Annotated in this window: 48 protein-coding genes, 1 pseudogene and 2 riboswitches (1 of these 51 cut by a window edge); of the genes and pseudogenes, 21 read left to right on the forward strand and 28 right to left on the reverse strand. The window is 70.9% G+C overall.

Translation table 11 applies throughout. The features are described 5' to 3' along the window. Window positions 1–337 precede the first annotated feature (337 nt). Genes Ate02nite_RS13435 through pcaH form a run of 3 tightly spaced genes read right to left on the reverse strand, consistent with a single transcriptional unit; the run spans window position 338 to window position 2,792 of the window. The gene (locus Ate02nite_RS13435; protein ID WP_203805160.1) at window positions 338–1,501 is read right to left on the reverse strand and encodes a lyase family protein; all 1,164 of its coding nucleotides are present in this window, start codon (window positions 1,499–1,501) and stop codon (window positions 338–340) included. After that, window positions 1,498–2,052, reverse strand: coding sequence for a protocatechuate 3,4-dioxygenase subunit alpha (gene pcaG / locus Ate02nite_RS13440; protein WP_203805161.1), 555 nt, complete (start codon window positions 2,050–2,052; stop codon window positions 1,498–1,500). The genes Ate02nite_RS13435 and pcaG overlap by 4 nt, the downstream gene beginning before the upstream one ends. Further along, window positions 2,049–2,792, reverse strand: a complete 744-nt coding sequence (gene pcaH, locus Ate02nite_RS13445) for a protocatechuate 3,4-dioxygenase subunit beta (RefSeq protein WP_239147369.1) — start codon at window positions 2,790–2,792, stop codon at window positions 2,049–2,051. The genes pcaG and pcaH overlap by 4 nt, the downstream gene beginning before the upstream one ends. Before the next feature lie 67 nt (window positions 2,793–2,859). On the opposite strand from pcaH, the gene Ate02nite_RS13450 reads away from it, so the two are divergent. Both Ate02nite_RS13450 and Ate02nite_RS13455 read left to right on the forward strand, forming a co-directional pair. Continuing rightward, window positions 2,860–3,603: an IclR family transcriptional regulator gene (locus Ate02nite_RS13450; protein ID WP_203805163.1), complete on the forward strand. Its 744-nt coding sequence runs from the start codon at window positions 2,860–2,862 to the stop codon at window positions 3,601–3,603. Window positions 3,604–3,643: 40 nt separating this feature from the next. Continuing rightward, entirely contained in the window at window positions 3,644–4,801 is a 1,158-nt protein-coding gene (locus tag Ate02nite_RS13455) for a 4-hydroxybenzoate 3-monooxygenase (protein WP_203805164.1), read from the forward strand. Here the strand turns inward: Ate02nite_RS13455 and Ate02nite_RS13460 are convergent. Further along, window positions 4,734–5,885: a YibE/F family protein gene (locus tag Ate02nite_RS13460; RefSeq protein WP_203805165.1), complete on the reverse strand. Its 1,152-nt coding sequence runs from the start codon at window positions 5,883–5,885 to the stop codon at window positions 4,734–4,736. The genes Ate02nite_RS13455 and Ate02nite_RS13460 overlap by 68 nt on opposite strands. Before the next feature lie 127 nt (window positions 5,886–6,012). Between Ate02nite_RS13460 and Ate02nite_RS13465 the strand changes: the two genes are divergently transcribed. Genes Ate02nite_RS13465 through Ate02nite_RS13475 form a run of 3 tightly spaced genes read left to right on the forward strand, consistent with a single transcriptional unit; the run spans window position 6,013 to window position 8,890 of the window. Beyond that, on the forward strand, window positions 6,013–7,053 hold the full coding sequence (locus Ate02nite_RS13465) for a permease (RefSeq protein ID WP_203805166.1): 1,041 nt from the start codon (window positions 6,013–6,015) through the stop codon (window positions 7,051–7,053). Beyond that, window positions 7,050–7,781, forward strand: coding sequence for a TIGR03943 family putative permease subunit (locus Ate02nite_RS13470; protein ID WP_203805168.1), 732 nt, complete (start codon window positions 7,050–7,052; stop codon window positions 7,779–7,781). Before Ate02nite_RS13465 ends, Ate02nite_RS13470 begins: the two co-directional genes overlap by 4 nt. Beyond that, complete coding sequence (locus Ate02nite_RS13475; protein WP_239147370.1) at window positions 7,778–8,890, forward strand: hypothetical protein; 1,113 nt, start codon at window positions 7,778–7,780, stop codon at window positions 8,888–8,890. Before Ate02nite_RS13470 ends, Ate02nite_RS13475 begins: the two co-directional genes overlap by 4 nt. A gap of 68 nt (window positions 8,891–8,958) precedes the next feature. Here Ate02nite_RS13475 and Ate02nite_RS13480 read toward each other — a convergent pair whose 3' ends face one another. The 4 genes from Ate02nite_RS13480 to Ate02nite_RS13495 form a co-directional block, all read right to left on the reverse strand. After that, window positions 8,959–10,311, reverse strand: a complete 1,353-nt coding sequence (locus Ate02nite_RS13480; protein ID WP_203805170.1) for an extracellular catalytic domain type 1 short-chain-length polyhydroxyalkanoate depolymerase — start codon at window positions 10,309–10,311, stop codon at window positions 8,959–8,961. A gap of 71 nt (window positions 10,312–10,382) precedes the next feature. After that, window positions 10,383–11,786: a glycoside hydrolase family 10 protein gene (locus Ate02nite_RS13485; RefSeq protein ID WP_203805172.1), complete on the reverse strand. Its 1,404-nt coding sequence runs from the start codon at window positions 11,784–11,786 to the stop codon at window positions 10,383–10,385. A gap of 278 nt (window positions 11,787–12,064) precedes the next feature. After that, entirely contained in the window at window positions 12,065–12,613 is a 549-nt protein-coding gene (locus tag Ate02nite_RS13490; RefSeq protein ID WP_239147371.1) for a hypothetical protein, read from the reverse strand. Between the two features lie 62 nt (window positions 12,614–12,675). Beyond that, window positions 12,676–13,353, reverse strand: coding sequence for a sigma factor-like helix-turn-helix DNA-binding protein (locus Ate02nite_RS13495; RefSeq protein ID WP_239147372.1), 678 nt, complete (start codon window positions 13,351–13,353; stop codon window positions 12,676–12,678). A gap of 64 nt (window positions 13,354–13,417) precedes the next feature. Here Ate02nite_RS13495 and Ate02nite_RS13500 point away from each other — a divergent pair, with 64 nt between their 5' ends. After that, entirely contained in the window at window positions 13,418–13,888 is a 471-nt protein-coding gene (locus Ate02nite_RS13500; protein WP_203805176.1) for an ester cyclase, read from the forward strand. A 16-nt stretch (window positions 13,889–13,904) separates the two neighbouring features. Here Ate02nite_RS13500 and Ate02nite_RS13505 read toward each other — a convergent pair whose 3' ends face one another. Beyond that, window positions 13,905–14,894, reverse strand: coding sequence for a hypothetical protein (locus tag Ate02nite_RS13505; protein ID WP_203805178.1), 990 nt, complete (start codon window positions 14,892–14,894; stop codon window positions 13,905–13,907). 157 nt (window positions 14,895–15,051) lie between these two features. Between Ate02nite_RS13505 and Ate02nite_RS13510 the strand changes: the two genes are divergently transcribed. Both Ate02nite_RS13510 and Ate02nite_RS13515 read left to right on the forward strand, forming a co-directional pair. Next, window positions 15,052–16,179, forward strand: a complete 1,128-nt coding sequence (locus Ate02nite_RS13510; RefSeq protein ID WP_203805180.1) for an outer membrane protein assembly factor BamB family protein — start codon at window positions 15,052–15,054, stop codon at window positions 16,177–16,179. 181 nt (window positions 16,180–16,360) lie between these two features. Next, window positions 16,361–16,999 carry a DUF4360 domain-containing protein gene (locus tag Ate02nite_RS13515; protein ID WP_203805182.1) on the forward strand — a complete coding sequence of 213 codons (639 nt, stop codon included), beginning with the start codon at window positions 16,361–16,363 and terminating at the stop codon, window positions 16,997–16,999. A gap of 9 nt (window positions 17,000–17,008) precedes the next feature. On the opposite strand, the gene Ate02nite_RS13520 is transcribed toward Ate02nite_RS13515, so the two are convergent. Beyond that, window positions 17,009–18,193, reverse strand: a complete 1,185-nt coding sequence (locus tag Ate02nite_RS13520; RefSeq protein ID WP_203805184.1) for an MFS transporter — start codon at window positions 18,191–18,193, stop codon at window positions 17,009–17,011. A gap of 81 nt (window positions 18,194–18,274) precedes the next feature. On the opposite strand from Ate02nite_RS13520, the gene Ate02nite_RS13525 reads away from it, so the two are divergent. Further along, window positions 18,275–18,700, forward strand: coding sequence for a MarR family winged helix-turn-helix transcriptional regulator (locus Ate02nite_RS13525; RefSeq protein ID WP_203805186.1), 426 nt, complete (start codon window positions 18,275–18,277; stop codon window positions 18,698–18,700). Here Ate02nite_RS13525 and Ate02nite_RS48715 read toward each other — a convergent pair. Beyond that, entirely contained in the window at window positions 18,694–22,935 is a 4,242-nt protein-coding gene (locus Ate02nite_RS48715) for a bifunctional nitrate reductase/sulfite reductase flavoprotein subunit alpha (RefSeq protein WP_239147373.1), read from the reverse strand. The two genes, Ate02nite_RS13525 and Ate02nite_RS48715, sit on opposite strands and share 7 nt — an antisense overlap. Window positions 22,936–23,063: 128 nt before the next feature. On the opposite strand from Ate02nite_RS48715, the gene Ate02nite_RS13540 reads away from it, so the two are divergent. The 3 genes from Ate02nite_RS13540 to Ate02nite_RS13550 all read left to right on the forward strand — a co-directional run bounded on the left by Ate02nite_RS13540 (window position 23,064) and on the right by Ate02nite_RS13550 (window position 24,841). Next, window positions 23,064–23,441, forward strand: coding sequence for a YccF domain-containing protein (locus tag Ate02nite_RS13540; protein WP_239147374.1), 378 nt, complete (start codon window positions 23,064–23,066; stop codon window positions 23,439–23,441). A 10-nt stretch (window positions 23,442–23,451) separates the two neighbouring features. Continuing rightward, window positions 23,452–23,811 carry an MmcQ/YjbR family DNA-binding protein gene (locus Ate02nite_RS13545; protein ID WP_203805190.1) on the forward strand — a complete coding sequence of 120 codons (360 nt, stop codon included), beginning with the start codon at window positions 23,452–23,454 and terminating at the stop codon, window positions 23,809–23,811. A gap of 169 nt (window positions 23,812–23,980) precedes the next feature. Continuing rightward, entirely contained in the window at window positions 23,981–24,841 is an 861-nt protein-coding gene (locus Ate02nite_RS13550) for a helix-hairpin-helix domain-containing protein (RefSeq protein ID WP_203805192.1), read from the forward strand. A 413-nt stretch (window positions 24,842–25,254) separates the two neighbouring features. On the opposite strand, the gene pstS is transcribed toward Ate02nite_RS13550, so the two are convergent. The 3 genes from pstS to Ate02nite_RS13565 all read right to left on the reverse strand — a co-directional run bounded on the left by pstS (window position 25,255) and on the right by Ate02nite_RS13565 (window position 28,123). Beyond that, window positions 25,255–26,301, reverse strand: a complete 1,047-nt coding sequence (pstS, locus tag Ate02nite_RS13555; protein WP_203805194.1) for a phosphate ABC transporter substrate-binding protein PstS — start codon at window positions 26,299–26,301, stop codon at window positions 25,255–25,257. Window positions 26,302–26,380: 79 nt separating this feature from the next. Further along, window positions 26,381–27,706 carry a GlnX family signal transduction membrane protein gene (locus tag Ate02nite_RS13560; RefSeq protein WP_239147375.1) on the reverse strand — a complete coding sequence of 442 codons (1,326 nt, stop codon included), beginning with the start codon at window positions 27,704–27,706 and terminating at the stop codon, window positions 26,381–26,383. A gap of 84 nt (window positions 27,707–27,790) precedes the next feature. Continuing rightward, window positions 27,791–28,123: a hypothetical protein gene (locus tag Ate02nite_RS13565; RefSeq protein ID WP_203805196.1), complete on the reverse strand. Its 333-nt coding sequence runs from the start codon at window positions 28,121–28,123 to the stop codon at window positions 27,791–27,793. A 173-nt stretch (window positions 28,124–28,296) separates the two neighbouring features. Between Ate02nite_RS13565 and Ate02nite_RS13570 the strand changes: the two genes are divergently transcribed. Next, the gene (locus Ate02nite_RS13570; RefSeq protein WP_203805198.1) at window positions 28,297–28,500 is read left to right on the forward strand and encodes a hypothetical protein; all 204 of its coding nucleotides are present in this window, start codon (window positions 28,297–28,299) and stop codon (window positions 28,498–28,500) included. Here the strand turns inward: Ate02nite_RS13570 and Ate02nite_RS13575 are convergent. Genes Ate02nite_RS13575 through Ate02nite_RS13590 form a run of 4 tightly spaced genes read right to left on the reverse strand, consistent with a single transcriptional unit; the run spans window position 28,497 to window position 33,127 of the window. Further along, the gene (locus Ate02nite_RS13575) at window positions 28,497–29,009 is read right to left on the reverse strand and encodes a GNAT family N-acetyltransferase (protein WP_203805200.1); all 513 of its coding nucleotides are present in this window, start codon (window positions 29,007–29,009) and stop codon (window positions 28,497–28,499) included. The two genes, Ate02nite_RS13570 and Ate02nite_RS13575, sit on opposite strands and share 4 nt — an antisense overlap. Before the next feature lie 16 nt (window positions 29,010–29,025). Next, window positions 29,026–30,264, reverse strand: a complete 1,239-nt coding sequence (locus tag Ate02nite_RS13580) for a threonine/serine exporter family protein (protein ID WP_203805202.1) — start codon at window positions 30,262–30,264, stop codon at window positions 29,026–29,028. Further along, window positions 30,245–31,594, reverse strand: a complete 1,350-nt coding sequence (locus tag Ate02nite_RS13585; protein WP_239147377.1) for a dipeptidase — start codon at window positions 31,592–31,594, stop codon at window positions 30,245–30,247. Before Ate02nite_RS13585 ends, Ate02nite_RS13580 begins: the two co-directional genes overlap by 20 nt. A gap of 12 nt (window positions 31,595–31,606) precedes the next feature. After that, window positions 31,607–33,127: an MFS transporter gene (locus Ate02nite_RS13590; RefSeq protein WP_203805204.1), complete on the reverse strand. Its 1,521-nt coding sequence runs from the start codon at window positions 33,125–33,127 to the stop codon at window positions 31,607–31,609. Between the two features lie 86 nt (window positions 33,128–33,213). On the opposite strand from Ate02nite_RS13590, the gene Ate02nite_RS13595 reads away from it, so the two are divergent. The 3 genes and pseudogenes from Ate02nite_RS13595 (at window position 33,214) to Ate02nite_RS13600 (ending at window position 38,175) form a co-directional block, all read left to right on the forward strand. Next, the gene (locus Ate02nite_RS13595; RefSeq protein ID WP_203805206.1) at window positions 33,214–34,683 is read left to right on the forward strand and encodes an MFS transporter; all 1,470 of its coding nucleotides are present in this window, start codon (window positions 33,214–33,216) and stop codon (window positions 34,681–34,683) included. Window positions 34,684–35,046: 363 nt separating this feature from the next. Continuing rightward, window positions 35,047–35,556: pseudogene (locus Ate02nite_RS49820) on the forward strand (WD40 repeat domain-containing protein); the annotation flags it as partial. A gap of 42 nt (window positions 35,557–35,598) precedes the next feature. Next, the gene (locus Ate02nite_RS13600) at window positions 35,599–38,175 is read left to right on the forward strand and encodes a hypothetical protein (protein WP_239147378.1); all 2,577 of its coding nucleotides are present in this window, start codon (window positions 35,599–35,601) and stop codon (window positions 38,173–38,175) included. On the opposite strand, the gene Ate02nite_RS13605 is transcribed toward Ate02nite_RS13600, so the two are convergent. Both Ate02nite_RS13605 and Ate02nite_RS13610 read right to left on the reverse strand, forming a co-directional pair. After that, window positions 38,170–40,059, reverse strand: coding sequence for a primary-amine oxidase (locus tag Ate02nite_RS13605; RefSeq protein WP_203805210.1), 1,890 nt, complete (start codon window positions 40,057–40,059; stop codon window positions 38,170–38,172). The genes Ate02nite_RS13600 and Ate02nite_RS13605 overlap by 6 nt on opposite strands. Then, complete coding sequence (locus tag Ate02nite_RS13610; RefSeq protein WP_203805212.1) at window positions 40,056–41,522, reverse strand: APC family permease; 1,467 nt, start codon at window positions 41,520–41,522, stop codon at window positions 40,056–40,058. Before Ate02nite_RS13610 ends, Ate02nite_RS13605 begins: the two co-directional genes overlap by 4 nt. A gap of 115 nt (window positions 41,523–41,637) precedes the next feature. Between Ate02nite_RS13610 and Ate02nite_RS13615 the strand changes: the two genes are divergently transcribed. Beyond that, window positions 41,638–42,237 (forward strand): TetR/AcrR family transcriptional regulator, encoded by a 600-nt coding sequence (locus Ate02nite_RS13615; RefSeq protein ID WP_203805214.1) that lies wholly within the window; start codon window positions 41,638–41,640, stop codon window positions 42,235–42,237. Here the strand turns inward: Ate02nite_RS13615 and Ate02nite_RS13620 are convergent. Next, entirely contained in the window at window positions 42,234–42,785 is a 552-nt protein-coding gene (locus tag Ate02nite_RS13620) for an EF-hand domain-containing protein (protein WP_203805216.1), read from the reverse strand. The genes Ate02nite_RS13615 and Ate02nite_RS13620 overlap by 4 nt on opposite strands. Before the next feature lie 121 nt (window positions 42,786–42,906). Here Ate02nite_RS13620 and Ate02nite_RS13625 point away from each other — a divergent pair, with 121 nt between their 5' ends. Together Ate02nite_RS13625 and Ate02nite_RS49980 are read left to right on the forward strand one after the other, a co-directional pair. Continuing rightward, a complete protein-coding gene (locus Ate02nite_RS13625) occupies window positions 42,907–43,179 on the forward strand; it encodes an SCO0607 family lipoprotein (RefSeq protein ID WP_203805218.1) in 273 nt (90 codons plus the stop codon). A gap of 77 nt (window positions 43,180–43,256) precedes the next feature. After that, entirely contained in the window at window positions 43,257–43,646 is a 390-nt protein-coding gene (locus Ate02nite_RS49980; RefSeq protein WP_203805220.1) for a ClpX C4-type zinc finger protein, read from the forward strand. Between the two features lie 13 nt (window positions 43,647–43,659). On the opposite strand, the gene Ate02nite_RS13635 is transcribed toward Ate02nite_RS49980, so the two are convergent. After that, on the reverse strand, window positions 43,660–44,766 hold the full coding sequence (locus Ate02nite_RS13635; protein WP_203805222.1) for an epoxide hydrolase family protein: 1,107 nt from the start codon (window positions 44,764–44,766) through the stop codon (window positions 43,660–43,662). Window positions 44,767–44,857: 91 nt separating this feature from the next. Here Ate02nite_RS13635 and Ate02nite_RS13640 point away from each other — a divergent pair, with 91 nt between their 5' ends. Beyond that, the gene (locus Ate02nite_RS13640; protein ID WP_203805224.1) at window positions 44,858–45,469 is read left to right on the forward strand and encodes a TetR/AcrR family transcriptional regulator; all 612 of its coding nucleotides are present in this window, start codon (window positions 44,858–44,860) and stop codon (window positions 45,467–45,469) included. 91 nt (window positions 45,470–45,560) lie between these two features. Here the strand turns inward: Ate02nite_RS13640 and Ate02nite_RS13645 are convergent, their stop codons facing one another. From Ate02nite_RS13645 to Ate02nite_RS13660, 4 genes are all read right to left on the reverse strand, one after another. Next, on the reverse strand, window positions 45,561–46,460 hold the full coding sequence (locus Ate02nite_RS13645; RefSeq protein ID WP_203805226.1) for a helix-turn-helix domain-containing protein: 900 nt from the start codon (window positions 46,458–46,460) through the stop codon (window positions 45,561–45,563). Window positions 46,461–46,634: 174 nt separating this feature from the next. Beyond that, window positions 46,635–47,054 (reverse strand): VOC family protein, encoded by a 420-nt coding sequence (locus Ate02nite_RS13650; protein ID WP_203805228.1) that lies wholly within the window; start codon window positions 47,052–47,054, stop codon window positions 46,635–46,637. 4 nt (window positions 47,055–47,058) lie between these two features. Further along, window positions 47,059–52,200 (reverse strand): diguanylate cyclase, encoded by a 5,142-nt coding sequence (locus Ate02nite_RS13655; RefSeq protein WP_239147379.1) that lies wholly within the window; start codon window positions 52,198–52,200, stop codon window positions 47,059–47,061. 77 nt (window positions 52,201–52,277) lie between these two features. Next, window positions 52,278–53,711 (reverse strand): L-serine ammonia-lyase, encoded by a 1,434-nt coding sequence (locus Ate02nite_RS13660; protein ID WP_203805230.1) that lies wholly within the window; start codon window positions 53,709–53,711, stop codon window positions 52,278–52,280. A gap of 109 nt (window positions 53,712–53,820) precedes the next feature. Next, window positions 53,821–53,916: riboswitch (glycine riboswitch) on the reverse strand. A gap of 199 nt (window positions 53,917–54,115) precedes the next feature. Here Ate02nite_RS13660 and Ate02nite_RS13665 point away from each other — a divergent pair. Next, window positions 54,116–55,090, forward strand: coding sequence for a glutamate-cysteine ligase family protein (locus tag Ate02nite_RS13665; protein ID WP_239147380.1), 975 nt, complete (start codon window positions 54,116–54,118; stop codon window positions 55,088–55,090). Between the two features lie 8 nt (window positions 55,091–55,098). On the opposite strand, the gene Ate02nite_RS13670 is transcribed toward Ate02nite_RS13665, so the two are convergent. After that, complete coding sequence (locus tag Ate02nite_RS13670; RefSeq protein WP_203805233.1) at window positions 55,099–56,298, reverse strand: aminotransferase class V-fold PLP-dependent enzyme; 1,200 nt, start codon at window positions 56,296–56,298, stop codon at window positions 55,099–55,101. Window positions 56,299–56,332: 34 nt separating this feature from the next. Beyond that, window positions 56,333–56,447: riboswitch (SAM riboswitch) on the reverse strand. A gap of 96 nt (window positions 56,448–56,543) precedes the next feature. Then, window positions 56,544–56,584: the end of a CBS domain-containing protein gene (locus Ate02nite_RS13675; RefSeq protein ID WP_203805235.1), read on the reverse strand. The gene runs 397 nt beyond the window's last position; 41 of the gene's 438 nt are visible here — the last part of the coding sequence; the start codon falls outside the window, past its right edge; the stop codon is at window positions 56,544–56,546.

Here is a 56,584-nt window from a genome sequence, read left to right on the forward strand (position 1 = left end):
AACTCCGCAAGATCGCGCCGGGCTAGCTGGGAGGGTGCCTTGCGGGGCTTTGGCCCGCCGGTGCCGGTCGGTGTCGGGCGCGGCGCTGCGGGCGGCGGCGCGCTTCGCAGATCTTGTGGACTTGCTGCGCGCTCCTCGCGGGAACTCCGCAAGATCGCGGCGGTCGCCGCGCGGACGGTCGCCGCGCGAACGGTCGCCGCGCGAACGGTCGCCGCGCGAACGGTCGCCGCGCGGACGGTCGCCGTGCGGACGGTCGCTGTGGGTGGCCAGCTGAGGTAAGCAGAGCAGCGCGTATTGGTTAGCAGAGCAAAGCGCGTGCTGGGCACCATGTCGCGGGTCAGCATGGTTTGCCCTGGGCTCGCTCCAGAGCGGCGTCTATCAGCTGGTCGGTGGCGCCCAAGTAAGGGCCGTCGTCGCCCATCTTGGTGCGTTCCGCGTCTATGCCGGGGCGGGCCGCGGCCAGCGTCGCGGCCATCCGCTCGGCGTCGACCTGCAGGCCGCCCAGCAGCTCGGCGGTCTGGGAGGACGCCACCGCAGTGCGGCGGGCCAGGGTGCGCAGGGTGGACCACTCGACGTGCCAGGATCCGTCGGGGCGTTCGTCGATCGCCTCGGCCGCCGCCAGGTGCAGGGTGGCGGCCAGCTGGGGAGCGGCCAGGGCGGCCCGGCGGATCAGCACGGACAGGACCGGGTTCTGCTTCTGCGGCATCGCCGAGGAACTACCGCGCCCGGCTACCGCCGGTTCGGCCAGCTCGCCTATCTCGGGGCGGCCGGCCAGCAGCACGTCGTTGGCCAGCTTGCCCCAGGCGTCGGTGCAGGTGACGAACGCGTCGGCGACCCGGGTGAACGGGGTTCGCGCGGTGTGCCAGGGCGGGCGGACGGCCAGGCCCAGGTTCGCGGCCGCGATGGTGACCAGGTCGAGGGCGTGTTCCGGGGAGCCGGCCAGCACCGTGGGCGCGGCCAGGCTGCCGGCCGCGCCGCCGATCTGGACCGGCAGGTCGGCGGCCGCGATCAGCACGTCGCGGGCGTCCAGGATGCCGTGCAGCCAGCCGGCCGCCTTCAGCCCGAAGGTGATCGGGATGGCGTGCTGGGTGAGGGTCCGGGCGGCCATCCGGGTGGCCCGGTGCCGCTCGGCCAGGTAGGCCAGCTCGCCGATCTGCACGGACAGGTCGGCCTTGACCCGCTCGATGGTCGCACCGAGGTTGAGCACCAGTGCGGTGTCCAGCACGTCCTGGCTGGTCAAGCCGGTGTGCAGGGTTTCCCGGAGGTCCGGGTCAATCCGCTGCCGCAAGAGTTTGAGCAGCGGGATGACCGGGTTGCCGCCGTCCTCGGACTCCCGGGCCAGCACCGGCAGGTCGGCCGGTCCGACCAGGTCGCCCAGGTCGTGCGGCGAGCCGGTGACGGCGGCCAGCCAGGCCTCCTCGACCCGGACCATGGCGGCGACGATCGACTCGTCGGTGAACAGATCGCCGGCGCGGTGCTCGCCGGGCCAGAGGAGACTCATGCCCAGATGCCACGGTGCCTCGGGAAGCTCAGGAACACCGTCTCGTGCGGGCCCTGCAGGTGGATGTCGAAGACCACGCCGCTGTCGTCGGCCGCGGTGATCAGGGTGCCGCGGCGGTCCTCGGCCACCGACTCGAGCAGCGCGTCCAGGTCGGTCGGCGCCGGCAGGTAGGCCCGGGTGAACAGCCGGTCGAGCAGGCCGCGGGCGAACACCGCGATCGCGAAGAAGGCCGGCTTGCCGGGCTCGGTCGGGCCGGGCGTGAGGGTGGAAAACCAGTAGTGCCCGTCGGCGTCGGTGGCGGCCCGGCCGAAACCGGTAAACGTCCAGCCGTCCCGGCGCAGCGAGCCGGGCTGCTGCAGGATCTTCCCGTCCGGGTCGGCCTGCCAGATCTCGATCATCGCGTCCGGCACCGGTACGCCGCTGCCGTCGAGCACCCGCCCGTGGAACCGGATCGCGCCGGCCCGCCCGGGCGGCACCAGCTCGTTGCCCTTCTCGTAGGGCAGCCCGAGGTGGAAGAAGGGGCCGACCGTCTGGCCCGGGGCGGCACTCACGAGGGCTCCTCGGTGTCGAGCGGGGTGCGGTGGCTGCCGGTGAGCACGATGTCCCAACGGTAGCCGAGGCTGTATTCCGGCGAGGTCAGGTCGTGGTCGTACCTGGCGATCAGCATCTCCCGGGCCTTCGGGTCGGTCACCGACTGGAAGATCGGGTCGAGCGCGAAGAGCGGGTCGCCCGGGAAGTACATCTGGGTGATCAGCCGCTGGGTGAAGTCGGTGCCGAACAGCGAGAAGTGAATGTGCGCCGGGCGCCACGCGTTGAGGTGGTTGCGCCACGGGTACGGACCGGGCTGGATGGTCTGGAACCGGTAGTAGCCGTCCGCGTCGGTGAGCACCCGGCCCTGCCCGGTGAAGTTCGGGTCGAGCGGCGCCGGGTGCTGGTCGCGCAGGTGGGCGTAGCGTCCCGCCGCGTTCGCCTGCCAGATCTCCACCAGCTGGTGCGGCACCGGGCGGCCGTCGCCGTCGAGCACCCGGCCGGCCACCACGATCCGCGAGCCCTGCGGCTCGCCGGCGTGCTGGATGGTCAGGTCGGCCTCCGCCTCGGCGACGTCGGAGTGGCCGAAACACGGCGACCACAGCTCGACGCCCTCGGGGTCGATCGGATGCAGCGCCTTGGTCGGGTGCCGGAGGATGCTGCTGCGATAGGGCGGGTAGTCGAGGCGCGGCTGGATCTCGTGCGGGCCGTCCGCCTGACCGTCCGAGATCTCGCGGTCGATGTCCGCCTGGGTGGTCGTCACGCAATCGAAACTAGGCCCCGGCGGTTGCGGGCGCGATACTTGCCTTCCATTGGACGGAAGGAACACCATGTCGGCGAGCGTCACCTCCCGGGCCCTGGACCTGCTGGGTGCGTTCGACGCCGACCATCGGGCGCTCACCCTCAGCACCCTGGCCCGGCGGGCCGGACTGCCCCTGGCGACCGCCCATCGCCTGGTCGGCGAGCTGCAGCGGTGGGGCGCGCTGGCCCGGCTGGAGTCGGGTGAGTACGTGATCGGCCGTCGCCTGTGGGACCTCGGGCTGCTCGCCCCGGTGCAGGCCGGGCTGCGCCAGGCCGCCTCCCCGTTCCTGCACGACCTGTACGGCGCGACCCTGGCCACCGTGCACCTGGCGGTCCGGGACGGCTGCGAGGTGCTGTACATCGACCGGCTCGCCGGGCACGTTTCGGTGCCGGTGGTGAGCAAGGTCGGCTCGCGGCTGCCGATGCACGCCACCGGGGTGGGCAAGGTACTGCTCGCGCACGCTCCCGAGCCGGTCCGGGCCGAGGTGCTGGGCAAGCTCACCCGGGTCACGCCGTACACGATCACCCAGCCGGCGCGACTGCTGGACCAGCTGCGGCGGGTGCGGGCCGAGGGGTTCGCCACCACCGGCGAGGAGATGAGCCTCGGCGCCTGCTCGGTCGCCGTTCCGGTGCGCGGCCCGGCCGGCGAGGTGGTGGCGGCGCTCGGTCTGGTGGTGCCCGACCTGCGCCGGGAACGCGCCCGCCTGGTGGCCGCGCTGCAGGTGGCGACGCAGGGCATCAGCCGGGTGCTGGCTTCCGGTCAGTGGAATTAGCGGCTTGCCCCACCAGGCCCGGGGCGGGTTGTCTGGAGGTATGCGTACCCAGGTCGCCATCATCGGCGCCGGCCCGTCGGGCCTGCTTCTGTCCCATCTGCTCGCCCAGGGCGGCGTCGACTCGGTGGTCCTCGAGACCCGCTCCCAGGAGTACGTCGCGTCCCGCGTCCGGGCCGGCATCCTCGAGCAGTCGAGCGTCGATCTGCTCACCTCGGTGGGTCTCGGCGACCGGCTGCGCGCGGAGGGCGATGAGCACCGCGGCATCTATCTGAATTTCGCCGGCGAGCGGCATCATCTCGACTTCGTCGATCTGACCGGCCGCTCGGTCTGGGTCTACGGCCAGACCGAGGTGCAGAAGGACCTGGTCGCGGCGGGTACGGCCGATGCACGGTACGAGGTGACCGACGTCCAGCTGCACGACGTCGACTCCGACCGCCCCTACGTGACCTACGTTGACGCGGCGAACACCCCGAAGCGGCTCGACGCCGACGTGATCGCCGGCTGTGACGGGTCGTTCGGGCCGAGCCGGCAGGCGGTGCCGGCCGAGCATTTCGAGCGCACCTACCCGTACTCCTGGCTGGGGATTTTGGCCGATGTGGCACCTTCCACCGATGAACTGATCTACGCCTGGCATCGGAATGGTTTTGCCCTGCATTCGATGCGTTCACCCACGGTGAGCCGCCTCTACCTGCAGGTGCCGAACGGCACCGACCCGGCGAGTTGGTCGGACGAGCGGATCTGGGACGAGCTGGCGGTGCGGCTCGGGCACGGGCAGGACGGCTGGAAGCTGACGCCCGGCCCGATCACCGAGAAGAGCGTGCTGCCGATGCGCAGTTACGTGCAGACGCCGATGCGGCACGGCCGGGTGTTCCTGGCCGGCGACGCCGCGCACATCGTGCCGCCCACCGGCGCGAAGGGCCTCAACCTGGCGATCGCCGACGTCTCCCTCCTCAGCAAAGCCCTCATTGCCATGCTGACCGAAAACAATCACGAACTGGCGGACAGCTACTCGGATGACGCGCTGCGGCGGGTCTGGCGCTGCACGCATTTCTCCTGGTGGATGACGACGATGCTGCACACCAGCGACGACCCGTTCGACGCCCAGCTCCAGCTGTCGCAGCTCAAGTGGGTCACGACCTCGAATGCCGGGGCGACCGGGCTGGCGGAGAACTACGCGGGCCTGCCGATCGGGTTCTGACCACCAGGACGGCGAGGGCGGTGGTGATCGGCACCGAGGCGACCAGGCCGATGGTGCCGACCGCGCTGCGGAGGATCTCGCTCGCGACGAGTTCCCCGGTGAGCACGTCCCGCACCGGCGAACTTCCGGTGGCAAGCAACAACAACAAGGGCAGAGAGGCGCCGGCGTACGCGAGGACAAGCGTATTCACCGCGGAGGCGACGTGCGCCCGGCCGACCCGGCTGGCCGCTCGGTAGATCTCCCGGCGGCTGCGGTCACCATGCGCGGCCAGCTCGGCGACCGTGGCGGCCTGGGTGACGGTGACGTCGTCGAGGACGCCGAGCGCGCCGATCACGATCCCGGCCAGCAGCAGCCCGCGCATGTCCAGGCCGGCCTGGGTGGCGGCGAGGAACGCGGCGTCGTCGCCGGCCACCCCGGTCAGGTGCAGGGCGGCGGTGAACCCGGCCCCGAGCAGCCCGGTGACGACCAGGCTGGCCAGCGTGCCGGCGATCGCCACCGAGGTGTGCACGTTGACCCCGTGCGTCAGGTACAGCGCCGCGAACATGATCGCGGCGCTGCCGACCACCGCGACCAGCAGCGGGTTCTCGCCCTTGAGGATGGCCGGGATGACGAACAGCAGCAGCACCGCGAAGCTCACCGCGAGCCCGACCAGCGCGGTCAGCCCGAGCCGCCGCCCGAACGCGAGCACGGCCAGGACGACCGCCACCAGCAGCCAGATCATCGGCCCGGCCCGCTGGTGGTCGACGACCGTGTAGTCCCGGCCGCCCGGCACCGCGCCCGGCAGGTGCAGCAGCACCACGTCGTCGCCGGTCGCGATGGCCGGCGCGCCCGGCCCGCTCGGCACGTCGACGGTGACCGTGCTGCCGTCGCCGAGCCGCACGGTCGCGGTGGTGCCGGCGATCGCGGTGACCCTGGCGTTCACCCGTTCGCCTGGATCTCCGGCCGATCCGAGATGAATTCGGCCGGGCCAGAGCACGGCCATCGCCACCAGGGTGGCGATGGCGGCGGGGATCAGCACGGCGGCAAGGACCCGCCGGGTGCGGGGATCGGCAGGCCCGGAGGGTACGCCGTGCGAGTGACTCACAGTGCGGCGACGCTAGTTCGGTCGCGCTCTTATTCACAAGTAGACATATGCGCAGCTCCAGCCGATCTCGGCGCCGATCGGGGCGGCCGCTATCGTGGGCCGCGGCCCCCAGCTATCGGAGTGACCCGTGAGCCAGAACCGCCTCGGCGAGGAGATCGACTGGACCCCGCCGGCCCCGCCGCCGCCGGCGTCGCCTCCTCCTGCCGCGCCGCCCCGCACTCGGCGGATCGGCTCGCTGGAGGTCCTAGCCGCGCTGCTCGTCCTGCTGGTGATCTTCCGGGGCTGGCTCGGCGGCCTGGTCGACGGTGAACGCCTGCAGACGTGGACCACGGTGTTCGTGTCGGTGCTGGTCCAGGCCGTACCCTTCCTGGTTTTCGGGGTCGCGCTGTCCGCGGTGATCGCGGTGTTCGTACCTCGCTCGTTCTGGGCCAAGGCCCTCCCCCGCCATCCCGCCCTCGCCGTGCCCGCCGCCGGCCTGGCCGGCGTGATTTTGCCCGGCTGCGAATGCGGCAGCGTGCCGATCGCAGGGTCGCTGATCCGCCGGGGTGTCACGCCGGCCGCGGCCCTGGCGTTCCTGCTGGCCGCACCGGCGATCAACCCGATCGTGCTGGCCGCCACCGCCGTCGCCTTCCCCGGCAAACCGGAGATGGTGGTCGCGCGCGGCGTGGCCAGCCTGATCGTGGCGGTCGCGATGGGCTGGCTGTGGCTGCGCATCGGCAAGCCTGAATGGATCCGGCTGCCGCACCGCCCGGACGTGGACGGCGAGTCGAAGGCGCACGCGTTCTGGGCAGCGGTCCGGCACGACGTCATGCACGCCGGTGGCTACCTGGTGCTGGGGGCCGCGGCCGCCGCCACCATCAACGTGGTGGTGCCGGCCTCGTGGCTGCAGCGCCTCGCCGAGAACCCGATTCTGTCGGTGCTGGCCCTGGCCGTACTGGCCGTCCTGCTGTCGATCTGCAGCGAGGCCGACGCGTTCGTGGCGGCGTCGCTGTCGCAGTTCTCGCTGACCTCGCGGCTGGTGTTCCTGGTGGTCGGCCCGATGGTCGACCTGAAGCTGATCGCCATGCAGACCGGCGTGTTCGGGCGGCGCTTCGTGGTGCGTTTCGCCCCCACGACGTTCGTCGCCGCCATCCTGGTCGGCACGGCCGCGGGGTTGGTGCTGCTGTGAGCCGGTTGACGCAGGCCGTTGTCCTGCTTCTCTTCGGCGGGGCCATTCTGCGCGCCTCGGTCACCGACCTCTACCTGCGCTATGTCAAGGAAGGGCTGCGGCCCTTCCTCATCGTCGCCGGCCTCCTGCTGGTCGCGGCGGCGGTGATGACGCTGTGGCAGTCGTTGCGAGCCGGCGAGGCCGAGGAGGAGCACGACGCCGGGCACGATCACGGGCACTCGCATGCGCATGAGCCGCGCATCGGGTGGCTGCTCATCCTGCCGGTGCTCGGGCTGCTGCTGGTGGCGCCGCCCGCGCTCGGTTCCTTCGCGGCCGGGAAGTCCGGCAGTGTTTCGGCCACCCCGGTGTCCGATTCGGATTACCCGGCGTTGCCGGCCGGGGACCCGGCGCCGGTGAGCCTGCTCGACTACGCGTCGCGGGCGCTCTTCGACGAGGGCAAGAGCCTGACCGGCCGCAACGTCCGGCTGACCGGCTTCGTCACGCCGGCCCCGGACGGTTCGCCGATGCTGGCCCGGATCGTGCTCAGCTGCTGCGCCGCCGACGGCCGCCCGATCAAGCTCGGCCTGACCGGCCAGGTCCCGCAGGAGGTCGCGGCCGACACGTGGATCGAGGTCGTGGGCGTCTACAGCACCCAGCGCGGCAAGGACCCGGTCAACGAGGTCGACGTCGCCTACCTCGAGGTGAAGACCTGGCAGGAGATCGACCAGCCGAAGCAGCCCTACGCGTGACCCTGATCGACGAGAGCCCGGCCGGCGCCCGGACCGAAGCCCGCCGCCGGCGCCGCCCCGGCATCGCGGTGCTGGTCAGCCTGGTGGTGGCGCTGGTGGCCGGTGGTGCGCTGCTGGTGGTCGGGCCGGCCGGGCGCGACGAACCGGCGACGAACGAGCGGCTCACCGCGGAAGCGGCCTGGCCGAAGGCGGTGCGGGCCGACTTCGACCCGGCCATGCCGGACGGGCCGCTCTTCGCGCCGCTGCTGTTCCTCGACACGGCGAGCGCGATCGGGACCGCGCCCACGCCGGATGCCGGGTCGGTGCGGCTCGGCATTCGCGACGCGAGCGGGTTCCGGCAACTGCGGTCGCTGCCGCTGGACGGGAATCCGCAGTTCGAGGCGGTCGCGGCGGCCGGGGACGACATCGTCTGGACCGAGTCCACCGACGGGCAGCCGCAGGTGCGGATCTGGCACGCGTCGCGGCGGGACGGCCCGGCGAAGCTGCTCACCGCCGACACCGGGAACGCGATCTTCTTCGGCAACCAGTTCGACCTGAGCATCGGCGACGGGCTGGTGCGGTGGGCGGCCGCGAACGGCAAGAGCACCGAGGTGCGGTCGGTGCCGCTGGGCGGCGGGACGGTCGCGGTGCACAGCGAGCCGGGCAACTGGTCGCTGTCGGCGTGGCCGTGGCTGGTCGACGAGAACGAGCGGCGGCTGCGCAACCTGGCGACCAACCGGGACACCGAGGTGGTCACCTCCGGGCCGGAGGCGGCCACCTGCTCACCGGCCTGGTGCCGGGTGACGGTGATGACCAGCGACGGGGTCGCCCGCATCGACCTCATGCACCCGGACGGCAGCGCGCGGCGCCGGATCGCGGGCGGCGACGCGCAGGCCGCGGTGGACGACGTGGCGGTGCTGGACCGGTTCGAGCTGCTGGCCCAGCCGGGACCGGACTCCGACCTGACCGGGACCACGGCGCTGCTGGTCTACGACGCGGCCACCAGCCGGACCGTGGACGTCACGGCCGCGGCGGACGGCGCTTTCACCGGCGGCGGGCTGCTGTGGTGGTCGACCGGCGGACTCGAGGACGACGTCGCCTGGCACGTGCTTGACCTCCGTACCGTCTAAATAGCGCGACGTCGCCGCGGAGCCTGAGCCCCGCGGCGACGCCGTCGCCGATCAGGCGGTGGATCTGATCAGCTGGAGGTGCACGCGCCCCCGTTGAGGGTGAAACCCGTCGGCGCACCGCTGTTGCCGGTGTGGGTGGCCTGGTAGCCGACGGTGACCGAGCCGCCGACCGCGATGCTCCCGTTGTAGGACACGTTGGTCGCGGTCACCTGGCCCGACGCCGGGCTGTAGGTGGCGTTCCAGCCGTTGGTGATGGTCTGGCCGGACGGCAGCGTGAAGGCGAGCCGCCAGCCGCTGATCGCCGCGCTGCCGGTGTTGGTCACCGTGACGTTGTTGGTCAGGCCGGTGTTCCACGCACTGATCGAATTGACCACCTTGCACGCCCCAGAAGGAGCAACCGTGGTTGGTGCGGTCGTCGGCACCGTGGTCGGTGTCGTCGTGGGCGTGGTCGTCGGCGTGGTCGTCGGCGGGGTGGTCGGCGACGTGCTGTCCAGGCCGAAGAACGAGATGGCCAGCTTGGCCTGGCCGGACAGCGGCAGCGAGTGCCCGGTGTTGGCCACGCTGATGCCCTCGACCGGCGCCTGCACGGTGTTGGTGCCGTAGCGGGTGCGGGTCCAGCCGGACTGCGGCGTGTCGGTGAGGACCGGGGTCTGGCTCACGCCGAGCACGTTGGTCCACTGCTTGATCTCTTCGCCGAAGTTCGGGTAGGCCAGCGTGGTGTCGGTGGTGCCGTGGAAGAGCTGCATCCGCGGGCGCTTGCCGGTGTAACCGGGGTAGGCGGCCCGGACCGCGTCACCCCACGCCGCCGGGGTCTTGCTGACCGTGCCCTGGGCGCAGGCGCTGTTCCAGCCGGCCTGGTTGGCCGGGTTGGTGGGATCGCCGGCCGAGGCCGAGAAACAGCTGAACGGTACGCCCATGAAGGCCGACCCGGCCGCGAACACATCGGGGTAGTCGCCGAGCAGGACGTTGGTCATCATCCCGCCGGACGAGGCGCCGGTGACGAACGTGCGGTTGACGTCGGTGCCGTAGTGCGACTGCACGTAGCGGACCATCGAGACGATGCCGACCGGGTCGCTGTTGCCGCTGTGGGTCAGCGCGCCGGCCGACGAGTTGTCGTAGCAGTTGCCGGAGCGGGTGGTGGACGGGTAGATCACCACGAAGCCGTACTGGTTGGCCAGGGTGGCGAACTCGGTGCCGGAGTAGAACGCCGGGCCGGAGCCGGTGCAGTAGTGCACGGCGACCAGCAGGCCCGGGTTGGTGGCTAGCTTGTCCGGAACGTACAGGTGCATGCGCAGGCCGGTCGGGTTGGTGCCGAAACCGGTGATCTCCTGCAGTGACGCGGCGGCGGCCGGCGAGGACGGGAGCGTGACGCCGAGGACGATCGCCGCGGCCGCGGCGAACGCGGCAAGCAGTTTCTTCATGTCGTCGGTCCTTCAGGACAGGGGCGCGGCCGCGGAACACCGGACGGGGGAGGTTCCGCGGCCGCCGCCACTCATCGAGCGGTGCAGGTGGGCGTCGCGGACGGGCCGACGCCGGTGCCCTGGAAGCCGAACTCGGTGGACGCAGCCGCGTTGACCGAGCCGTTGTAGCTGACGTTGGCGAAGCTCACCGCGCCGCTCGAGCCGCTCGCGGTGGTGTTCCACGAGTTGGTGACCGCGGCGCCGCTGGGCAGGGTCACCCCGACGGTCCAGCCGTTGATCTTCGCCGAGCCCGCGGTCACCTTGATGGTGGCGACGAACCCGCCGCTCCACTGGTTGAGGGAGACCGTGGCGCTGCAGCCGGCGGTGGCCGGCGGGGAGGTGGTCGGGTTCGAGGTGGACGGCAGCACGGTGGTCGGGCTCGTGGTCGGCACGCTGGTCGTCGGGTTGGTCGTCCCGCCGCTGTTCAGCGCATCCAGCGCCGCGGTGTACGACGCCTTCTTGTTGCCGCTGTTGTCGAACAGCAGCGGGGTGTCGCTGGCCCGCCACGAGTCCGAGTCGCGGATGCCCCACACCGTGATGCCGTTGCAGCGGGCGACCGCCAGGCAGGCCTTGACCACGCTGGAGTAGCTGGTGGCCTGGGCCGTGCCGGAGCCGGCGATGTCCAGCTCGGTGATCTGCACGTCCACCCCGAGGGCGGCGAACCGGGCCAGGTTCTGCTGGATGTCGCTGGTCACCGGGGAGGCCGAGTTGAAGTGCCCCTGGAAGCCGACGCAGTCGATCGGAACACCGCGGGTCTTGAAGTCGGACACCATGTTGTACACGGCGGTCGACTTCGCGTTGATCCCGTCGGTGTTGTAGTCGTTGTAACAGAGCTTGGCGGCCGGGTCGGCGGCCCGCGCGGTGCGGAACGCCACCTCGATCCAGTCGTTGCCGGTGTTCTGCAGGTTGGAGGAGCGCCGGGCGCCGCTGGTGCCGTCGGCAAACGCCTCGTTCACCACGTCCCAGGAGTAGATCTTGCCCTTGTAGTGGGTGGCGACGTTGGTGATGTGGTTGGTCATGGCGCTGCGCAGGGCGGTGCCGCTCAGCGACTGCGCCCAGCCCGGCTGCTGCGAGTGCCAGGCCAGGGCGTGCCCGCGGACGCGCTGGTTGTGCGACTGGGCCTGGCTGACGATCTGGTCGCCGCTGGTGTAGCTGAACGAGTTCTGGGACGGCTCGGTGGCGTCCCACTTCATCTCGTTCTCGGGCGTGACCATGTCGAACTCGCGGTTGAGGATCGTCGAGTAGACGCTGTCGCTCAGCTTGTACGCCGCGACCGCGGTGCCGAAGTAACGGCCGGTGGCAGCCGCCGAGGCACCGAGGGTGGTGGCCGCGTTGGCGTTGCCCGCGGAGAGCAGCACGGCGCCGCTCGCGACGAGCACCGCGGACGCGGCGGAGAGGGTGGCGGCGAGGACGCGCCGTCTGGGGGAACGGTTCATTGCCGAGGGCCTTCCAGCTGCGGAGGGGGACGGGTGGTCGCGGCGGTGGAGCCTTAACCGTTACAGCGGAAAGTGATCCGGATCGATCGAAACATTAACGCCAAGTTCCGGAAATCTCAATGCTGGAGTTTTCGCCGTCCCCTGCAAAACGCTGGCAAAACACCAATTTTATCCGGCTTTTATCGGGCAAAAGTTCGTGATCAGAGTTCCGAAACTTACGGACTCAGCCGGATGACAACGTTGACAGTCATGAATGAACCGTTTCATTGGAGCGAGCCTCAGTGCAACCGCGACACGGCCGGCGTCACTCGTCGCGACCCGGTCCCGGGCCGGCCGAGCGGCACCGTCGCGGCCAGAATCACCAGGGCCGCGAGCGGCAGCAGGTCGAGGTTGACGCTGATCGCCAGGTAGCCGAGGAAGAACAGGATCGGGCTCCACACCGGCACCCGCCCGGCCGCCACCTGCAGGCTCAGCAGCACCGACATGCCGAGCACGAACAGCAGCGGCCCGGTGATCTCCAGCGGGCCCGGCAGCGGCCACCGGTCCCGGAACGACGCCGACAGGTCCCCGACGATCACCCAGAGGAAACAGGCCACCCCGAAAACCGAGACGGCGGCGGCCACCGCGGCAATGCGCCGGCCCATCCGAGTACGCCGAAAGAGTGCCACGGCAATCATCGCGAACAGCACCATCGACCCGAAGAACGCGAGGTGCCCGACGATCCAGGCCGCCCCCTGCTTGTCGCGATGCCCGTCCAGTCCGTCCATCCACCGCAGAACGCCGTAGGCCAGCAGGAGCAGCGGCGCGGCGAAAGCCATCGATCTCATGGCCCCGAGCCTAGGAAGCCCGGCACCCCATTCGATATGGGTGAAGTCCCCCGCACTACCCCCTAAATTCTGGTCAGCTTCTCCGGGTTGCGCACCAGCCGGATCCCGGCGATCCGTTGGCTGTCCGCATCGAGGTCGAGGTCGACCACGGCCAGCACCTCCGACCCGGCACTCAGCACGGCGGCCGCCGCACCGTTCAGCCGAACCAGCCGATAGGTGGTGCCCGGCGGATAGAGGGCGACGCTCCGCGCGAAGAAGGCCACCACGTCGGCCACCCCGTGCAGCGGCACCCGCGGCATCTCCCCGGATCCGTTGCTGTCGGCCCACATCACCACGTCCGGCGCCAGCAGCTCCAGCAGTCCGGCCAGGTCGCCACCGACACAGGCGGCCAGAAACCGCCCGGTGACCTGACCGCGGACCAGGTCGTCCACCTCGTACCGGCGCCGCCGCTCCCGCACATGCGCGCGGGCCCGGTGCGCCACCTGCCGCACCGCCTCCGGCGACCGGTCCACCGCCACCGCCACCTCGGCATAGCCGACGTCGAACACGTCCCGGAGCACGAAGACGGCCCGCTCCAGCGGGGACAGGCTCTCCAGCACGACAAGCATGGCCATCGACACCGACTCGGCCAGCTCCAGCCGCGTGCCCGCGTGCGGCTCCGGCAGCCAGGGCCCGACGTACGCCGCCCGCCGGACCTTGGCCCGGCGCAGGTGGTCGATGGCGACCCGGGTGACGGTCACAGGCCCGCCCCCGCGCCCGTCTGAGTGCGCGCAACCGACCACGCTACCTCCGAAGGGCAAGCCCATGACCGTAGGCGAGCGCTACCTCCGCGCCATCGCAACACCCGACCTGACCGAGGTGGACGCCCTGTTCGCCGAGGACGTCGTGTTCTATACCCCGTTCGCCCGGGCTGCCCGGGGCCGGGATTTCATCCGGGCCTTCATTGCGGCCTTCCACCAGGCGATGCCGGGCCTGCGGGCCACCCTGCACGACGAGTTCGGCAGCGCCGACGGCAGCCGGGTAGCGGTGCGGATCTCCATCCACTGGCACAACATCGGGTCCTTCATGGGTAACCCGCCCACCGGCGACACCGGCGTGGAGAGCGAAATCCACACCCTGCGGCTGACCGACGGGCGGATCACCGAATGCTGGGTCGGCCACAACACGCTGGACCTGACCTACCACCAACTCGTGTCCTGGAGCATGAAGCTCCCGGCGGACACCACCGATCCGGCGCCCGAACTGAGCTCGGTAACCGCTCGGCCCCGCGACTGAGCGCCGCCGCCCGGCATCACCCTCGTACGTGGTGCCGGGCGGCCTGGGCGTTGAATGCCTCGAGTGGCGCGGGATCGGCGTACGCGGTCGGGGTGCCGTTGGAGTTTTGGAATTTGTCCAGGTAGAAGTAGCGCGCCTTGCCGATCGGGTCGAGGTCGCTGCTGCCGTCGGTGCCGCGGGTGTTCCACCAGGCGAGGCCCCAGAACGGCCAGCCCTGCTTGGCCGGCTTCCAGGTGTCCAGCTCCTTGCAGATCCCGTTGAGCCAGGCCGCCCGGCCCCGGCCGGCCGGGTCGGACGGGATGCCGATCGCGCCCAGTTCCGCGATGATGCGGGGCCGGTGGTCGTCGGAGCTGTCGCGGTAGCTTTTGAGCCCCGACAGGAACGTCACCGGATCCGGGTACTCGTCGGCCACCCGCTTGCCGGACCGGTCCCAGGAATTCATGTACATGTCGATCGCGTACAGGTCGCTGAATTCCGGACCGGGATCGTATTGACCGTAGTCGTGCTTACCCTTGTTGGCATCCTCGATCCACTGCAACGTGAGGACCGGGCCGGCCTTCACCCTCTTCCGCTTGTCGGCGGGCAGCTCGGTGATGCAGGCACGCCACCAGGCCTTGTAATTGTCGATGTATTCCTTCGAGTGCTCCCAGAAATGGCGTTCCGGTTCGTGCTGGTCGGTCAGCAGCAGCAACCGCACCCAGTCGGGCATTGCGGTGATGCGCTCCCGCATCTCCCGGAATTTACTGCTGTCGCCGTTGATGTTGCTCGACAGGAAGGGCACGACGCCGTTGTCCCGGCAGTAGATCAGGCGCGGGTCGTCCCAGCTCGGAGGTAGTCCGTCGGAGTCCGGGAAGATGCGCATGAATCCGTTGCGGGGAATGACCTTCGGACCGTAATGATTGTTGTCGAGCTCTCCTTTCTTCATCGTCGCGCCGATCCAGTAGGACCACGCCGAGTTGTCGCCGCCTGGAATAACCTCAGCCGCATTGGCCGCGCTGATCTGCACGGGAACCACCTCCGTACTGATTAGACACGGGTGCGCCGACACCGCCCGGCATCGGCGCGGCACCGCCCCACTTTCGTGTTGACATTCATCCGGCCCGGCCCGCCGCAAGGGCCCACGAGCCGATCATCGACATATGCCTAGAATGCATTTAGCGGCGTTGTTACTGACAATCGGACTCGGCGCGACCGTGCCGGCGCAGGCGACCCCGCCACCGGCATCGTGGGGGCAGGACGGCTTCGGGCCGGGCAACACGAGTTACAACCCGTCCGAGTCGGTGGTCAACGCCGGCTCGATCGGGCGTCTGAAGCTCCGCTGGACCGTCACCTCGTCGTCCGGCACCCCGGGCTGCCGGCCCGACCCGCTCGCTCCCCTGGTCGTCGGCAACCGGGTCTTCCTGCGGGACGGCGGTGGTGTCGGCGCCTACGACGCGGCGACCGGCAAACGCCTGTGGCGCGACACCGGCTCCGGCACCGCCGCCGCCCTGATCGTCGCCGGCAACCTGGTCCTGGTCTTCGACGGCGGCTGCGACTCGTCCAGCGCGTACGGCAGTTCGGTCACCGCACTCGACGCCGGCTCCGGAGCCCGGCGCTGGCGCCGTACCGGCGGCTGGACCGTCGACACCGCGGTGGCCGACGCCGGCACGGTGGTGACCTCCGGCGCCTGCGGCACCTGCGGGGACGCCGCCCACGGCGTCAACGCCTATCGCCTCAGCGACGGCGCGCTGCTGTGGTCGCGGCCCAACGAGGTTCTCGCCGGCCCGGTCGCCGCGGGCAGCCTGGTCCTGCTGCGCGAGACCACCGGCACCGCCGAGACCTGGGCCAGTCGGATCAGCACCGGCAAGCCGGTGTGGGGCACGAGCCGGTCGTCCACCGCGGCCGCCGCCAGCCCGGCCGGCACCCAGCTCTACCTCACCGACGACGAGTGCCTGAGCGCCCGGCTGGCCGGCGACGGCAAGCCACTCTGGACGGTCCCGAAGGAGAGCGGTGACCTCGCCGCCGACGACCGTCAGGTCTACGTGGCCTCGGCCGGCCGGATCAACACCTACAACGCGAAGACCGGCCGGCTGGTCTGGACCCGCGCGTTACCGAACCCGGGTTCACCCGTACGCGCCGGCGGCCTCCTCTACGTCCGGTCCGGCAAGGGAAGCCTCGCGATCCTCAACGCGGCCGACGGCCGCCCGGTCCCGATCAAGACGACGTACGGCGGGCTCAGCGTGCACGTGGTCGCGGCCGGCGGCCGGCTCCTGCTGACCGGCGAATCGTCCGTCCGGGCGTACGCGCCCTGAATTCGTCCCCTACGAGTGCGGTAGGGCGAACGGACAAACAGCGGTCCTCCACACAGGTCGCTCCCGATCTTCCTGGTTACGCGACGGCGTTCGGTTTCGTTGTGCTCATGACGCGGACATTTACCCCAAATGTCCGCGTCATCGGCAACTGCATCGACGTACGCGTTCGGAAGGAATTCCCATGCTCAAGACCCTTGCTATCGGCGCCACCCTGGCCGGTGCCCTCGCTGCCACCGGCACGCCGGCCACCGCCGCCCCCCGCCCGACGCCGAACGACGAAATGGTCATCGGCGTGGTCGCCGCCAACGGCTCCGGCTGCCCGTGGGGAAGCGCTCAGGTGACCCCGTCACCCGACAACAAGGCCTTCACCGTCACCTACAGCGAGTTCACCGCGCAGGTCGGGGTCGGCGCCCGGCCGTCCGACTTCCGCAAGAACTGCCAGCTCGCGCTGGACGTGCACGTCCCGCAGGGATACACGTACGCGATCTCCGGCACCGATTACCGCGGGTTCGCCCACATCGAGCGGGGAGCGAGCGGCTCCGAGACCGCGAACTACTACTTCCAGGGCGAACGGCAGAGCACCCGGATCCAGCACAACTTCGACGGCCCGTACGACGGCAACTGGCAGCGCACCGACACCGTCGGCATCACCTCGCTGGCCTACCTGCCCTGTGGCGAGCAGCGCTACCTGAACGTCAACACCGAGCTCCGGGTCAACGGCGGCTGGTCGAACGTCAAGAAGACCACCAGCATGCTGACCATGGACTCGACCGACGGCCGCCTCGACACGCTCTATCACGTCGCCTGGAAGAAGTGCTGATCACGTTCCCTATCGTCGGCCCGGGCTGTTCGCCCGGGCCGACGGGGCACGTTCCGGCGCGCTTTCCGTCCGGGTCGGCATCACCGCGGCCGCGACCAGCGGGAAGGCGATAGCTGCGGCGAAGCCCGGGCCGTATCCGGTGGTGGCGATGAGCGCGGCCATCGCCGGTGGGGTCGCGGTGGCGACGATGTTCTGGGCGGTGTTCTGAATACCCAGGGCCCGGCCCGCCCAGGACCGTCCCGCGTACTCGGCGACCGCGGTGAAGGCCAGGCCGTTCGGGCTCACCGCCAGGACCCCGGCCAGCAGCAGGGCCGGGATCGCGAGACCGGTGCCCGCACCGGCGGCCAGGACCGCCAGCACGACGGCGGTGCCGAGGGCGACCTGGCGCATCGGGCGCATCCGGGACCCGGTGCGGTCCGACCACCAGCCCACCGCGAGCCGGCCGAGGGCGCCGATGATCTGACCGGCGGCCAGCAGACGGCCGGCCGCGGCCGGGTCCCAGCCGTGCGCGTCGACCAGGAACACCAGGGCGAACGTCGCGACGGTGAACTGCGGGACGATCAGCAGCGCGCTGGCCGCGTGGATGCGCCACAGGACCGGCGTGCGGTACGGCGTGCCGGGCGGCAACGCGTCCGGCGCGACCGGGGCGGCCGGGTCCCGCACGAACGCGATCACCAGTACCGCCGCGACCAGACAGAACGCGCCCAGGAAGGCGAACGCCTCACGCCGGCCCAGGGACGGCAGGACCAGGGCGGCCAGCGCCACGCCGAGTGGCTGGGCGGTCTGCCGCAGGCCCATGGCCAGGCCGCGTTCCCGGGCCGCGAACCAGCCCAGGATCAACCGGCCGCTGGAGGCGTGGGTGGCGGCACCGGCCGCGCCGGCCAGGAAGAAGCAGGCGGCCAGGGCGCGCAGGCCACCCGCGGTGATGCCGGCCAGCAGGATCGCGCCGGCCGCGCCGAGGCCGATGGCCAGGACCCGGCGCTCGCCCCAGCGGTCGGCGGCGGCACCCCACGCGATCAGGGTGAACAGCAGGCCCGCGGTGGGGGCGGCGGCGAGCAGTCCTGCCTGGGCCAGGGTGAGGCCCTCGGCCCGGAAGGCCGGAATCAGGTACGGCAGGCCGTACTGGAACGTGCAGGCCGCGGCCATGGCCAGCATCCCCACCGCGAGGACGGCCCAGCGTCGACGATCAGCCACCTTCATCACCTCAGCACTCTGATGGCTATCAGATGGCTGATAGTTAACAGCAGACTTATTACGTGCGTTAGGCTTTGTGGCGTGCATTACTCCGAGCGGCTTCTGGGCTACGTGAAGCGGGCCGAGCAGGCGACCCAGGCGGCCAAGGAACGCGCGTTGCGCGAGTTCGGGCTGACCCCGGCGCAGCAGTCCGCCCTGGCCATCCTGTCCGACCACGAGGGCATCACCGGCGCCCAGCTCGCCCGCGAGTGCGCGGTCACCCCGCAGACGATGAACAGCACGCTGGTCCGGCTCGAGCGGCGCGGCATCATCGAGCGCACCCCGCACCCGATGCACGGCACCCTGGTCGAGATCCGGATGACCCGGGCCGGGCGCAAGGTGTTCGCCGAGGCCGACGCGCGGGTGGCCGAGCTCGACGCGGTGCTGTCCAAGCCGCTCGACGAGGTCGAGCTGGGCACCCTCAAGGAGCTGCTCACCCGGGTCAGCGTGACCGCGCGGGATCAGTAGACGTCGCGGCGGTAACGCTTCTCGGCGGACAGCTGTTTCACGTACTCATCAGGGTCGACGCGGCCGTGGGCCGCGGCAATGTCCCGCAGGGCCCGGTCGACGTCGCGGGCCATCCGCGAAGCGTCCCCGCAGACGTAGAGATGGGCGCCGTCCTGCAGCCAGGCCCACAGCTGGGCTCCGTGCTCCCGCATCCGGTCCTGCACGTAGACCTTGCTGCGCTGGTCGCGGGAGAAGGCCAGGTCGAGCCGGTCCAGAACGCCGTCGTTGCGCAGCCGGGCCAGCTCGTCGGCGTAGTAGAAGTCGGTGTCCTGGCGCTGCTCGCCGAAGAACAGCCAGTTCGCGCCGGTCGCGCCGAGCGCCTGCCGCTCCCGCAGGAAACCGACGAACGGCGCCACCCCGGTCCCCGGCCCCACCATGATCATCGGGGTGGCCGGGTCGGCGGGCGGCCGGAAGTGCGGCGAACGCTGCACGAACACCGGCACCTCGTCGGCCGTGTCAGCTTCATCCGCCAGGAATGTCGAGCACACCCCCTTGCGGATCGTCCCCCGCGGGTTGCCGAACCGCACCACCGACACGGTCAGGCTGACCTTGCCCGGGTCGGTCAGCGGCGTCGACGAGATCGAGTAGAGCCGCGGCTGGAGGCGTTTGAGCACGTCGGCCCACTCCTGGGCGGCCGCCCGCACCGGATGCTCGGCGATCAGGTCGGCGGCCTGCCGCCCCCAGGTGAACTTGGCCAGCTCCCCCTTGTTGTCCGGCCGCAGCAGCGTACGCAGGAAGGCGTCACCGGTCCGCTCGGCGACGAACCGCAGCAGGTCCGGCGTGATCCGGGTGATGTCGAGGTCCCGGCGCAGCGCGTCGGCGAAGGCCCGCTCCCCGTCTGCGACGACGACCGCCTGATCGGCTCGCAACCCGGTCACGGTCAGCCATTCCGCGACCAGGTCCGGGCAGTTGGTCGGCCAGATCCCGAGCGCGTCACCGGCCGAGTATTCGAGCCGCCCACCCGTGTCGAAGGTGAACTGCCGGACCTCCTTGGCCGAGCCCGGCCCGCTGAGCAGCTCGTTTCCACACAGTACGGCGGACAGCGGCGCCGCCCGGGTCGGCTGCGGCACGGGCACCGCGACCGGCGCGGTGAGCGCCACCACGACCTGGTCGAGCCAGCCACCTGCCGCGTCCTCGAAGTCCGGCTCGCAGTCGACCCGCGGCGCGATCCGCACCGCACCGAGCTCGGCGAGCCGATCGTCGAGGCGCCGCCCGTGCCCGCAGAAGTCGTCGTAACTGGAATCCCCGAACGCGAGCACCGCGTAGCGACGCCCGTCGAGGCGCGGCGCGTCCGGCCCGGCCAGCGAATCCCAGAACCCGGTGCCGTTGTCCGGCGCTTCCCCGTCGCCGAACGTGCTGGTCACGATGAGCAGGTCGGCGTCGCTGTCGAGCAGTTCCCCAGCGTCGCCGTCCATGCCGCGCAGGGTGGCGGGCCGGCCGGCCTCGGCCAGCCGCCGGCCGACGGCCTGCGCGAATTCCTCGGCCGTGCCGGTCTGCGAGGCCCAGAGAACCTGCAGGCGCCGGCTGGGTGGGTTCGGCGCCGGGTCTGCGGCCGGCTTTGGCGGTACGCGGTGGAAGGCACCCGCCAGAAGCCCGTCCAGCCAGGCCCGGGTGGGCGGGTCGAAGGGTGCGTTGGCGGGCAGGGTCGGCGGTTCGAGGGTGTCGGCTGACAGCGCCGCCACGGCGGTGAGAAATCCGGACAGGTAGTGCCGGCCGGTCTCGTCCAGCGCGGGCTCGGCGGGCAGGTCAAGCATCCCGCGCAGCGCGTCAGCGGCCCCAGCGAACCGCCCGCTCGCTAGTCCCCCGAACGTTGGCCCGCCTAACGTTGGTCCGCCGAACGTTGGTCCGCCGAACGTTAGTGACCCTAACGTTGGTCCACCTAACGTTGGTCCGCCTAACGTTAGGGCGTCCAACGTTCGTGGCTCCAACGTTGGTTCGCCCAACGTTCGTGCTCCCAACGTTGGCGCGCCTAACGTTCGTGGCCCTAACGTTGGTGCGCCTAACGTTTGGCCGGGTAGCGATGCCGGCGGCGGGACCGCCACCGGGGTCAGGGACACCGCGCAAACCTTCAGCTCGGGCTGGAACGACAGCGGATCCACCGCGTCGCTTGTCACCGCGTTCACGCTCACGTACTCGCCGAACAGGTCGTTCCAATGGAACGGCGCGAACAGATTCCCCACCTGCACCCGGTCGGTCAGCACGGCCGGCAGAACCGCCCGCCCCCGCCGCGACGCGATCTCCACCGGCTGCCCGGCGACGATCTCGAGCCGCGCCGCATCCACCGGGTTGACCTCGACGAACGGCCCCGGGTTGAGCCGATTCAGCTTCGCGACCTTGGCCGTCTTGGTCAGCGTGTGCCACTGATGCTGCAGCCGACCGGTGTTGAGCACGAACGGAAAGTCGTCATCCGGCAACTCGGCCGCCGGCATGTGCGGCCGGGCGTGAAACACCGCCCGCCCGTCGGGCGTAGCGAAAGTCAGCAAAGGCCGGCTGCCGTCCGGTCGGGAACGCAACGGCTGGCTGCTGCCGTCGTTGCGGTAGCGGATCGGGTTGCGGTCACCGGCACCCGGCGGCACCGGCCACTGCACGGGACCCTCGGCGAGCCGCGCATAAGTGACCCCGCGCAGGTCGTACCCGGTCTGTGGGTTCCAGAATTGTTTGATCTCGTCGAGGATCTCCTCGGCCGAGCCGTACCGGAACTCCGACCCGAACCCCATCTCCCGCGCCACCATCGCGATCAGCTTCCAGTCCGGCAGCGCCTCCCCCGGAGCATCGACCGCCGCCGGCACCCGCGTGAGAGTCCGCTCCGAGTTGATCATGATGCCGTCGGTCTCCGACCACATCGCGGCCGGCAGCACGATGTCCGCGTACGCGTTGGTCTCGGTCTCGGCGAAAGCGTCCTGGGTGATGACCAGTTCGGCGGCCTCCAGGCCGGCGATGACCGTGCGGCGATTGCCGACCGAGGCGACCGGGTTGGTGCAGATGATCCAGCAGGCCTTGATCTCGCCCGCCGCCATCCGCTCGAACATCTCCACCGTGCCCTTACCGACCTCGGTGCGCAGCGTTCCCGGCTCCAGCCCCCACGCGTTCTCGACGAACTCGCGGTCGGCCGGCACCAGCACCGACCGCTGTCCGGGCAGCCCCGGGCCCATGTAGCCCATCTCCCGGCCGCCCATCGCGTTCGGCTGGCCGGTCAGCGACAGCGGTCCGCTGCCGGTGCGGCAGATCGCGCCGGTGGCCAGGTGCAGGTTGCAGATGGCGTTGGTGTTCCAGGTGCCGTGGGTGCTCTGATTCAGGCCCATCGTCCACAGCGTCACCCAGTTGCCGGCCGCGCCGATCCACTCGGCCGCCTGCCGGATGCCGGCCTCTTCGAGACCGGTCACCTCGGCTACCGCCTCGGGCGGATATTCGGCCAGGTGGTCCGGCATCGCTTCCCACCCCGAGGTGTACGAGGTGACGAAGTCATCGTCGATATCCCCGTTCGCGGCCAGCAGATGGAGCAGGCCGTTGAGCAGGGAAAGGTCGGTTCCGGGGCGGATCGGCAGGTAGAGGTCGGCCTTGTCGGCGGTGGCGGTGCGCCGGGGGTCGACGACGATCAGTTTCGCGCCGGCCTTGACCCGCTCCATCATCCGCAGGAACAGGATGGGGTGGCAGTCGGCCATGTTCGCGCCGATCACGAAGAACACGTCGGCGTGGTCCAGGTCGTCGTACGAGCCGGGTGGGCCGTCCGCGCCCAGCGACAGCTTGTAGCCGGTGCCGGCGCTGGCCATGCACAGCCGGGAGTTCGACTCGATCTGGTTGGTGCCGATGAACCCCTTGGCGAGCTTGTTCGACAGGTACTGGGCTTCCAGCGTCATCTGACCGGAGACGTAGAGGGCGACACTGTCCGGCCCGTACCGCTGGATGATCTCCCGCAGCCGCCGCCCGGCCTCGGAGATGGCCTGCTCCACCGGGGTTTCCCGAAGGGGGTCCGCGCGGTCGGCGCGGGTCAGCGCCGTGCCGAGCCGGCCCGGCGCGGCGAGCATGTCCGCGCTGGTGGCGCCCTTGGTGCACAGGCGCCCGGCGTTGGCCGGATGATCCCGGTCACCCCGCGCCTTGACCGCCCGCCGCCGGCCGTCCGGCCCGCGCTCGATGTCGAGCACCATGCCGCAGCCCACGCCGCAGTAGCCGCACACCGTCCTGACCTGCGCGACCATCGGTCCCCTCTCGTCGAGCCGACGGTATGCGCAGGGGGTTTCGCGGTCGTCAATCGTCTGTGCGCGCGGCGTTACCCGCTCCTCACGACGCCGCCCGGCCGGTTGTGAGGATGCGCCATGCTGAAGATGTGAGGCTGATTCTGAACATCCTGTGGTTCATCTTCGGGAGCGGGTTCCTGCTCGCCATCGCGTACGGCTTGGCGGCCCTGATCTGTTTCGCCCTGATCGTCACGATCCCGTTCGGCGTCGCGTCGCTGCGCCTGGCGGTGTATTCGCTGTGGCCGTTCGGCCGCAGCGTGGTCAGCAAGCCCAGCGCCGGCGTCGGCTCCGGCGTCGCCAACGTGCTGTGGGTCGTGCTGGCCGGCTGGTGGCTGGCCCTCGCCCACCTGACCACCGGCGTCGCGCAGTGCCTGACGATCATCGGCATCCCGTTCGGCATCGCCAACTTCAAGCTGGTCCCGGTGGCGTTCTGGCCGCTCGGCCGGGAGATCGTCGAGCTCGATTAAGATTTTCGGCATGGCTGGGGCCGAGGAGGTGCGGCGGCTGGCGCTGAAGCTGCCGCACGTGATGGAGATCGACAGCGACGGATTCGACTTCCGGGTGGGCAACAAGGGCTTCATCTGGTCCTATCCGGAGCGACTGCCCGGCAAGCCCCGGGTCATCCGCACCGACATCGCGGTCCTCTACGTCGGCGACGAGGCGGAGAAGCAGGCCCTGCTGCTCGGTGAGCCCGGGTTGTTCTTCACCACCCCCGGCTACGACGGCCTGCCGCTGGTGATGGTCCGACTGTCCCAGGTTTCGGCAACGAGATTAGAAGAACTTGTTACCGACGCGTGGCGGATGCGTGCCCCCGAAGACCTGGCCGGGCTGGTCTAAACGGGAGCTTCCGGTCGCACGGTCGTCGAACGGTAGTCACGGCATGACGGCTCGTGAGCTTGCTCGTTGTATGAACTGCGCTGGCACACCACCCTCATGGTGCGCAAACGAGGGGATGTGCAAACATGCGCGCTACATCCGCAGCTCTCATTGTCCCGGAGGCCCTTTCATGGCTTCGTTTCTCTTTTTCGTAGCCGGGCTCGCAATCGGCCTGCTCGGCGGCTGGCTGTTGAGGTCCCGCCGGGCCACCACGCAGCCCGCCACCACCCCGGAGGCCGGCGTCGTCGCCGCCTCCGCCGACGAGACCACCACGGCCACCGAGGCCGCCCCCGCCGAGACCGAGGCGGCGATCGCCGAACAGGCCGTAGTCGTCGAGGACCCGGCCCCCACGACGCCGGCCACTGAGGAGGCCGTCGCAGTTGTCGACGAGCCGGAGCTCACCCCGGACCCGGTCGCCGTCGAGGAGCCGGTCGCGGTCGAGGAGCCGGTCGCCGCCGAGCCCGTCGAGGAGCCGCAGGTCGAGGTCGTTCCGGAGCCCGTGGCCGTTGCCGCGGAGCCCGAGCCGGTCGCCGTCCCCGAGCCTGTTGCTGTTGCCGACCCGGAGCCGGTGGTTGTCGCCGAGCCCGAGCCGGTTGCGGTCGCCGAGCCCGTCGCCGTCGTCGAGCCAGAGCCGGTCGCCGTCGCCGTCGCCGAGCCGGAGCCGGTCGCCGTCGCGGAGCCCGAGCCGGTCGCCGCCGCGCCCGTCGTCGTCGCGGCCGTTCCCGGCCCGGCCGAGACCGAGCAGGTAGAGGCTGCCCCCGCGCCGGTCGCGGTAGCGACCATCACCGAGCCGGACGACCTCACCAAGATCACCGGCATCGGCCCGAAGATGGCGATGGCACTAGCTGTCGCCGGCATCACCACGTTCGACAAGCTGGCCGACTCCGATGTGGCCACCCTGAAGGCCGCGATCGCCGCGGCCGGCATGCGCCTGTCCCCCACCGTGGCGACCTGGCCCGAGCGCGCCAAGCAGCTGGCCGAAGCGGCCTGACGGCCCAGTCCCGGCCACGCCACAACCGGCGGCCGGACAAACCACACGATGCCCGGCGGTCCCAGACCGCCGGGCATCGCCGTCTCCACGTAAGGGCGACATTCCGCGAACCGGCAAGTTGACCTTGCGAAGTTCCTGCTCGCTCGGAGCAGGAACTCTCCACGATCCATCCGCACGCCGCGCAGCGGGCGAGGTGCGTTGTCGACCTTGCCGAGTTGCTGTCAGCTCCGAACAGCAACTCCGCTAGGTCTACACGGCTGATCTCGATCGGAGCCGAGCCGGCGGCCAGCGCGCGGTCGGCCTTTGCCGAGGCCGTGACGGCACGGCGGCTCCGCCTGCCTGCCCCTCGCTATCGCGGCGGATCCGCGCTACGAGGTCCACTTTCGTGGCTGTTGCGGGACCGTCCGGGTGATTCAGAGAGCGGCTACCGCCTGGGCCACCTGGTCGCGGAGTGCGTCGGGCAAGGGGGCGTAGCCGAGCCTCGTTGCTGCGGACTGGCCGGTTCGGCTTGAGGCGTACGTCAGGAAGCTCTTGACCAGGCCCGGTGCGCCGGCCTTGCAGACCACCTCGTAGGTCACCAGGACCAGCGGGTAGGCGTCGGTGGAGACCGTTTTGTAGTCGATGGCCAGCTGCAGGTCGCCGGCGGTGCCGGTGATCTTTGCGCCGCTGACCATGCTGCCGGCGGCTGCGTCGCTGAGCGTCACGTACTTGCCGGCCGCGTTGCCCACGCTGGCGATCGGAAGGTTGTGGAAGCGGGCGTAGGAGGCCTCTACGTAGCCGATCGCGCCGTCCGAGCGTTCGATCGCGGAGACCACGCGGTTGCTGCCCTTCTGGGCGGTGCCACCGGGGGCCTTCCAGGCGCTGCCGGAGCCGTGCGGCCAGTCCGCGGGGGCGGTGGCCGCCAGGAACTTCGTGAAGTTGTCGGTGGTGCCGGAACTATCCGCGCGGTGCACGGTGCGGATCGGGGTCGCCGGGAGGGAGACGCCGGGGTTGTCGCGGCGGATCTCCTGGTCGTTCCAGGACGTGATGCGGCCGGTGAAGATGCGGGCGATCGTGTCGGGGGCCAGCCGGAGACTGTCCACGCCGGCGACGTTGAAGGCCAGCGCGATCGGGCCGACCACCATCGGCAGGTGGATCGCCGGGCCGGCGCCGCAGCGGGCGTTCGCCTTGGGCTGGTCCTCGGCCGACAGCGGTGAGTCGGTGCCGGCGAAGTCCCCGGTCCCGGCGATGAAGGCGGTCAGCCCGGCCCCGGAGCCGACGCTGGCATATTCGACGGTCGCGTCGGCGCAGCTCACCTGGTAGTTCCGGATCCAGGCGCTGACCGCGTTGGCCTGCGCCGACGAACCCTGCCCGGCGATCTTCCCGGAAGCGCACGCGATCGGGGTGGCCGCCTCCGACCGGGGCGTGTCACACCCGGCGAGCGCCACGAGGGCGATCAGTCCCAGCGCTCGAAGTCTCATTGCTCTCTCCTCAGCGGGCATCGGTCAGGCAGGCGGCGGAGCGGCAACCGCGGACCGCAGCGACATCGACGGTCACGGGTCAGCGGTATTCGGCGAAGCGGCGCCGGACGGCCAGGGGGACCAGGAAAATCACCAGACCCAGGACCGCGACCGGGATCCACGGCCAGCCGGTCAGGACCAGCTTCGCGTCGCTCAAGGCCTGATCGAACTCGGTCGAGCGGGCCGCCGTTATATCGGCCACGGCGGCGTCGAAGTAGGCGAAGTCGAACGAGGCGTCGCCCCGGCGGATGCCGGTCAGGGCGCCCACCGCCTCTTCCTCCTTGCCACCGCGGGCCAGGCCGACGATCCGCTCGTGGTCGGTGCGGTAGGCCTGCCAGCGGGTCAGCACCTGGTCGCGGTCGAACGGGCTGACATCGGGGCCGCCCACCACCGACGGCAGGCCGCCCTCGATCTCGTCGGCCGTGGGACCGCACGAGCCGCCTGCGGCCAGGCAGGTGGACTTTCGCTTGAAGTCGTCGTCGTAGTAGGCCAGGTTGTCGCTGATCAGGAAGCGACTCGTGTCCGCCGCCGCGTCGTAGCTGATCGCCCGCGCCCGGGACAGGGCCAGGAACGGCGTGAGGCTGTCGTCGCGGGCCTCGGACAGCCGGGACGCCTGCAGGGTCAGCACCGCGACGGCCGGAATGATCAGGGCGACGGTCAGGGCCGTCGCGGTCAGCAGGGCGGGACTGAAGACCCGCCGGAACCGGCGGGCCAGCCACACCTGCAGGGCGACGAGCAAAATCAGCAGGGCGGCCCCCAGCCCGACCGCGACGGTCACGGCCCAGCCTTCGGTCGCGCTCTTCCGGGCGTACGCCTGGGAAAGTCGTTCCGTGCTGCTGTCGCGCAGGTCCTTCGCGGCCGGCAGCAGGTCGAGGTGCAGCACGTTTGTCGCCTGCGTGTAGTAACCGGCGGCGGCGTCGCCGGCCGTGAGGGTCTGCCAGACCCGCTCGCGGTAGGTGGCCAGGTGGCCCATCAGCTCCAGGACCCGGTCGTGGTCGCTCTCGGCGCTCAGGGCCTTCTGCACGTCCGCGTCGACCTGGCGGCTGCGTTCCTGGTAGGTGCCGAGCGCGTCGATCTGGCTGCCGGCCAACTCGTCGCGGTCGGCGGTCAGGACCATCCGGGCGACCTGGGCGTCCATGTCGCTGAGGGCGAAGTAGAGGTCGGCGGCGGTGGCGGCCTGCGGGGCGGCCTCGTCGCCGATGATCCGGACCTGCTGCTGCACCCGGGCCATCAGCAGGCTGAGCGAGACGAGCAGGGCGACGGCGGTGAGGACGGTCAGCGTGGCCCAGAGGCGCAGCCGGGCGGGAGTTTCCGGCCGGACGGCGCGGCGGGCAATGGTGCGGGTCGCCTCGATAACTGCGGGCACGGCGTCACGGTAATGGACGGCCGCAATTCCGGAATCGCCGGGTGATCAACATATCCGGCCGTTAACCGCGCGGCCATCCGTCGTTCAACTAAGGGGCGCCGAATTGCGCATCCGCTGGTGCGGAACCCCCGCGGCGGAGAGCTGCAGGGCGAGTAGCGGAATGGGATTGTGCACGAACACAGCCACCTGATGATCATCGCCCATGCTGCAGGCGGCGGCCACCGAGCCGACGTTGATCGGGTCGAGCTCGGGAACGTCGGCGAGGTCGACTATCAGGCGCAACGGGCGCACGCGGCGGACCGTATGCACCAGAACCTGACGAAGTTCGACCGCTTTGTCCAGCCCGACGATGCCATGGGGAGTGATCACGACGCTCCCGTCGGCGCTCGTCCGGACCTCCAGCACAGTGCCGCGCATCGCGTCACCCTTCGTTACCGTGGCGTTCGGCCGCCGGACCACCTTACGACGTTAATCATCCGCCGGGAAGGAGGTGTGCTCTTGATCGCGAGGGAAAAATCAGAGTTCCCGTCGCCAAACAAAGTCTTGCATGAAGATGAGAATGTTGCTGCTCTGTCACGCGGGAGTGGGAAATGACGATCGACACGGAACCGGATCTATCGGCCTTCGTGATTAACCTGCTCGACGAGCATCTGGCGGCCATGCTGCAGGTCCGTGAACGGCTGCGCCCGGCCGGCCGGATCGGCCTCGGCGCCCGCCGGACGATCGCGCTGGACAGCATCAGCGTGGCGGAGCGGTACGCCACCGAGCTCACCCGGGCGTTGAGCGACGACTAGGCCCGCCACTCCGGCTCGAGGATCGCGTACAGGTCGGAGTCGCGCCAGCCGTCGTCGATCCGCATGGTCTCGCGCATCCGGCCCTCGTACCGCATGCCGATCTTGATCAGGACCCGGCTCGAGGCCACGTTGCGCGGGTCGCAGGTGGCGTACACCCGGTGCAGGCCACGCTCGGTGAAGGCCTGGCGCAGCAACTCCTGGGCGGCCACCCCGGCGAGGCCCTGACCCCAGCGCGCCGGGTGGATGCCGTAACCGATCTCCCCCGACGAGGGGCCGCGCAGGTGCAGGTCGGCGATGCCGACGACCTGGTCGTCGGCGAGGACCGCGTGCGGGTAACTGGTCTGCGGCCGGCTGTGCCACAGGGCGGCGGACTCGCGTACGAAGGACTGGGTCTGGGCCTCGGTGTTCGGCCCCCAGGCCTGGTAGCGGGACATCTCGGGCAGCTTGGCCCAGCCGTGCACCATCGGCCAATCCTCGAAAACAAGCGGCCGTAGCCGTACGGCATCCATCTGTTGATTTTGCGCTTTATTTCCCGGCAATGAGCCGGGCCAGCGAACGATATATGGGATATCCGCATAAAACGCCCAGGGCAATGGCGATCATCGACCAGATGGTCGCGATCAGATCCTCGGCGGCGGCAATGGCGTTCTGGTCCAGGTATTCGGTGACGCCGATGAGGCCGAGCGCACCCGGCACCAGCAGCCAGAACGCCGGCAGGAAGGACACCAGGGCGGGCGGCCCGGTGGGGCGGCGCTCGACGAAGTAGGCGACCGGGGTCATCGCGAGCGCGCCGAAGAAGCCGCTCAGGTAGCCGCCGAAGACCTGGCTGCCGAGGTACTGGCCGAGCCAGGCGGCGATCAGCACCAGCAGCAGCCAGGGCAGCGAGTGCTTCGGCGCCGAGTGGAACAGGTAGGTGCCGACTCCGAGGACCAGCACTCCCAGCCAGGGCGCCCACCAGCCGATCAGGTTCTGCGGGGCGTCGATCAGCTTCTCGGCGGCCGGCACGTGCACCACCTCGGTGGCGGCGGTGATGCCGAAGGCCAGCAGCATCAGCTGCAGGCCGCCGGAGACCAGCCGGCTCGCCCCGGTGATCATCTCGCCGGCCGACAGCTCGACGACGGCCATCGTCAGGGCGGCGCCGGGCAGGAAGGTGACCAGCGGGGCGATCATCGCGCGCAGGTCGGCGTCGGCCCAGCCGGGGCCGGCCAGCAGGAAGGTGATCGAGGCGACCAGGAAGGCCACCGCGACCGGCAGGATCAGCTGAATGCTCCGCCAGCGGGCGCCGAGCTGCTTGAGCACCCCGACGAACAGGCCGAACAGGGTGGCCAGGACCAGGTCGCCCCAGGTCGGCTGGAGCACCAGGCAGATGCCGGCGGTGAGCAGGGCGTGCCCGGCGACGGTGAGCCGGCGGCCGAACCGGGGCTGCTGCTCGACGATCTGAAGGACCCGGTGGCTCCCCTGGTCCGGCGGGAGGTCCGGGCCGGCCGCGCGCAGTACGCCGTACAGCGCGGCGGTCTGGTCCAGCCGCAACCCGCCGCGCAGCTGGCGGGTGGGTTCGATGGTCGCGGCCCGCCCGGGTTCCAGGGCCACCACCAGGTACGTGGGCAGCACGCTGACCCGGGCGTCCGGCGCGCCGTAGGCGGCGGCCACCGCGCGCAGGTGGTCCTCGATCTGGTTGACCGCCTCGCCGGCCGCCGTCAGCGCGCTGCCGAGGAACAGCAGGAACTCCAGCAGGCGCCGCTCGTCATCGCCGCTCGGCCGCATAGTTCCGCAGGAACAGCGCCTCGACCAGGGCCATGTTCTCGATCTCGGACGGGTCGACGCTCTCGTTCGGGGCGTGGATCAGGCAACGCGGCTCCTCCACCCCGATCAGCATGATCTCGGCGTCCGGGAAGGTGTCGCGGAAGACGTTGCACAGCGGGATCGAGCCGCCCTGCCCCTCGGTCACGGCCGGCCGCCCGTACGCCTCACGCATCGCCGCGGTCATCGTCTCGAACGCCGGGCCGCTGGTGGCGCCGGTGAACGGCTCGCCGTCGGCCTCCCGCTCGACGCTCACCCGGACCCCCCAGGGCGCGGCCGCCCGCAGCTGGTCGATCAGGGCGTCCTGGGCGTGTTTGGCGTTCATACCGGGTGGGACCCGCAGGTTGATCCGGGCCCGGGCGTGCGGCTGGATGGCCGCCGACGAGCCGACGACCGGCGGGCAGTCGATGCCGAGCACGGTCACCGCGGGCCGGGCCCAGACCATGTCGGCGACCCGGCCGTCGCCGAGCAGGCCCACCCCGTCGAGCAGGCCGGCGTCCACCCGGAACTGAGCGGGCGAGTAGTCGGCGCCGGGCCACCTCTGGGTCGCGTCGAGTCCGCGGATGGTGGTGTTGCCGTGGGCGTCGCGGAGCGTGGCGAGCATGTGGATGAGGGCGGCGAGCGCGTCGGGGGCGGCGCCGCCGAACATGCCGGAGTGCATCGGGCCGGCCATCGAGTCGACGCTGACCACGACGTTGGCCAGGCCGCGCAGGCTGCTGGTGACGGCCGGCTGCCCGACCGCCGCGTTACCGGCGTCGCAGACCAGGATCGCGTCGGCCCGCAGCAGCTCGGCGTTCGCCGGAACGAAGGCCTCCAGGCCGCCGGTACCCTGCTCCTCCGAGCCCTCGCCGACGATCTTGACGGTGACCGGCAGCTCGCCGGACAGGGCGCGCAGCGCGGTCAGGTGGGTGGCGATGTTGCCCTTGCAGTCGGCCGCGCCCCGGCCGTACCAGCGCCCGTCGCGGTCGGTGAGCTCCCAGACCGGGGTGCGCCAGGCGGCGGGGTCGAGCGGTGGCTGCACGTCGTGGTGGAAGTAGAGCAGCACGGTCGGCGCGCCGGGCGGGCCGGGCCGGGAGCCGCAGACGGCCTGGCTGCCGTCCGGGGTCGGGTAGGCGGCGACGTCGGCGAAGCCCAGGTCGCCGAACGTGCCGACCAGCCAGTCGACCATGCCCTCGCACTCGGCCGGCGGGAACTGGGCGGCGTCGTGCACCGACCGGTACGCGACCATGGCGGCCAGGTCGTCCCGGGCCTGCGGCATCAGTGCCTTGATCCGGCTGCGGAGTTCCTCGGACACGGCGTCTCCCCTTCACTGTTGTCCCGGCCACACGAATCGAACAATTGCCATCGCCACCACCGCGATCGCGGCGCTGACCAGCAGGGCGCCGGCGATGCCGCCGGTGAACGCGTTCGCCGCCGCGGTGGTGACCGCCCGGCCGACGTCCGGCGGCAGCGACGCGATCGCGGCCTCGAACGACGACGAACCGACCAGGGCATTCGTGGCGGCGTCGATCTGCGACTGGTTCAGCCCCGCGTCGCGCATCGCGCCGGTGCTCTCCCCCGCCGCGAGACCCCTGGTCACGGCGGAGAGCACGGCGATGCCGAGGGCACCGCCGACCATGCTGGACATCTTGAAGACGCCGGCCGCCGCGCCGGCCAGGTCGGCCGGCACCGCGCCGACCGCGGTGTTGGAGATCGGTGTGGACAACAGGCCCAGGCCGACCCCCACGATCAACAGGCTGGCGGCCATCACCCACAGGCTCGCGTCGGGGTGCAGGAAGCCGAGAACGGCCAGGCCGGCGGCGAGGACAGCCAGCCCCAGGAGTACGGGCATCCGCCCGCCCCGCCGCGACTCCAGCCGAGCCCCGCGCGGGATGAACACGAAGATGCCCAGGGTGGACGGCAGCATCAGCAGGCCGGCCTCGACGGCGTCGTAGCCGCGCACGTTCTGCAGCCACAGCACCAGCAGGTAACTGAGGCCGGCGAAGGCCAGGTTCATCACCAGGTTCGCGGTCAGCGCCGCGTCGTAGGACCGCAGTTTGAACATGGCCAGCTTGACCAGCGGTTCTTCGGCGTGCTTTTCCACGGCGTACCAGGCGATGGCAAGCAGGACGGCCGCGGCCAGCAGGCCGACGATCAGCGGGTCCCCCCACCCGGCGGCCGGTCCGTCGGTCAGCGCGAACAGCAGCGCGAAGATGGCCAGGCCGATGGTCACCAGGCCGGGCCAGTCGATGCGGCGGGAGGCCTGCTCGTCGCGGGATTCCGGGGTGGAGGCCCGCAGCGCGACGAGGGTGATGGCGGCCAGCGGCAGGTTGATCCAGAACAGCCATCGCCAGCCGAGGCCGTCGGTGAGCACGCCGCCGATAGCCGGGCCGACCGCCTGCCCGCCCCAGGCCACCGCCTGCCAGATGCCGAACGCGGTCAGCTCGGCCGGTCCGGTGAACTCCGACGGGATCAGCGCCAGGGTGGCCGGCAGGATCAGGGCGGCGCCGACACCCATCAGGGCACGACCGGCTATCAGGGTGCTGACGTTCGGGGCGAGGGCGCACAGCACCGAGAACCCGGCGAACAGCACGATGCCCAGGCCGAGCATCCGGCGGCGGCCGAAGATGTCGCCGAACTTGCCGGCCGCGATCACCAAGGCGCCGGTGACCAGGCTGAACGCGTTGTTCGCCCACTGCAGGGCGGACAGGTCGGCGTGCAGGTCCCCGGCCATCGCCGGAATGGCCACGCCCAGGTCGGCGAAGGCCAGCCAGACCAGCCCGGCCGCCGCGCAGATGGCGGCGAGCGAGAGCCGGCGCTGCCGGGTCGTGGTGGCTGCTTCAGTCACCTGGCCAGTCTCTGGGCCGCTCCGCGCCCCGACCTCATCCGCGCCGAGCGATGTGCCCGGCCCGGCCGCCCGCCGAAACTGGCGCCATGACCGATCTGGACGTGAAGGCCGGAACAGGTGTGCTGCTGGCCGCCTGCGTGTCGACTCTGGTGGTGAACGCCAACACCTCGGCGGTCACCATCCTGCTGCCGGCGATCAGCCAGGACGTGGGCGCGCCGGTCTCCACCCTGCAGTGGGCGGTGACCGGCTACATGCTGGTCGGCGCGGCGGTCATCGTGACCTCGGGCGCGCTCGGCGACGTGTTCGGCCGGCGCCGGGTGTTCCTCGGCGGCCTGATCCTGTTCGTGGCGTCGTGCGTTCTCATCGCGCTCTCGTCCGAGGCGTTCGGGGTGATCGCCGGCCGGATGATCCAGGGGGCGGCCGGCTCCACGATCCTGGCCTGCGGGATGAGCCTGCTGTCGGTGGAATCGTCCGGCACCGGGCAGATGAAGGCGGTCACCCTGTGGGGGGCAGCCTCGGCGGCCGGTGGGGCGGCCGGGCCGCTGATCGGCGGGGTGCTGGTGGACGCCACCGGGTGGCAGGGGCTGTTCTGGATCGACGCGGCGGTCGCGGCTGCCTGCATTCCGATCACGCTGTTCATGGTGCGTGAGTCGCGGGACCCGCACCGGCCTCGGTCGATCGACTGGGCCGGGACCGTGCTCATCGCGGTCATCCTGGTTCCGTTGGTGCTCGCCCTCAGCGAGGGCGGGGACTGGGGGTGGGCATCGCCGGCCACGCTGTCGTGCTTCGTGATCGCGGTGCTCGGGGTTTTCGGCTTCGTGGCGGCCGAGCGGCGGGTTACCGCGCCGCTGGTCGACCTGGCTCTGTTCCGGAACATGGTGCTGGTCGGTGCGACGCTGGCGATCCTGCTGGTGGCCGGGACGATCAACGGCCTGATGTACGTGCTGAGCCTGTACTTCCAGGACCCGGACGCGTTCGGGATGAGCGCCCTGCAGGCGGGGCTGGCCACTCTGCCCGCGGTCGCCGTGATGATCGCGATCACGCCGCTGATCACGCCGGTCGCCGTGCGGATCGGGCCACGACAGGCGGTCGCCCTCGGGTTCGTGCTGTCGGCGGTCGGGTTCGGGGCGCTCGGCTTCGCTCAGTCCGACTGGCACTACGCGATGTTCGTCCTGCCGCTGGTCGTGATGGCCGTTGGGCTCGGCCTGTCGAACGGGCCGGCGTCGTCGGCGTCTACCTCGTCGGTGTCACCTGACCAGGTCGGCTCGGCCTCGGGAATCTCCAACATGGCCCGCTACGTCGGGGGGTCGCTGGCTACCGCGGCCACCGCTACCGTCTATGCGGCCGCTACCGAGACGCAGCGGGCGGCCGGGGCGAGCCCGGGCGACGCGCTCGCGGCGGGGCTGTCCCGGTCGGCGATCCTGATGGCCATCATGGCCGCGGCCGGCATCGCGCTGGCCCTGCTGCTGGGCCGGCACCGCACCACACCGAGCCCGGGGGTTGCCGCCGCGTCGCACGCTCACACGATTCCGGTCACCCAATCGGCGGAGGTTTGACGTTTCGCGGACTGCGTAACCTCGATGACTATGGGTGAAGCAGAAGACATCCTTACGCAGCCGCTTCCGGCCGGGGTGGAACTGCTGGCCCGGGTTCCCCTTCCGACCCTAAAGGCCCGTGACGTCGAGTTTTCGCCGGACGGCCGTTACATCGGGGTGTCAGGTCGGAACATGGTGGCCGTCTTGGACCTCAACAGCGGGCAGTCGACTCGCATCGTCGGCCCACCGAAGGATCGCCCACTGTGGATCGAGGTGGAGTCGCAGGACGGCGAGTACTGCCGACTCAGCTGGTTGCCCGACAGCCGGCGGATCGCGGTCTCGGACGGACGGCGAATCGGCGTTCTGAACCTGGAAAGCCGCGACATGATCTGGGAGGTGGACGAGGGCGGCCTCACGGGGGTAGTCGCCAGCCCGGACGGGGAGAAAATCGCTATCTTCAGAGAGACCACGATCCAGGTTCTTCGGTCCAGCGACGGCCAGCCCTTGCATCAATTCGGCGATGAGACGAAGGACCTAATTTTCGCATGGTCACCAGACGCACGGTTCCTCGCTAGCGCCAGCGGCGAGCCGTTTGAACCAGAAATCCGAATCTGGGACACCCAAACCGGCCGACTCCGCAACCACCTTGCAGGACACCACGGCTATAGCGGTGGCCTGGCGTGGTCACCACGTGGCGACCTGCTCGCCTCGGCTTCGGAGGACAAATCAGTCCGCCTGTGGGATCCGTTCAACGGCCGGCTCATCACGAGCATCGAAGTCCACACGGATGAGACGCGCGGGGTCACCTTTTCGCCGGACGGAGGCATTCTCGTCTCCGCCTCATGGGACGACAGCCTCCGGTTCTTCTCGGCCGACGATAGACGCGAACTCGCGTCCCTCCACCTCACGGCCAATCCGGATCGAAACTTTCTCGGGATGCACTTCACGGCGGACGGCAGTCGCCTAGCGCTCGGCCGGGCGAATGAGCTTCTCATCTTTCGCACGGACCTCGCCACGATCGCCCGGGGCAGCAGCGGGCTCGACACGGTGCGCTACACCACGGCGAAGCTGGTACTGGTCGGCGACTCCGGAGTCGGCAAGACCGGGCTGGGCTGGCGGCTCTCGCACGACGAATTCCGGGAGCACGAGTCCACCCACGGGCAGCAGTTCTGGGTCGTCGACAGCCTCGGCCTGACCCGGCCCGACGGCACCGAATGCGAGGCCGTCGTCTGGGACCTGGCCGGACAGCACGTCTACCGGCCGGTGCACGTCATCTTCCTGGAACGCGTCAGCCTGGCCATCCTGATGTTCGACCCGACCAACCGGCACGAGACCCTCAAGGGCGTCGACTTCTGGCTGGAGCAGCTCGCCGGTCGCGGCGAGCTGCCGCCGACCGTGCTGGTCGGCGGGCGGCAGGACCGGGGAACTTCCGTGCTCGCCCAGGCCGACCTCCGTGAGCTCTGCCAGCAACGCGGCATCGCCGGCGGCTACATCGCCACCAGCGCCAAGACCGGCGAGGGCGTGGAGGCGCTGCTCGACGCCCTCCGCGAACTGATCCCCTGGGAACAGGCCGCCGCCACGGTCACCACGGTCACTTTCAAGCGGATCAAGGACTACGTGCTCGCGCTCAAGGAGCGGGCGACCACCGGCCCGGTTCTGGTCGACTTCGACCAGCTCTTCCGCGATCTCACTGCCTCGGATCCACAGTGGCAATTCACCGCCCACGAGATGCGCGCCGCCGTCGGGCACCTGGAGAATCACGGGTTCGTCGCCATCCTGCGCAGCTCGGCCGGTCTCGAACTGGTGCTGCTGGTGCCGAGCCTGCTGCCCGACCTCGCGTCGTCGATCGTCCTGCTCGCCGACCGGCACCCGCGCGAGCTGGGTGCGATCGACGAGAGCGCGCTCCTGACCGGCGAATACTCCTTCACCGAGCTGACCGCGCTGGATCCGGACGAGCGCGAGGTGCTGATCGACGCGACCGTCGTCCGCTTCCTGCGGCACAACGTCTGCTTCCGGGAGACGCTCGGCGCCGAGACCGTGCTGATCTTCCCGAGTCTGATCCGGCAGCGCCGACCGCTGCAGGACGACGCCGAGACCGCCGACGACGTCTCCTACGTCGCTCGGGGCCGGGTCGAGAACTCTTACGCCGCTCTGGCCGTACTCCTGGGTTATTCGCAGTTCTTCACCCGCGTGACGCAGTGGCAGAACCAGACCCTGTTCGAACTGGACCGGGGGCAGATCTGCGGTCTCCGGGTCATCCAGGAGCGCGAGGGTGAGCTGGAGTTCGTGCTGTCATACAGCGCGGCCACCCCAGATCACGGCCGTCAGCTGTTCCAGGCGCTGTTCGAGAAGTTCCTGGTGCAGCGGGATGTCGACGTCACGCGGTTCACCCCGGTGAGCTGCGGTAACGGACACCGGCAGGACCGGACGGTCGTCGTGCAGCGCCGGCGGGAACGGCGCGGCTTCCTGTTCTGCAGTGAGTGCGGGGAGAAGGTGCCGCTGCCCGACGCCGACGTGGTGAGCCGGCCCGCCGCCGGGGTCCTCGAGGACGTGGCCCGGCTCGAGGGCAATGCCCACCTGCGCAGCGAGTACGAGGCCAGCCTCGCGCGGGTCAAGGCGTACGCCCGGAGTGCCGCCGCACCCCGCTGCTACCTGAGCCACGCCGGGGATGACCGGTGGGTCGACCTGTTCCGGCAGAGCCTGCGCGACGCCGGTGTCGATCTACTCGGCGGCCCGGATGAACTGCGGGACGACGACACCGTACTGATGATCTGCACGCCGGCGTATTGGTCGGCCTGGCCGACCGGCTTCGCGACCCGGCTGCGGCGCGGCAGCACTGCCCCGATCATTCCGCTGTTGGTCGACGGCGTGCCCGATGGCGACCAGCGGGCTCGGCTCGGCCGCCGCGAGGTCCGCGACTTCCGCGACCGTTCCCGGCACTTCCTGGAACTGTTCGACCTGGTCCTGACGCTGCACGGCATTCACCGGGAGAACCCGGCGTTCGCCCCGCTGCGGCGCGAGATGACCGAGCGCTGGCGGGAGGGGCTACGCACGCTGCCGGAGCCGCCGCCGGCCGTCACGCCGCAACGCGAGGTCTACGTGTCGTACGCCTGGAACGACGAGAGCAAGGCGGTCGTGACCGAGCTCGACCAGGCATTCCGGGAGCAGGGCGTCCGGATGGTGCTCGTGCTGAGATACCCCGTACCAAATAGGACAGCAGGCCCAGCGCGGCCTGGAGAAACGGCACCGCGAGGAAGGCGGCCGGCAGGCCGCCGGCGAGCAGGTGCATCCCGGTCATCACCACCGCGAGAATCAGCAGGTCGCGCCAGGCCCCCAGGTCGGTCGGCCGCCGCCACAGATGGACGCTGCAGCGGGCGCACACCAGCGCCAGCAGCAGCATCCCCACCGTCAGAATGGGCGAGTGCCGGGCGTGCTCGCCGGCCATGGCGAGGTGACCGAGGGAACCGGCCACGCCCAGCACGGCGGCGGCCCGCCCGGCAAGCCGCCTCATGAGCAGCAGTGGTCGCCGGAGCCCAGCACCGCCGGGACGTCGAGGGTCGGGTTGCGGTCGAAGAACCCGTCCGGGGAGAGGGTGAAGCCGGCGTAGTCCACGGGCATCACGGGCCAGTCCTCCAGCCGCGGGAAGTGGGTCAGGCCGAAAGTGTGCCACACCACGATGTCCTCGCCGTCGATGTCGCGGCCCGCGTTCACATAGGACGGCAGGCCGGCCCCGCCCGGATGCTGGTTGACGACCGCGCCGGCCGCCCACATCTCGTCGGGGGCGTACCGGGTGACCCACAGGCTCTTGGTCGCGAAACCCGCGCGGGCCACGGCCGACGACGACGGGTCGGCCATCAGCAGCGGCTTGCCCTCGGGATGCAGGACGTACGAGGGTGCCTGGCCCATCCGGTTCGCCGTCGTGGTGCTGGAGATCCGCCAGACTCGGCCGATCCGGTTGTCGGCCTCCCTTCCACCTTCCTGGTCAAGCCGGGTGATCGAGCGGGTCAGGGCGTTGCCCCACGGATTGGCGTCACTGACCGGGACCCGGGCGATGTCGATCTCGTCGACCGCGTTGGCCGGCCCGTCGACCATCGTGTCCAGGCGCGCGCAGAACAGGTGCTGGTGGACGGGGGCGCCGAGGCCGGGCGCGATCTCCGTGGCGTACGGATAGTCGCCGCCCGGATGACCCGAGGTGAAGACGATGCCGGTGGCCTTGGTCTCCAGGGACACCCGGCCGTCCAGGTACAGGTACCAGTAGAAGCCGTAGTCGTAGTTGCCGACCGTGACGAAGAACGAGATGACCAGGCGGCGCTGGCGGCGGGTCTCCTTGGTGCCGGCGAACATGTCGGTGTGCTTCCACAGCACGCCGAAGTCCTCCTCGTGGATGCAGATCGCGTTGCCGATCTCGCGAGCCTGCCCGAGGTCGTCGGCCACCGTCGCCGAGCGGTAGACGATCTCGCCGAGGCAGTCGCAGCCCAGTTCGAGCGAGTTGGCGAGCCGGCCGAACTGGTACTCGCCGACGTCGAAGTAGTTCTGCCAGGCGTGGGTGGGCGACGGGTCGCCGTAGTTGACGACCATCTCGCTGATCGACGCCCGGTAGAGGATCGGCCGGCCGCCGAAGCCGACCTCGTGCAGGGTGAGCCCTTCCCGGCCGTTGAAGCCGAGCCGCACACTCCACCCTTCCCAGGTGAGCACGTCCCCGTCGAGGGTGAAGCTGACCCCGTCGGGTTGAGTGATCTCGATGGGCCGCAGGGTGGTTCGTTCCGGTCCGCGTACCGCCGGATCGAGGTAGTCCCCCGACTCGGCGGGCACATTGGTGTGGCCGGTATCGATCAGGCGGAGGATCTTCCGGTTGGTCAGGTCGATGTGCGCCACGATGCCGTCGATCGGGTGCGCCCAGACCGAGTCGGTCGGGTACTCCTGCCAGAACGCGAGGGCTCGGCAGGCCCGAATCCCGACCTCGTCGTCGTAGCCGAAGACCCCGGCCGACAGGGCCACGACCTTTACCCGGGACAAGTCGGAAATGCCCCGCGCGGCCAGGGCGGCGACGTAAGCAGCGTCGGCGAGAACGATGTCCTGCGCCAGCACGAAGTCCTCGTCGAGGCTGGGCGCGACACCGTCGGTTGCCGGGTCGAGGACGCTGATCTCAATCAGTGACGGAACATCGGTGACGTCCGCGACCACCGCGGTGACCGCCCCGGTCGACAGGTCCGTCAGCAGGGCGGAAACCAGGCGCGGGAGATCATCGCGCCCGGCGAGCACGTCACTCTTGGCGGGCTCACGCAGCAGGACGTACGAGTACCGCGTCGCGTCCCCGCCGAGCCCTTCCTTCTCGACGGCGGTCCGCATCGCGTCGATCTCGGCGGCGGTCAGCGGCGCCAGGGGGTGGACAGTCATGCTGAGGCTCCTTCAGTGATCTGGCCGACCAGGCCGGCTTCGCGGGTCTCGAAGCGCAGGTCGTCCCAGAGCGATTTGTTGCGCCGCTGCACGTAGCCGGCGACCCCGGCGCCGATCAGCAGCGCCACCACCGGGGCGAGGATCAGGGTGGTGTTGAGTCCCGAGTCGGTCGACCCGGTGAGCGCGCCGATGTTGCTGATCGCGGTCCAGCCGACGATGGCCAGCCCGATCAGGGCCAGCACCGGCGCGATGACGGTGTTCCACGGCCGCCGGTCGAGTTTGGTGCGGGCGAAGAACACCACCACGGCGGCCGACGCCAGCACGAACAGCAGCATGATGCCGAGCGCGCCGGTCGACGAGATCCAGGTGAAGACCTGGGTGAGCGGGTCCCAGCCGAGCAGCAGCCACAGCCCGAGCAGCACCGCGGAGACCACGGTGACCAGCACGGAGGCGACGTACGGCGATTGGTGGACCGGATGGGTGGCGGACAGCCGTACCGGAACCAGGCGCGACCGGCCGAGCGAGTGCAGATAGCGGGCCACCACGTTGTGGAAGGAGATCGCACAGGCGAACAGGCTGGTGCAGATCAGCACGCCGATCGTGTCGGACAGCCACTGCCCGACGTAGTCGACCGCGGTGACCTGCACGAGGTCACCGGCGGCGAGGTGGTCGAGGGCGACCGCCTGCACCTGCCCGGTCCCCCACGCGCAGACCAGAAGCCAGGTGGCGAGGGTGTAGAACACCCCGATGCCGATGACCGCCGCGTAGGTGGCCCGCGGGATGGTCCGCTGCGGATCCCGCGCCTCGTCCCGGAAGATCGCGGTCGACTCGAACCCGCTGTATCCGCCGAACGCCATCATCACGCCGAGCCCGAGCGGCCCCGAGGTGACCACGGACGGTTTGAACGAGTCGAACGACACCCCGTTACGGATCACCACGGCCGCCGACAGCACGACGATGACCACGACTTCGAGCACGAGCAGAACCCCGAGCACCTTGGCCGACAGGTCGATGTCCCGGAACCCGAGGAACGCCGCGAACGCGATCGCCAGCAGTGTCCACAGCCACCACGACGTCGACGGACCACCGAGGGTGGAAATGAGGGCGGAGACCGAGAACCCGAGGTACGCGTAGATCGCGGTCTGAATGGCCAGATAGGTGAAGAGAGCCAGGAACGCGGCGGCCGACCCGAGGTGCCGGCCGAGTCCGGCGCCGACGAATGAGTAGAACGCACCGGCGTCCTTCATGTGGTGGGCCATCGTGGTGAAGCCGACCGCGAACAGCAGAAGGATGACGCCGGCGAGCAGGTAGTTGGCGGGGATGCCACCGCCGTTGGTCAGGGCGATACCGATCGGGCTGGCCATCACGACGGTGAGGGGCGCGGCCGCGGCCACGACCATGAACACGATGGCCACGGGGCCGAGACGGCCGGAGAGTCGGGGACCGGGGTGGGGGCTGGTCATTGCGGCTCCTCTTATTTTGAGCGCTGCTCAGAAAAAGATATGGAGCATGTGCTCGACAAAAATGACGGCCGTATGACGTTCCGGTAACCTAGGTCCCGCACAGAAAGGGGTCCGGGTGCCCAAGATCGTCGACCACGACCGCCGCCGCAGCGAGATCGTCGAGGCGTTCCTGGCCGTGGTGACCCGGGAGGGCCTGCCGGCCGCCAGCAGCCGGGCGATAGCCGCCGAGCTGGGCATCGGCACCGGCGCCCTGTGGCACTACTTCGACGACTTCGACGCGGTGGCGTCCGCCGCTTACCAGCGAGTCTTCGAACGCACCAACGCCCGGATAGCCGACGCCGCAGCCGGCCGCCGGGGCCTGGACGCGATCGAGGCGATGATGCGCGAGATCCTCCCGCTGGCCAAGGAAACCCTGGACGAGGCCCAGGTGGTGGTCGGTTTCTGGGGCCGCCTGGCGGCAAACGACCGCCTGGCCACCGCCGAGACCGACGTAGGCGAAATCTGGGGCACCCAGCTGAGCGGCTACCTGAGCGAGGCGATCACCGACGGCGCCCTGAGCCCCGACACCCCGGTGTCCGCCCTGGTAGACCTACTCCTGTCCATCTCCATGGGCCAACAGGTACACGTGGTCATGCGCTCCCCGCTGTCCGATCCGGCCCGACAGTGGGCCTTGATCGAAAACACCCTCCACCCCTGGCGAAACTCGGCGATCTAGCGTTCGATGTGGCCGAAGAAGAGGCTGCCGGGCGAGTCGAGCTCGGGCGAGGTGAAGAAATCCCGGATGGCACTGATGAATTCGCCGCGGCTGATCCGCCCGTCGTCATCGGTGTCCAGTTCCAGGAAGACGTTCAGCGCTTCGAGGTCCGACACACCCCACGCTTCCAGGAACACCTTGTATTCCGGCTTGCTGATGGCGTCGTCCGCGTCCGTGTCCATCACGTCGAAGATCGCCCGCGGGACCGCGTCGGCCATGGTGAACTGGCTCCGGTCGGCGCCCGCAGCCTTGTTCGCGACAACGAACTGCTCTTCCGAGAGCCGATCGACGCCGTCCACCTGCCGCAGCAGCTCCCACCAGTACTTCTGATAGGCGGCTCGCAGCGCATCGGCCCGGCGGTCCGCCGCCGGGATGCCGTACCCGTTCAGATAGCGACTGATCAGGCGCTCGTAGTCGCTCCAGTCGACAAATCCGTCCTGGTCGGTGTCGCTTGCCCCGAACAGATATCCCAGCTTCACGGCGATCGGATCATCGGCGCGGTCGGTCATGTGCCCTGGCCCTCCGCTGCATGGTTTATCGGCAATTTACCCCACGCCGAGGCACTCAGCCTGCCGCCGCGACGATGGAAGAATTCGTGGTTCGGACGGGCAGCGAGGTGGAGTGTGGAGCATGATCAAACGCCAGATTGCCGGCGCGCTGGTGGCTGCGTGCGCGGCGGCGGTGCTCGCCGGCTGCGGGTTCGATGCTATTTGCGGCGGGGATGACTATCCGGTACTGCAAGTCGGCGGGACTGGCCGGCAGTGCGTGCCGAAGAGTGACGAGCCACCGGCTGGATTCGCGCGGTTCCCCGCCGACAAGGAACCCAAGCATGTGGACGACGAGTGGGACGTCTACTGGCGCGCACACACTCTGAACGAGAGCGGAACGATCGAGGCAGCCTGAGTGCCGCTTCGAGTCTGTCAGGTGTAGCCTGACATTGTCAGGGCTTGCCTGACAGACTGCGACCGCCGGAGGAAACCGTGACCAGCGAAACGCACGCCGCCGCGACGGCCATCCAGTTGTGCTGCTCCTTCTGCGCCAAACCGAGCTCGGCCGTCGAGAAGGTGATCGCCGGCCCCGGCGTCTACATCTGCAACGAATGCGTCGAGCTGTGCAACGAGGTCCTCCGGTCCGAGCACGGCGAACCCTCCGACGCGGGCGCCGGGCTGTCCGCCTGGGAGAGCGGCATGACCGACGAACAGATCCTCGAACGGCTACCCCGGGTGGCGGCGGCCGGCGCGCAGACCGAGGCAAGCCTCCAGCGGCTGGTCACCAACCTGCGGGAGCGGAAGGTGACCTGGGCGCGCATCGGCGCGGCTCTCGGAATAGCCCGGCAGTCCGCATGGGAACGCTTCTCCGGCGAGGACTAGCACCCGCCGGGGATTATGCGGGAGGTGTGGCGGTGAAGAAGGTGTGGACGTCCTCGGCGTACAGCTTGGGCTGCTCTGCGGAGAGGAAGTTGCCGCCGGCCGGGAGTTCCGTCCAGTGGGTGACCGGCGCCTCGCGTTCCGCGTAGCGGCGGATGGTGATGTCGGTGACGCCGAGAGCTACGCCCAGCGGGACCGGCGATTTCTCTTTCGGCGCCCACGCGGTCGGGTCGTGGGCGGCCTCCCAGTACAGGTTGGCCGATGAACCGGCCGTGCCGGTGAACCAGTAGAGGCTGACGTTGGTCAGCAGCAGGTCGCGGTCGACCGGCTCGTCGGCGGCCGGGTCGGTCCACTCCTTGAATTTCTCGGCGATCCAGGCCAGCTGGCCCACCGGCGAGTCGTGCAGGCCGAACGCGAGGGTCTGCGGGCGGGTCGACTGGATGGCGTTGAAGCCCATCTTGTCGTCGCGGAACTCCTGCAGGCGGCGCAGCCGGTCCTGCTCGGCCTCGGTGAGGCCGTCGAAGTCGGACGGGTCGCCGGACGGGAACGTGATGTGGCCGTTGACGTGCACGCCGATCACCCGGGCCGGCTGCTGGCGGCCCATCTCGACCGCGATGGCGGCGCCGCCGCCGGTGCCCTGCACGCCGTAGTGGGAGTAACCGAGCCGGGCCATGATCTCGTTCAGCGCGGCCGCGCTGCGAGCCGTGGTCCACCCGGCCGAGGTCAGCGGCCCGGAGAACCCGACGCCCGGGTTGCTGACCAGGACCAGATGGAAGTGCTCGCGCAGCGCCTCGACGACCGGCAGGTAGAGCGCGAACGAACCGGGCCAGTCGTGGCTGATCAGCAGGGGCGTGGCGTCCGCGCGCAGGGAGCGGACGTGCGCGAAGTGCAGCTGCTGGCCGTCGACCTCGGTGCGGAACTGCGGCAGCGCGTTGAGCCGGCGCTCGGCGGCCCGCCAGTCGAACTCGCCGGCCCAGTAGCGGGCGAGCGCGCGAAGGTAGTCGACCGGGACGCCGCGGCTCCAGCCCTGGCCGGGGATCTCGCTGCCCCAGCGGGTGCGGGCCAGCCGGTCGCGCAGATCGTCGATGTCAGCCTGCGGGATGGCGATGCGGAACTCTTCCATCGTTGGTCTCCCCGAACTCCGGAACGGAATGCTTCGTTCCGTTTTAGGTTAGCAGAGCGGAACGATCCGTTCCACTGCTAAATTGGCCGGCATGACGACGGCAGGACGAACGCGGCAGGCCGCACGCAACAACGAGGTCATCCTGGCGGCGGCGCGCGAGGTCTTCCTGGCCGACAAGCGGGCGCCCATCTCGGCCGTCGCCGAGCGGGCCGGGGTGGGGATCAGCGCGCTCTACCGGCGGTACGCGTCCAAGGAGGACATGCTGCGCACGCTCTGCCACGACGGTCTGCAGCGATTCATCGCCGAGGCCGAGCAGGCAATGGCGATCCCCGGCGACTGGGCAGCGTTCGAGCAGTTCGTGCGCGGCGTGGTCGACGCCGACGTGCACTCGCTGACCGTGCACCTGGCCGGCACGTTCCCACCCGACGAGCAGCTGACCGCCGACGCGACCCGAGCCAACATCCTGGCCGAGGCCCTGTTCGACCGGGCGCGACAGGACATGCGGCCGGGCGCGGTGCCCGCCGACCTCACCATGCTGCTGGAGATGTGCGCGGCCGCCCGGGTCCCGGACCCCGAGCGCACCCGCGAGCTACGCGGCCGCTACCTGACAATGCTGCTGGACGGCCTGCGCCGAGGCGGCGAACTACCCGGCCCCGCGCCAACCGTCGAAGAGCTGAACTGGCGCTGGATCAGCACGCCCTAGCCGAGGTCGCCGCCTGTCCGCCGAACAGGGAACACCGCCGTGCGCCCGATCACCGCATCGGGCGCGCTGCGAGAGATCGGCGCGCGCCCGGTCACCGCACCGGCTGAACGATCTCCGTCTCCCACGTCGCCGGGTCCGGGTGGTCGCCAGGATCGGTCAGGTAGGTCTCCCAGGGCGCTCCCGCCGCGGACAGTCCCTGGTCACGCATCCACTTCTCGACCTGCTGATAGGACTCGGGCAGGCCGTCGTAGGGTCCGCGATGGATGGTCACCGCCGCCCGACCGGCCGGGATGACGAGCGCCTCGATCCCGTCGTCCAGCGGCGTCGACGGAGGCTCGGCGATGGTGATGCCACCCTCGATGACGAGTGAGCCCATCCCCACCTCGGGGTAGCGGGCGAACGGCGGCCCGGCGATGGCCAGCCCGTTCCGCTGGGCGTAGTCGAACACCGCCGGCAGACACTCACCGAGCGCGGCAGCGATCTCGTCCCGGGTAACCCGGCGGCGCATCACGAGGGCATGGATGGTGGGCAGGTCACGTACCGAGATGTCCAGCGGCACAGCGGGTTTCCTCTCGATGATGCTGATCCGGTAGAGGCTGATGCAGGGTGCCGCCGAACGCACCGCCGAGGCGTGCACGGCGGCGATGTGCCGCCCGGCCACGTGCAGCCCGCGGGCGCGGTAGCTCTGCGGACTGCGACCGAGGTGGCGGGTAAAGGTCCGGGTAAAGACCTCGTGACTGCCAAACCCGTGGTCAAACGCGATCACCGACACCCGACGGTCACCGGCCAGCAGGTCCCCCGCGGCCCGAGCCAGCCGAACCCGAGTCGTGTACGCCTTCGGCGTCTGCCCGGTCAGCTGCCGAAGCCGCCGGTGCAGATCAAAACGCGACCGATGCGCCCACCGCGCGAGGGCCGGCAGCGAGACGTCCTCCCCCAGCCGAGAGTTGACGACGGCAAGGAGTTGAAGCAGCTCCCGGTTACGCAACGACACGCCCGGACGCTATCAACCAGCCGACCCCAACGTTTGACCCTTCTTGCGCTACAACGCCGCCCGGCCAGGCACACCCAATCGCACGATCCCACCTCGCGGACGACGCTTCCACACCGCCCGGCCACCGCCGGCCCACGACGAAACGGGCCGGTCGAGAGGCCGGCGCGCTGGGGGTCAGCCGACGAAGATGCAGAACAGGTGGCCGTCGGGGTCGGCGTACACGCGTAGGGGTTCTTCTTTGTCTTCGCTTCGGTCGTAGCGCAAGGTTGCGCCCAGCTCCAGCGCCCGGTCGTGCTGGTGGTCCAGCTCCGTTACCGAGTCGACTGCGGTGTCCAAGTGGTACTGCTGCGGGACTTCGGCCTCGGGCCACGTCGTCCGGGGGAACGGGTCGGTCTGCTGGAAGGCCAGCTGAGGGCCGCCGCCCGGACTGCGTAGCACCAGCCAGTCCTGGCCGTTCTCGTCCGGGTCGCCGGGGGCCGGCGGCTCGTCGCCTGGGCGGTAAGTGAGGCCGAACATCTTTCGGTAGAACTCGGCCAGGCTGCGGGCGTCCGTGCTGTCCAGGACGACCTGCCGGATGGTGGGATATGTCGTCATCCGGTCAGGAAACCACAACCCGGTTCCGGCCGCCCTCCTTGGCGCGGTAGAGCGCGTGGTCGGCCCGGGCCAGCAACTGGTCCAGGGACGCATCCGCCGGGTCCAGGTGGGCCAGGCCCACGCTGATGGTTACCGTCAGCGCGCCGGCCTGGGTCGGGATCGGCTCGTCGCCCACCGCCTGGCGCATCCGCTCGGCCAGGTCTGATGCCTGGCCCTCGTGGTCGGGCAGGACCACGGCGAATTCCTCGCCGCCATAACGGCCCAGCACGTCGGAATGCCGGATGCTGGCTCGGACCCGGGTGGCCACGGCGCGGATCACCTCGTCGCCGACACCATGGCCGTACGTGTCGTTGATGTTCTTGAACTTGTCTATGTCCAGCATGGCGGCGGCCAGGACCCGGTCGCCTCGGGCCGAGGCCTCCACCAGGGCGCCGGCGATGGCGTAGAAGTGCCGGCGGTTGTGCTGGCCGGTCAGCTCGTCCATGGTGGCCAGCTCCTGCACCCGGCTGAACAGGCACGCGTTGAGGTAGGCGCTCATGCCCTGGGTGGCCAGCGCGGACGCTACCTGGATGGCACCGTCGCCGAAGCCGTCGGCTCCCAGGATCGCTATCCCGGCCCGGCCGTCGCGATGTTGCAACGGCACGGCCAGCAGCGCCGACGCACCGCCCAGCAGCGCGGCCAGTTCCTCGTTGACGATCAGCGCCGGCTCCTCCCCCACCACTACCGGCGCCGGCAGCGGGCCGCCCAGCACCGCGGGATCGGCCTTGCCGGTGGCCTCCACCACCGTGGTGCCGTCCGCGCTGAGCAGCAGGCCGCCGGCCGCGTCCAGGTGGTCGGCGAGCATGCCGAACAGGGTGCGCAGCAGCTGGACCGGGATGTGGATGCCGCTGAGCTCGGCCAGGCTGGCCCGCAGCATCTCGGCGAACGCCTGCTGCTGCTGGGCCGAGCGCACGGCCAGGTGCAGCTGGGCGGCCCGGGCGGTCTCCAGGGACACCGCCACGTGGCTGGTCACGCTGTTGAGCACCTCGACGTCGTCGTCGGTGAAGATGCCCCGGGCCAGGCGGCTGTCCAGGTAGACGACGCCGAGCAGGTTGCCCTTGAACCGGACCGGCACGACCATGATGCTGCGCAGGCCGTGCTGGACCGCGCTGCGCGATCCTAGGGCGGCGCCGTGCTCGGTGCCGGTGACCACCACGGCCTCGCCGTCGGCGGCTACCCGCCGCACCAGCGAGGAGCCGTAGTCGGTGGTCTCGGCCAGGTCGGTGCCGCCGGCCGTGCGGCCGGCGAACTGCACCGGCTGCCCGGCCTCGTCGAGCAGGAAGAACAGTGCGCGTTCGGCGCCGAGGATGCGCAGCATCTCGTCCAGGGTGACCCGGGCCAACTCCTGCGGGTCGAGGACGGTCGCCGCGGCCGTGCTGATCTGCTGCAGCGCGTCGAGGCGGCGGTCCCGGCCGGCGCCGCGCCGGTCGACCACGGTGTGCCGGTTGGTGGCGGCGCCCTCCTCGGCGCCGAACTCGGCGCGGGCCTGGCGGCGGCGCGACTCCCAGCCGTGGTGGGTGGCCAGCGCCAGGGCCAGCCGGGCCTGCCGGTCCGACTCGTTGACCTGGCCCAGCTGCCGGAACGCGCGGGCCCGGAACCGGGCCACCTCGAAGTGGATGAGCGGCGCGTCGGCCGCGCGGGCCACGTGCTCGGCCTTGTCGCTCCACTCGACGGCCTTGCCGGGCTCGCCGCCCATCTGGGCGAGAGCGGCCTCGCCGATCAGGTAGGCGGCGGCCAGGATCGGCGACGCCTTGCGGACCCGGTGCAGGTCGGCGACGGCGGCCCGGGCGGCCGCGAGCCGGGCCGGGCGCTGCTCGTCGGTGGCCATCCGTAGCTGGGCCATCCGGCCGTGCGACTGCCACGCGTAGAACAGCTTGTGCTGGGTCATCATGTCGCGCACCCGCAGGCCGAGGTCGTGCCACTCGGCGATCAGCGCCTCGAACGGCTCGCCGAACTCGCCCTGTTCGACCAGCGCGCAGGCGTTGGCGACAAGCATGTGGGCCAGCTGCACCTTGGGCGTGGTCTTCCACGGTAGGTGCGCGCGCAGGTCGGCCAGGGCGGTGACGGCGTCGCCGTGCCGGCCCTGCATGGCCGGGATCATCACCGACAGCATCGCGAACGAGGTGCCGCGCACCAGGGTCGGGTCGGAGAGCCAGCGCAGGCCACGTTCGTACTCGGCCTGGCTCTGGTCGATGTAACCGCGCAGCAGCATCCGGATGCCGATGGTCGCGAAACCGGGAATCAGCTGGGCCGGGCCGTACCAGCGGGCGTTGCGGGTGATGGTCTCCTCGAAGGAGCTGCCGTCGTCGTGGCCGCCGAACAGCCAGGCGCACCCGTGCATCCACTCGACGTACGCGGCCAGGGCCGGGTCGCCGATCTGCTCGGCCACCGCGGCGGCCCGGGCGAACAGCCGGTCGGCGGTGCCGCGCAGCTTGAGCACCGAGGCGACGTAGCCGACCAGGCAGTAGACCCGGACGTACTCCGGGCTGGGGCCGAGGCGGTTGACGGCGTACATCGCACGCATTCCGAGGACGCCAGCCTCGCGCAGCCGCAGGCCGACCGCGGCGGCATAGCCGCCGGCATCCAAAACCGCGGCCAGGGCGGCAAGATCGTCGCGGCGCCGGCCCTTCGCTTTGCCAAATCCCCATCCGGTACGGCGGACGAGCCCGCCGGCAATACCGATGCCCAGGGTGGACGCGACCAGCCCGAACCCGTTGCGCGGCAGCGGGCGGCGCAGCTCGGCGAGCGCACCGCCGGCCGCCTCCAGGGCTTTCTGGTCGTCCCAGACGGTGTGGTGCAGCTCGATCGTGGTGGTGCGCAGCCGGGCCCGGACCCGCCGGTCGGGTTCGCCGGCCATCGCGGTGTCCAGGGTGGTGCCGGCCTCGGCGAACCGGGCCGCCCGCAGGTAGGCGAGGGCGAGCGGGTGCAGCACCGCCGAACCCGGCGACGGGTCCAGCGTGAACGCGTCCTCGAGGTAGCCGATCGCCTCGGCCGGGGCCATGTCGTCGAGGGCCCGCAGCCCGGCCGCGAGCGCGCTGCGCCGGCGCCGCTCGGGGTCGATGGCGTCGCCGGCCCGCCGGTGGTGGCGGGCGACCGCGTAGACGTGGTCGGCGTCGCGCAGGTGCTCGGGCAGGCCTTCGAGGGCATCCGCGATGGCCGCGTGCAGCCGGCACAGCCGATCCTCGCCGACCCCGTCGAGCAGCGCCTCGCGCAGCATCGGGTGCATGAAGACGAACCAGCCGCCGGGCCGGGCCTCGACCACCCGGCGTTCCACCGCGGCGGCCACCGCGGACACCACCGCGTCGGTGCCGCCACCCGCCGCGACAAGCGTCTCGGTGCGGAACCGGGGTCCGGCCACGGCCGCGGTGACCAGGAAGTCCCGGTCGCCGTCGGTGAGCGTGGCCAGCCGGGAGGCGAGCAGGGCGCGGACGTCCTCGGCGGCGGGCAGCGCGTCGGCGCCGGTCACGTCGAAGTGCCAGGTGCCCCAGAGCGGGGTGAGCAGGCCGGCGTCGAGCAGCCGCAGCAGGTAGGTGACCACGGCCAGCGGCGACCCGTCGGTGCGGCCGGCCACGTGCGCGGTCAGCTCGGCCGGGACGACCGCGCCGGGCAGCCGGGACGCGACGAGCGCCTCGACCTCGGCCGGCTCCAGCGGCGCGCAGTCGAGCTCGAGGTCGGCGCCCGCCTCGGTCGGGATGCCGGCGCCGTCCCGCTCGGTCAGCACCAGCAGCAGCGGCAGCCGGGGCAGCTCGGGCAGCAGCCGGGCCAGGACGGCCCGGCTGCCCGGGTCGAGCCAGTGCGCGTCGTCGCAGACCAGCAGCAGGCCGTGGTTGTTGCGGGCCAGCTCGGCCAGGAAGGTGGCGACCGCGCCGAACAGGTGGTCGTCGCGGGCCTCGACGGTGGTGCGGGCGGCCTCGCCGAGCAGTTCGCCGAGCCGGCCGGTGAGCCGGGCGACCAGGACCGGCCCGGCCACCGTGGCGGCGTCCCGGATCCGCTTCTCGGCCTCGGCCCGGAGGCCGGGCGGGAGCAAGGCGACGGCCTGCAGGTAGTCCTCGACCGCGGTGCGCAGCGGGGCCAGCGGCAGCGCCTCGTCCTCCTGGCAGGTGGCCCGCAGGACGGGTGCGTCGACGGCGAGTGCGGCGGCCTCCTCGGCCAGCCGGGTCCGGCCGGAACCACCCGGACCGCGGATGACGGCGACGCCACCGCGGCCGGTGCGGGCCCGGCGCCAGCGGTCGACCAGGCCCTCCCGCTCGGTCAGCCGGCCGCACATCGGCCAGCGGGTGACGGCCGGCTGGGCCGCGACCTCGCCGCCCGGGCAGGCGCGCAGGGCGGCCAGCAGCGCGGCGGCGTCCGGGTAGCGGTCGTCCGGGTCCTTGGCCAGCAGCCGGGTCACCACGGCGGCGAGCGCCGGGTCGGCCTCGGTGACCTCGGGCACCGGTGCGGTCAGGTGCAGCCGCAACAGCTGACCCACGTCCTCGGCCTCGAACGGCACCCGGCCGGTGAGGCACTCGAACAGGACCACGCCCAGTGAATAAAGGTCGGACCGGCCGTCGACCGGGCGCTTGAGCATGCCGGACTGCTCCGGCGAGGTGTACAGGAAGGTGCCGACCGCCCGGTCGGCCGCGGCCTCCGGGTCGGCGCCGACCATGGCCAGCCCGAAATCGATCAGCTTGGCGTTGCCGTCCGGGGACATCATGATGTTGCCGGGCTTGACGTCCCGGTGCACCAGGCCGACCCGGTGCACCGCGGCCAGACCGCGGGCCAGCTGGGCGGCCAGCTCGACCACCCGCTCGGCTTTGAGCGGGCCGAGCGAGAGCTGATCGGCCAGGGAGCCGCCCGGGATGTACTCCAGGACCATGGCGGGCGCGCCCAGGTGCCGGCCGGCGGCCAGGATGTGCGGCACGCTCGGGTCGTCGACGCAGGCCAGCAGGGCGGCCTCGCGGTGGAACGCGAAGAGCAGGCCGGGGTCGGCGGCGCTGTCCGGGTTGGGCCGCTTGAGAGCGTACGTGGCGTGGTCACGACGGGCGCGGTGCACCGTGGTGAACGCGCCCCGGCCCAACTCGTCGCCGACGACCAGGCCGGTGAGGTCCGCTGCCTGGATCTCAGTCACTACCATCACTCCGCTGCTCCTGGGGGTTCCTGGCTCCCATCGGCAGCGGCCGGGCCAACCTGACAGTTGCTAGCGGCTCAGCACTCGACCACGGTCACGGCGAGGCCGCCCAGCGAGGTCTCCTTGTACTTGGTCGACATGTCCCGGCCGGTCTCCCGCATCGTCGCGATCGCCATGTCCAGGCTGACCCGGTGGACGCCGTCGCCGCGCAGCGCCAGCCGGGCCGCGTTGATCGCCTTCACGCTCGCGATCGCGTTGCGTTCGATGCACGGCACCTGCACCAGGCCACCGACGGGGTCGCAGGTCAGGCCGAGGCTGTGCTCGAGGGCGATCTCGGCGGCGTTCTCGACCTGTTCCGGCGTACCGCCAAGAATTTCGCACAGGCCGGCGGCGGCCATCGCGGCCGCCGAACCCACCTCGCCCTGACAACCGACCTCGGCACCGGAGATCGAGGCGGCGCCCTTGATCAGGATGCCGACGGCGGCCGCGGTCAGCAGGAAACGCACCACGCCGTCGTCGGTCGCGCCCGGCACGAACTGCCGGTAGTAGTGCAGCACCGCCGGGATGATGCCGGCCGCGCCGTTGGTCGGGGCGGTGACCACCCGGCCGCCGGCCGCGTTCTCCTCGTTGACGGCCAGGGCGTACAGGTTGACCCAGTCGATGACGTGCAGCGGGTCGTCCCGGTCGGGCATCGCGGTCAGGTCGCGGAACAGGGCCGGGGCCCGGCGGCGGACCTTCAAACCCCCGGGGAGTACGCCCTCCGGGGCGTGCAGGCCGCGCTCGACGCAGCCGCGCATGACCGCCCAGATGTCCAGCAGGCCGTCCCGGATCTCGTCCTCGGTGCGCTCGGCTCGCTCGTTGGCCCGCATGATCTCGGAGATCGCCATTCCGTGCTGCGCGCAGGCCGCGAGCAGGTCGTCGCCGGTCGCGAAGGGGTGGGCCGGCGCCCTGACCGTGCCCGTTTCCCGGCCCGGCGCCGGGACGCCGGCGTTCGCCACCGCCTGGCCGTCGCCCACTCTCGGGACGTCTTCGATCGCCGTATTTTCCCGAAGTTCTTCCTCCGTCCGGAGAAACCCACCACCTACCGAATAGTACGTCCTAGCTGATATTTCGGATTTTTCGTCCCAGGCGGTGAAGATCATGCCATTGGGGTGGTACGGGAGGCTTCGGCGGCGATGCAGGACCATTTCGAACGGGACCTGGCGCTTGCCGGCCAGCAGGACCGTGCCGCTCTCCTGGATCGCGGCGACCCGGTCGGCGATGGTGGTGGTGTCGACGGTGGCCGGGTCCTCGTCCTCCAGGCCCAGCAGCACGGCGGAGTCGGAGTGGTGACCGCGGCCGGTGGCGCCCAGCGAGCCGAACAACTCGACCTTGATCGCGACGGCGTGCGGGAACTCGGCGGCGAAGAGGCGGGCGGCGCGCATCGGTCCCACGGTGTGTGAGGACGACGGGCCGATCCCGATGGAGTAGAGGTCGAAGGCGCTGACCGGCACGACAAGGCTCCCCTGCATAGGGTGGCCTCCCCGCTCTGTCATGGGTACCTGAGAGCTTCGCCGCCCGGTTTCGGACGGTTTGCACCGTGGGTGCGGGACCACGTCGTCCCGACTTTCCAGAGACGCCTGCCATGCGACGGTAACGGGTGCCTGAGAGATTCCCGGGGAGGATTTGCTCCTTCGGCGCCCCGGCCGGAGCCGGGGACTCTCCCGCCGCGGTTCGTGCGGCGCGATCTTCAGTTGTGGTTCCTTCAGTGGTGGTTCCTGAGAGTGACAGTAGCTTTCGCGGGCGTCAACCCGCTTAATCATCCCCGAAGGGACAATTAACTCGCCGCCGATGGCCCGAACGGCCTATTCCTATCTCGCAGATAGGAATGCTATCTTGGCGTCTCCCGGACGAGCCGACCCGAGCGGGGCGCCACGTGACACAGTTGACCGAGCAGGCCGCCGAGCTGCTCATCGCCGAACGGGCGTTCGCGCCCGCGCCGCCCGGCTTCGTCGGAGCCGCGGTGGACGTCCCGGCGGCTTCCCCGCCGGATTCCCGCACCCGGCTGCGCCACGGTTACCTCGCTGCCCGCTCGGCGCGTGTTGCGGTGGTGAGCGGGCCGCCCTCCCCCGGCCTGACCAACTGCCTGGACCGGATGGCCGAAGACCTCGCGTTGGCTCGCCCTCTGGTCGCCGCTCCCGGCGGGCCGGTTGCCGGCGGTGCCGGGATTCGGATCGCGCTTGAGGCCGGCCTGGAGGGTGGTGGTCCGCTCGGCCTTGTCCGTCGGTGGCAGCTCGCGCACACGCTGGCTCCGGTGCTGGCCGCGGCGTTCGCCAACACGCCCGGCGGCGGGTGGCGCAGCGCGCGGCAGGCGGCCCGGCGGCACCTCCCGGTCCTGCCTCTCGGGGCGCCCCGGGAGGCCTGGGTGGCCTACGCGATGGAGGCCCCCGATTCGCACGGCCGCAGCGTGCGCGCCCGCTTCCGGGAGGGTGCGGCGCCGACGGCGGCGGAGCTGGACCGGCACCTGGAATCGCTGCGCCCGCCGGTGGGCGCCCGCGGCCACCTGGAGATCGACGTGGCCGACCACCAGCCCGGCGACGGCTGGCGGGTGCCCGTCGCCATCGCCGCCGCCCTGCTCGACGACCCGCAGGCCGCACTGGACGCGACGGCCGCGACCGCCCACCTGGCCCGCGAGTCCGGATTGTGGGAACGGGCCGCTCGGGAGGCCCTCACCGACCCGGTGCTGGCGGCCGCGGCGCGGGATTGCTTCATCGCCGCTTACGCGGCACTGGCCCGCCAGGGCGCCCCGCGGTCACTGCGCGACGCCATCGCCGAGTTCACCGAGCGTTACGTGCTGCGCGGCCGCACCCCCGCCGACGACATCCTGGACCGCTCCGCCGCCCAGGCCTGACGGGGTGTTTACCTGAGCACTGCGTGCAGGGCGGCCAGGAGGCTGTCGATGTCGGCGGGGGTGGTGCCCAGGCCGAAGCTGGCGCGTAGCAGGCCGCCCTCGCAGCCGTTGTTGCCGGTGGCGCCGGTCAGGCGGCGGACCAGGGGGTGCGCGCAGAACAGGCCCGCGCGGACGCCGATGCCGAAGTCGTCGGCCAGGCGGGTCGCCACGCCGGACGGGTCGCGGCCGGGCAGGGCGATCGAGACGATTCCCACGCGCGGCCGCCATGGTCCGAAGATGCTCACCTCGGACGCACCCGGCACGTACCGCAGGCCGTCGCGCAGCTGTGCGAGCAACTGCTGCTCACGGTCGTGCAGCGCGGTCCGGTCGGTCGCCGCCAGCGCTGCGCATACCGCCGCGAGGGACACCGCGCCCAGCAGGTTGGGCGTGCCGCCCTCGTGCCTTGCCGGGCCGGTCTGCCAGCGCACGTCGCCGACCTCGTTGCCGACTGCCGCGCTTGCTCCGCCGCCGGCCAGGTAAGGCGGCGCCGCGTCCAGCCAGTCGGCGCGACCGGCCAGCACGCCGGCGCCGAACGGGGCATAGAGCTTGTGCCCGGACAGCGCCACGTAGTCGGCGTCGATCTCGCGCAGGTCGATCGCCAGGTGCGGGGCGAGCTGCGCGGCGTCGACCACGATGCGGGCGCCGTGCGCGTGTGCCACCTCGGCCAGGGCGCGCACCGGCCAGACCTCGCCGGTCACGTTGCTGGCGCCGGTCACGGCCAGCAGCACCGGGCCACCGCGTAGGTCGCTGAGGGCTCGGTCGACGGCTGCTACCGCTTCCTCGGGGGTGGCGGGGGCGGGCAGGCGCAGCTGGTTCGGCCAGGGCAGCAGGTTGGCGTGGTGCTCGCCGTCGAAGACGACCGTCGTCGTGCCGGGCGGCAGGGCGCGGGCCAGCAGGTTGAGGGCGTCCGTCGTGTTGCGGGTGAAGACGACCTGGTCGCCGGGGCGACAGCCGAGGAAGTCGGCGATCACGTCGCGGGCTCGCTCGTACTCCAGGGTGGACGTCTGGGAGCGCGGGCCGGTGCCGCGGTGGACGCTGCCGTAGCTCGGCAGCAGGGCGTTGACCGCGTCGGCGGCGGCGCGCACGCAGGGGGCGGTGGCCGCGTAGTCGAGGTGTACGAAACCGGCGCCGATCACGTCGAGGTCGGCGGACTGGACAGCAAGGGACATGGCAAAGCTCCGCGAGGGTCGGGGACCCAGGGAGGGTCCGCGCTTGCCGACGTCGATCGACGTCAGCCCGGTCCTCACCCGGGGCACCCCATCGCGAACGCAAGGGTTGCCGGTCAGCAAGCCGGGGCTACGCGCTGACACTCATGACCTGCCGAACACGCTAGCAGGCCGCCGGCCCGCAAAGCGATGGGATCCACGCCACGCCGGCCCGGCGGCTGCGGACAGCCGCCGGGCCGGACGGACGGTCAGACGCGTTCGCCGGTGATGTAACCGGTCAGGCTGGTGC

Origin of the sequence: Paractinoplanes tereljensis (assembly GCF_016862435.1) — a bacterium.
GTDB classification, from domain to species: Bacteria; Actinomycetota; Actinomycetes; order Mycobacteriales; family Micromonosporaceae; genus Actinoplanes; species Actinoplanes tereljensis.

Excerpts from the sequence above, each read along its gene's own strand:
- Ate02nite_RS13605 (WP_203805210.1), bottom strand. The coding sequence starts at position 40,059 with ATGACTGTCCACCCCCTGGCGCCGCTGACCGCCGCCGAGATCGACGCG.
- Ate02nite_RS13640 (WP_203805224.1), top strand. The coding sequence starts at position 44,858 with ATGACGACGGCAGGACGAACGCGGCAGGCCGCACGCAACAACGAGGTC.
- Ate02nite_RS13515 (WP_203805182.1), top strand. The coding sequence starts at position 16,361 with ATGCTCAAGACCCTTGCTATCGGCGCCACCCTGGCCGGTGCCCTCGCT.
- Ate02nite_RS13610 (WP_203805212.1), bottom strand. The coding sequence starts at position 41,522 with ATGACCAGCCCCCACCCCGGTCCCCGACTCTCCGGCCGTCTCGGCCCC.
- Ate02nite_RS13575 (WP_203805200.1), bottom strand. The coding sequence starts at position 29,009 with ATGGATGCCGTACGGCTACGGCCGCTTGTTTTCGAGGATTGGCCGATG.
- Ate02nite_RS13545 (WP_203805190.1), top strand. The coding sequence starts at position 23,452 with ATGGCTGGGGCCGAGGAGGTGCGGCGGCTGGCGCTGAAGCTGCCGCAC.
- Ate02nite_RS48715 (WP_239147373.1), bottom strand. The coding sequence starts at position 22,935 with ATGGTCGCGCAGGTCAGGACGGTGTGCGGCTACTGCGGCGTGGGCTGC.
- Ate02nite_RS13485 (WP_203805172.1), bottom strand. The coding sequence starts at position 11,786 with ATGAACCGTTCCCCCAGACGGCGCGTCCTCGCCGCCACCCTCTCCGCC.
- Ate02nite_RS13600 (WP_239147378.1), top strand. The coding sequence starts at position 35,599 with ATGCACTTCACGGCGGACGGCAGTCGCCTAGCGCTCGGCCGGGCGAAT.
- Ate02nite_RS13670 (WP_203805233.1), bottom strand. The coding sequence starts at position 56,298 with ATGTCCCTTGCTGTCCAGTCCGCCGACCTCGACGTGATCGGCGCCGGT.
- Ate02nite_RS13635 (WP_203805222.1), bottom strand. The coding sequence starts at position 44,766 with ATGGAAGAGTTCCGCATCGCCATCCCGCAGGCTGACATCGACGATCTG.
- Ate02nite_RS13660 (WP_203805230.1), bottom strand. The coding sequence starts at position 53,711 with ATGCAGGGGAGCCTTGTCGTGCCGGTCAGCGCCTTCGACCTCTACTCC.
- Ate02nite_RS13550 (WP_203805192.1), top strand. The coding sequence starts at position 23,981 with ATGGCTTCGTTTCTCTTTTTCGTAGCCGGGCTCGCAATCGGCCTGCTC.
- Ate02nite_RS13580 (WP_203805202.1), bottom strand. The coding sequence starts at position 30,264 with ATGCGGCCGAGCGGCGATGACGAGCGGCGCCTGCTGGAGTTCCTGCTG.
- Ate02nite_RS13455 (WP_203805164.1), top strand. The coding sequence starts at position 3,644 with ATGCGTACCCAGGTCGCCATCATCGGCGCCGGCCCGTCGGGCCTGCTT.
- Ate02nite_RS13450 (WP_203805163.1), top strand. The coding sequence starts at position 2,860 with ATGTCGGCGAGCGTCACCTCCCGGGCCCTGGACCTGCTGGGTGCGTTC.
- Ate02nite_RS13490 (WP_239147371.1), bottom strand. The coding sequence starts at position 12,613 with ATGAGATCGATGGCTTTCGCCGCGCCGCTGCTCCTGCTGGCCTACGGC.
- pstS (WP_203805194.1), bottom strand. The coding sequence starts at position 26,301 with ATGAGACTTCGAGCGCTGGGACTGATCGCCCTCGTGGCGCTCGCCGGG.
- Ate02nite_RS13565 (WP_203805196.1), bottom strand. The coding sequence starts at position 28,123 with ATGCGCGGCACTGTGCTGGAGGTCCGGACGAGCGCCGACGGGAGCGTC.
- Ate02nite_RS13650 (WP_203805228.1), bottom strand. The coding sequence starts at position 47,054 with ATGACGACATATCCCACCATCCGGCAGGTCGTCCTGGACAGCACGGAC.
- Ate02nite_RS13620 (WP_203805216.1), bottom strand. The coding sequence starts at position 42,785 with ATGACCGACCGCGCCGATGATCCGATCGCCGTGAAGCTGGGATATCTG.
- Ate02nite_RS13500 (WP_203805176.1), top strand. The coding sequence starts at position 13,418 with ATGACCGTAGGCGAGCGCTACCTCCGCGCCATCGCAACACCCGACCTG.
- Ate02nite_RS13480 (WP_203805170.1), bottom strand. The coding sequence starts at position 10,311 with ATGAAGAAACTGCTTGCCGCGTTCGCCGCGGCCGCGGCGATCGTCCTC.
- Ate02nite_RS13625 (WP_203805218.1), top strand. The coding sequence starts at position 42,907 with ATGATCAAACGCCAGATTGCCGGCGCGCTGGTGGCTGCGTGCGCGGCG.
- Ate02nite_RS13595 (WP_203805206.1), top strand. The coding sequence starts at position 33,214 with ATGACCGATCTGGACGTGAAGGCCGGAACAGGTGTGCTGCTGGCCGCC.
- Ate02nite_RS13435 (WP_203805160.1), bottom strand. The coding sequence starts at position 1,501 with ATGAGTCTCCTCTGGCCCGGCGAGCACCGCGCCGGCGATCTGTTCACC.
- Ate02nite_RS13570 (WP_203805198.1), top strand. The coding sequence starts at position 28,297 with ATGACGATCGACACGGAACCGGATCTATCGGCCTTCGTGATTAACCTG.